Origin of the sequence: Novosphingobium rosa NBRC 15208, from assembly GCF_001598555.1 — a bacterium.
GTDB classification, from domain to species: Bacteria; Pseudomonadota; Alphaproteobacteria; order Sphingomonadales; family Sphingomonadaceae; genus Novosphingobium; species Novosphingobium rosa.
In genome coordinates this window covers 1-57,671 of the sequence record NZ_BCZE01000012.1, presented here as the reverse complement: position 1 = coordinate 57,671, position 57,671 = coordinate 1, and the positions used below count along the sequence as shown (strand labels likewise).

Below are 57,671 nucleotides of genomic sequence, written 5' to 3'. Positions count from 1 at the left end.
AGATGGGCCGAAATATCCTCGATTGTCATTATCTTGGCCTGCGGGCAGCGCGCGATGGCGGCCTCGGGCATGGCCGTGGCATAGGCACCTTGCGGCTCTTGCACAATGGCCGTTCCGCCCGCATCGACGATGGTCTTTAATCCGGCAGCGCCATCCTCATTCGCGCCGGTCAGCACGATGCCGGTCAGCGCCTCGCCATAGGCATCGGCGGCGCTTTCAAACAGCACATCGATGGAAGGGCGCGAAAAGAACACCGGCTCCTCGCTGGAGAGCGACAGCGTGTGATCCTGCTCGACCAGCAAATGGTAATCGGGCGGGGCGAAATAGACGGTGCCCGGCTGGATGGGTTCCTTGTCATCGGCCTCGCGCACGCGGATCGCGCATTTGGACTGAAACAGGTGCGCCAGCACGCTGTCACGATCAGGGCGGATATGCACCACGATCAGGATCGGCAGCGGATAGTCCGCGGGCAGCAGCGGCAGCAGGGCGGACAGCGCCTGAAGCGCGCCCGCCGAAGCGCCGATGACGATAGCCTGAGGCACCGTATCGCTCACCGATCCAGCCTTTGGTAAATCTTGTCGCCGGGGGCCAGTTCGCTGAAGCTGCCAGCATGTTCGGAAAAGCGCAGGCTCTCCTTCGAGCCCAGTCCAAGGAAGCCCTTGCGCGCCAGAGAGTCCTTGAACAGACCCACCGCGCGATCCTGCAAGGGCCGGTCGAAATAGATCAGCACATTGCGGCAGGAGATCAGATGCATCTCGGCAAAGACCGCGTCCGTCACCAGGCTGTGATCGGAAAAGACCACGCGGTTGCGCAGGCTCTTGTCGAAGGCGCCTTTGCCATAGGCGGCGGTGTAATAGTCCGAGAGCGAGGATTTTCCGCCCGATTTGCGGTGGTTCTCGGTGAACAGCTTGAAGCGTTCGAGGTCGTAGATCCCCGCTTCCGCCTTGGCCAGCGCGTCCTGATTGATGTCTGTGGCATAGAACAGGGTGCGCTGCTCCAGCCCTTCCTCGCGGAAGAGGATGACGAAGGAATAGAGTTCCTCGCCCGTGCTGCAGCCCGCGATCCAGATGCGCAACGAAGGATAGGTGCGTAGATGCGGGATCACCTTCTCGCGGATCGCCTTGAAATAGGAGGGATCGCGAAACACCTCGCTGACCTGCACCGTCAGATAGGAGAGCAGGCGCGGCAGCATATCGGGATCATGCAGCACATCATGCTGAAGGTCCGAAATGCTGCGATAACCCAGTTGTTCGCGCGCCTGCCTCAGCCGCCGCTTGATCGAAGCCTGCGCGTAATTGCGGAAATCATAGTGATAGCGCCGGTACAGCCCTTCGAGCAGCAGATGGATCTCTATGTCCTCGACGCGCTCGCTGAGCAGACCGCCGCTCACAGGCTCCTCGCTCATCGCGGCATCCAGACGCGCACCAGTGACAGCAGCTTGTCCACATCCAGCGGCTTGGCCATATAGTCATTGGCCCCCGCCTCGATGCAGCGCTCCTGATCGTCTGGCATGGCCTTGGCGGTCAGGGTGATCACCGGCAACGCCTTCCACGCCGGATTGCTGCGAATGGCGCGTGTGGCGGCCAGACCGTCCATCACCGGCATCATCACATCCATCAGCACCAGATCGATGGCGATCTCATTCTGCGCAGATGCCTTGTCCAGCACCTCCAGCGCCTCACGCCCGTTGCGCGCGATCTCCACCACCGCGCCGCGCGGTTCCAGAATGTTGGTCAGCGCATAGACGTTGCGGATATCGTCCTCGACCACCAGAATGCGGCGACCCTCAAGGATGGCGTCGCGATGCGCCGCCTTGCGGATCATCTTCTGCTGCTCGTCCGACAGGTCCGAGACGACCTGATGCAGGAACAGGCTCACCTCGTCGAGCAGGCGCTCGGGCGATTTGGCGCCCTTGATGATGATCGATTTGGAGTAGCGCCGCAGCTTCTGCTCATCGTCGATCGAAAGGTCGCGCCCGGTGTAGACGATCACCGGCGGGAAGGAATAGGCCTCCTCGCGGCTCAGCGTTTCCAGCAGCGAATAGCCCGAGGCATCGGGCAGCGACAGGTCCAGCACCATGCAGTCAAAGGTCTGCACCTTGAGCAGATCAAGACACTCGGCAGCCGTGCCCGCCGCCACCGTTTCCACGTCCTGAGAGGCCAGCAGACGCTCGACAGCATCGCGCTGCACGGCATCGTCCTCGACGACCAGCACGCGATGCATGCGCTGCGAAAGCTTGGCCTCCAGCCGGCGCAGCACCTCGGCCAGATCCTCGCGCTTCACGGGTTTCAGCATATAGCCCACCGCGCCCAGCGAAAGCGCCGTCTGCGCATGATCGCTGCCCGAGACGACATGGATCGGAATATGACGCGTCTCGACATCGCGCTTCAGGCGATCCAGCACCGAAAGGCCGGACTGATCTGGCAGGCCCACATCCAGCACCACGGCGCTGGGCATATGTTGCCGCGCCAGCGCCAGCGCTTCCTCCGCCGTGCTGGCAACCAGCGCCTGAAAGCCCATTTCGCGGGAAAGATCGCGCAGGATGCCGGCGAAGGTTTCATCATCCTCGATCACCAGCAGGATGCGGCGCGTGGCCTCCGGCGCGTCGGCATCGAGATGATCGCGATCATCCTCCAGCTTGCGCGGCAGGGCGACAGGCGTCAGTGTCTGGGCCGAAGGCTCGCTGACCACCGGCTCAACTGCCGGCGCGGCGGCGCGATCCGGCCGCGCGACCACCGCCGCCGGATCATAGGTGACGGGCAGTTCGACCGTGAAGGTGCTGCCCTGCCCCAGCGCGCTGCGCAGGCTGATCGTGCCGCCCAGCAGCCGCGCCAGCTCGCGCGAGATCGAAAGGCCCAGCCCCGTGCCGCCGTATTTGCGGCTGATCGTGCCATCGGCCTGACGGAAAGCGTCGAAGACGGTCTGCTGCTGCTCGGGCGTCATGCCGATACCGGTGTCGCGCACGGCCAGAGCCACACGCCCCTCACTTGCACGACGGATGGTCAGATCCACCTTGCCCTGCTCGGTGAACTTGAAGGCATTGGAGAGCAGGTTCTTGAGCACCTGCTGCAGGCGGTGGGCATCGGTCTCGATCAGCGGCGGGCATTCGGGCGCCACCTCCACCGCGAACTCCAGCTTGCGTTCGCGGGCAACGGGATCGAAGGTCTGCTGAACCTCCTTGACCAGCCGCTCCACCGCCACCGCTTCGGGGCGGATCTCGACATGCCCGGCCTCGATCTTGGAGAGGTCAAGGATATCGTTGATCAGATTGAGCAAATCGCTGCCCGAGGATTGGATCGTACGGGCAAACTTCACCTGCTCGACGGTCAGATTTTCCAGCGGATTGTCCGACAGCAGCTTGGCCAGGATCAGCAGCGAATTGAGCGGCGTGCGCAGTTCGTGGCTCATATTGGCGAGGAAATCGGACTTGTACTGGCTGGCCTGCTCCAGCTCGCGCGCCTTGAGCTGAACCGCGCTGGCGGTGCGGGCCAGATCGTCGCGCTGCACCTCGAGCTGCTGGGCCTGTTCTTCCAGCTGGGCGTTGGTGGTTTCCAGCTCGGCCTGTTGCTGCTCCAGCCGCACCTGCGACTCCTTCAGCGCGCGGCTCTGCTCTTCCAGCTCCTCGTTGGAGACGCGCAGCTCCTCGCTCTGGACCTGCAATTCCTCGGACTGGCGCTGGGTTTCCTCGACCAGATCCTGCAATTCGCTGCGGTAATCGGCCGAACGCACCGCCACGCCGATGGCCTCGCCCGCATGGTCCAGCAAGGCCAGCGCCAGATCGTCCATCTTGTGAATGAAGCCCAGCTCGATCACGGCATTGACGCCGCCCTCGAAGCCCGCCGTCGCCACGATCAGATCGCGCGGCCGGTCACGCCCCAGCGCCGAACCGATGGTCAGATAGCCCTCGGGCACATCGCGGATAACGATGGGCCGTCCCTCGGCGGCAGCCTGCCCCAGCAGGCCTTCGCGCGGGCCGAAGCGGTCTGGCAGCGGCGCGTCGGCGGGGACGCCATAGCTCGCCACCCGGCGATACTCCCCGCCAGAGCGGACGAACAGCGCCCCGGCATGGGCATCGAGATAGCGCGCCAGAAACTGCAGAATGTTCTCGCCCAGCTCCTCGGTGCGCTGATCGCCCTGCATGGCGGCGGACAGGCCCATCTGGCCGGATTGCAACCAATCCTGCCGCTGGCGCGCCGCCGTGGCGCGGACCACCAGCAGGCCCACCACGAAGGTCAGCACCATGCCCAGCAGGCCGGACAGGATGCCGCTGGCCAGCGCCGTCTCATAAGCGGCTTCCATTTCGGTGAGGCGCTGCTGGCGCAGGCTCGCCTCTTCCTGAGCCATCAAGGCCAGCTGGGCGCGGATCGTGTCCATCTCCGCCTTGCCGCGATCCGAACGCACGAGTGCCAAAGCCGCTTCCTCGCCCCTGGTCTGGCGCAGCATGATGGTTTCGCGCAATTCGGCCAGCTTGGCCTCGATATGCACCTTCAGCGCGCCGATCCGGCCCTGCTGGCGGGGGTTGTCGCGCGTCAGATCCTGCAGATCGGCGATCTGCGATTTCAGCGACAACACCGCCGCATTGTAAGGCTCCAGATAGCGGTCGCTGTCGGTCAGCAGATAGCCGCGCTGGCCCGTCTCGGCGTCTTTCACACTGGAGAGCAGCTCATCGAGCGTGATCATCACCTCATGCGAGTGAATGATCTTCTCATTGTCGTCCTTCAGCGTGCGGATGTTGTACCAGGCCACGCCGCCCACGACCAGGAAGAACAGCAGAACGGCGACAAGGCCGGTCATCACGACAGGGTCCGCCAGAGATTTGCGCTTGAGGCTGGCGGGCGCAGGCTTGTTTGTCATGGAGACTTTCGGAAGGAAGGCTTGGCGGACAATGGCTTTGCCGAGCCGGGGGGGCAACAGGCGCGGGATATGCTAGGAAGATTGATCGACCGTCAACAGATCAAGCGATCGATCCGGGGCACAATGATCCGGTTTTCGGCTTTCTGGCCTCTGCGCATATATCCCCGGTCTTCCCTGAACCACCGGCATAAAACAGCGCGGCCACCAAAAGGTTCCATGGTTACCGGGCTTTAAGCAAATTTTCCGCGCAGCCTGCGCTACACCCCATCTGGGGACCATTCCATATCGCCCATCCGGCAAACATGGGAACAGCCTTTCCTCCCAGCCTTTTACGTAGCAAACTGTATGTCCGCCGCCACGCACAGGATGGAGCCCCCATGAACCGCCATGCCCCCATCGATCATGATCCGACGCTGTTCGATCCGCTTCCCGCGCGGTCGATCTCGGTGATCATCGCTTGCGGGTTTGACGAGGCCTATGCCTTCGCCAGGCAGCCAGAGAACTTCCCCCGCTGGGCTGCCGGTTTCGCCTCGTCCCTGCATCAGGAGGGGCCCGCGTGGGTGGCGAAAACCCCTCAGGGCGAGGCGCGCGTGCTGTTCAGCCCGCCCAACCCCTATGGCATTCTGGACCATTGGGTGGCGCTGCCCCGCCAGCCCGAAATCTACATTCCGCTGCGGATGATCGCCAATGGCAGCGGCACGCTGGCGGTTTTCACCCTGTTCCGCCAGCCCGGCATGGATGACGCAGCTTTCGAGCGCGATGCCGCGCTGGTCGAAAAGGATCTTCGCGCCCTCAAGACCCTGCTGGAAGGTTTGAAGGCTTAGCCCTTCGGCGTCACCCAGACCTCGACCGGCGCCACGAACTTGCCCGGCGCGGGCTTGCCCACATGCACCCGGTCGGCGGTGACGAGTTCCCCGCTGGCGAGGTTGAAGCTGACCCATGGCTTGGGCATGCGCCCGAAGGTCATTTTCTGGATCGGTTGGCCGGTGGCCGAATTCATGATGGTGGCGATGATGCTCATCGGCGCGGCGCTAGACCTTTCATCCTTGCCCCGTCCATTGCGGCTCCGAGGTTTTCCCCGAGTTGATCGCAGGCCTGCCAGACTGCAATCGATATGTGCGTTGACATGCCAAATAATGTACGAAATAGTTCCCTCAAGATTTGATCCGCGCAAAAATCGGATAAATCATCACTGAGAGCGAAGAAAAAATCGCGCCGGTGACAGGAGAGAGAGGATGAACCGTATGGTTACCACCCAAACCCGTCGCAAGCGACTTGCGACATCGGCGAGCCTATGGCTCTGCCTCTTTTCCACCTCGTTGCAGGCACAGGTGCTGGAAGCTGTTTCGCCGGTGCAGACCACCTCGGGCGCCGTGGCGGGCGCGGTGCTGGAGGGCGGCGTGAAGGCCTGGCTGGGCATCCCCTTCGCCAAACCGCCGCTTTACGATCTGCGCTGGCAGCCGCCGCAGCCCATCCGCTGGAACGGCGTCTACAACGCCGACCGCAAGATGCCCGAATGCATGCAGGTGCTGCGCCCGCATGACATCAACAATTACTTCGGCGAGGAACCGACCTCCGAAAACTGCCTCTATCTCAACATCTGGGCACCACCCGGCAGCAAGCCCGCCGAAAAGCACCCGGTGGTGGTCTTCATCTATGGCGGCGGATCGACCATCGGCTCGGCGGGCAGCCCGATGTATGATGGCGCCGATCTGGCGAAAAAGGGCGTGGTCTATGTGACGATCGCCTATCGTCTGGGCATTCTGGGCTGGATGGCCCATCCGGAACTGACGAAGGAGCAGGGCGGCCACTCCGGCAATTACGGCTATCTCGACCAGAGTTTCGCCCTGCGCTGGGTGCATGACAACATCGCTCGCTTTGGTGGAGACGCGGAGCGGATCACCATCGCGGGCCAGTCGGCGGGGGCGGGATCGGTCAGCGCGCAGATGCATAGCCCGCTGTCAAAAGGGCTGTTTTCGGGGGCCTTCATGTCCTCGACCTGCAGCATCGGCACCGGCACTCTGCCGAGTTTGGCCGATGGCGAGAAAGTCGGGCTGGAGATCCAGAAGCGGCTTGGCGCCAATTCCCTTGAGGATCTGCGCTACATCGCCGCCGACCAGTTGATCCGCCTGCAGGCCGAAACGCAGGTCGGCTACAGCAACACCGGCGGCGTCAAGGCAACGCCGGTCCTCGACGGCTACTTTTTCACCCAGGAAAAGCCCGAGGCCGCCAGCAGCCACGCCATGAGCGACGTGCCCGTGCTGGCCAATTTCAACAGCGGAGAATCCGCAGGCCTGTTCTACACCGCCCATACGGTGGAGCAGTATCGCGACCTCGCCCGCACATATTACGGGGAGAAGGCCGATGCTTTCCTCAAGCTCTATCCGGTGAGGAGCGATGCCGACGTTGCGCCCACCGCCGCCAAGATCGCGCGGGAAGCCGCCATTGCCTACAACTCGCGCCAATGCGGCGTGATTCAGGCGAAATACAACAAGTCGCCGGTCTATATCTCGATGTATGACCGCAAGCATCCCTATGCCCCGGGCGTGCGGGTGGGCGATCAGGATCCGGCCACCATCGGCGCCTATCACAATGCCGACATCATCTACTGGTTCGACAATCTGGATGTCTTCAACGCCATCCGCCACACCCGTGACTGGACCGCGACCGACCGCACTCTGGCAAGCACCATGTCCGATGCTCTGGTGGCCTTTGCCGCCGACCGCGATCCCTCGACACCGGCGCTGCGCTGGCCGGCATGGTCGGTGAAGAATGATGGGTTCATGCGCTTTGCCGCCAAGACGCAGTTCGAACCCTTCAACACCAGGGCGATGGCATGGCTGGCCGCCAACAAGCCCGGGGCAGCAGCCCTGCCCGGCGGTGGCGGCATGGGCGCGCCGGGCATGATCAGCGGCAAGGGCCCGCGAGACTGACGCCTCCCTCACCGCGCCCCGATCACCCTTTCAAGGATCACTGCATGAGATTTTCCGCAAAACGCCGTTTCGCAGCCGTCATGCTGGCTTGCGGGTCTTTGGTTCCGGCGCTTCAGGCTCATGCCGGGGCAGCGGTGGCGGCGGCAGGCGATCCTGTCAGCATCGACAGCGGAGCGGTCTCCGGCACGATGATCGACGGCGCGGTGAAGGCCTATCTGGGTGTCCCCTTCGCCGCGCCGCCGGTGCGCGAGAACCGCTGGCGCGCCCCGCAAGCCGTGGCGGCATGGCAGGGCGTTTACCATGCTGATGCCTTCAAACCGCAATGTCCGCAGGGGATGCGCTCGGCCAGCATCAACCATTATTTCGGTGAGGAAAGCGTTTCGGAGGATTGCCTCTATCTCAACCTCTGGGCGCCTGCTCAGGCCAGGCCGGGCACCAAACTGCCGGTGGTGGTGTGGATCTATGGCGGGGCCTTCACCGTGGGCTCGGCCTCCAGCCCGATCTATTCGGGCGCGCCTTTGGCTCACAAGGGCGTGATCTATGTTGCGCCCAACTATCGTCTGGGCGTGCTGGGCTTTATGGCCCATCCCGCGCTGACCGCTGAAAGCGGGCATCATGCCAGCGGCAATTGGGGCTTTCTCGATCAGGTCGCGGCGCTGCAATGGGTGAAGCGCAACATCGCCTCCTTCGGCGGCGATCCGGACAATGTGACGCTGGTGGGGCAATCGGCAGGCTCGATCTCGATCAACAATCTGCAGGCCAGCCCGCTGGCCAAGGGGCTGTTCACCCGCGTGCTGGGGCTGAGCGGTTCGGCCACGCGCGGCGGGCCTGTCGATGCCATGGGGGCGAGTCTGGCGCAGGCCGAAAGCACCGGCCAGACCTTCCAGCAGACCCTGAAAGCCGCCGATATCGCGGCCATGCGCCAGATCTCCTTCGACAAGATCATGGCCGCCGCCCAACAGAGCGGCATCCGCATCGGCCCCAACATCGACGGCTGGTATCTGCCCGATACGGTGCAGCATATCTTCGAGGCCGGTCAGCAAAGCGATGTGCCGGTCATCACAGGAGCGATGGCCAATGACCTTGGCACCAACGTGCCGATCCGCGCCGCCCGCAGCCTCAACGCCTATCGGCAGGCCGCCCAAACCGCCTATGGCGAAAAGGCAGCGCAATTCCTGAAACTCTGGCCGGCGCGCGACGATGCCTCTGCCGCGGCTCAAGCCGAGCGGATCGGGCAAGACAGCGGCTTTGGCCTTGGCGCCTACAGTTGGGCCAGACTGCAAGCCACGCATGGGAAACAACCCGCCTACCTCTACCTGTTCACCAAGGTTCAGCCCTTCACGCCGGGCGTGATCTTCTCCGATTTCGACCCCGCCACGGCAGGCGCCTATCACATGGGCGACGTGCCCTATGTGCTGGGCACCTATGAGGCCTTCAACGTCTTCCGCAAAACCCGCGACTGGGGCGCGGGAGACCGCAAACTCTCGGAAGATCTGCAGAATCTGGTCGTCAGCTATGCCCGCACGGGCGTTGCGGCCGGTGGGGCGATCCGCCTGGTCAGGTTCGATCCCAAAGACGAGCGCCGCACCATCATCGACGATCACGCCACCGTCGAGAAACTGAACACGCCCGGCCTGTCCTTCCTGCTTGATGCGCAAGCCGCGCCACAGGCGCCGGCCGCGCCTGTGGTCAAAGGCGTGCGACCGACCTATTGAACGAACGGCCTTCCGGACAGGGGCGTGGCGGCAAGCCGGTCCCGTCTCCGGTCAGGTCAGGGCGATGTCGAGCCCTTCGGGCAGCGCATAATCGGCCATGCGGCGCCGGGAGAGCTCCCAATGGGCGCGCACCAGCTCTCCGGCTTCCTGAGCATCGCGGCGTTCGATTGCGGCGATGATCCGGTCGTGCTGATCCACCGCCTCATCCTGCACGCCCTGCATCTCGGGCGAAGGAGAATGGCGATAGAAGGTCATGCCAAGGCGGGCATGATCGATCAGCAGCCGTCGCAGGCTGGGCATCAGATAGTCATTGTGCGCCATGCTGCCGATCTGGAGATGGAACCGGTCATTGTGGACGACGCGATTGGCCACATCCTGCTCGACGATGGCCTGACGGAAATCGCGCTGGATCTGCTTGAGCTGCGCGATCTCCTGTGTTGTCGCATTGGCCGCCGCGAGCTGGGTGGTGGCGACATAGATCAGCGGCGCGGCCAGAAAGAAGCCGCGCAGGCTCTGGTAATTCATGGCGGACACACGGGCGGGCCGGTTGGGCTCCAGCTCCAGATAGCCTTCCGCCGCCAGCTGGCGCATCAATTCGCGCACCGGCGGGCGCGACAGGCCGAACTCCTCGCTGATCGAAACCTCGTCGACCACCGCGCCGGGGGCCAGTTCCATGCTGACGATCCGCTTGCGCAGCGTTTCGTTCAACCATGCTTTGCGATCGGGAGATGCTTCGGCCAAAATCATGATCCGGATTGTTGGGGGGCGTTGCGCGCTAACCCTGCTTATCTGCCGGATCAATGGCTATCTGCCAACGGGAATGCATCGCCATGGCTCCGGCCCCTGACGACTTTTGCTTCGCCGGGTTTCGGATCAGGAATATATCAATATGTTGTGTAGAATTTCGCAGCATCAATCCATATATAGATACTCCGCTCTGAATGATCGGCCCCCACTGCCCCATCGATGGAGATACCCCATGCGCCCAAGCCCGGCCTCAAGCTTTCGTCCGCTGGATCCGGGCATGGGTGTCGCGGTGGCCGAGCGGACCTATCTGCGCCGCATTCTCACCGATGAGGCCGCAAGCCTGCTCGATCCTGAGATCGCGCTGAACCCGAAGGATCCCGACCTCAAGGCATGGCTGGTGGCGCTGGGCAACAGTGGCTTTACCGCCAGTCTCAGCCCGGATGCGGCGCATCGCGGCATGGTGCCGCCCACGCGGTGGGAAAGCTGGGGAGAGCTGGCCGGGCGCGTCGCCCATGGCAATGCCTCGCTGCTGGCGCTGGTGCAGGCGGATGCCGCCACGCGGGATGCCGAAGCGGCAGGCCTGCGCGATCTGATCGCCAAGGGCGCCGTGCTGATGTCGGGCCGACACCTGCAGCAGGGCGATGAAAACCAGATCAACCGCCCGCAGGAGGTCTTCACCAACTGCAGCACCGCGGCGACCTCCTTCGCGCTGTTCTATCTGCTGCTTAACGGATCGGGCGTGGGCCGCTGCTATGACGACGATCTGATGCTCACCAATTGGGACAATATGCCCACCATCCGCGTGGTACTGGATGATGCCCATCCCGATTTCGATCCCTCCCAGCACACCTCGGTGCGCGATGCCCGGCATCTCTACGGCAAGGGCGCCAATGTGGTGTGGTTCAATGTGCCCGACACGCGCGAGGGCTGGGCGCAGGCCGTCGAGCAGCTGGAAATCATGACCTATCAGAAGGTCTTCCGCGACAGCCTGCTGGTGTTGGATTTCTCGGCCGTGCGCGGTCGCGGCGAGCCGATCATGGGCATGCAGGGCCGCCCCTCCTCCGGCCCGGTGCCGCTGATGAACGCCTTCGAGAAGATCGCCAAGATCAAGGGCGCGGGCCTCTCGCCCTGGCGCCAGACGCTCTACATCGACCATTATCTGGCCGAGCCGGTGCTGGTGGGCGGCGCCCGCCGCGCCGCGCGCATGTCCACCAAGCACTGGTCCGATCTGGAGGCGGTGGACTTTATCGAGGTGAAGCGGCCCATCGAATATGATGGTCTTTCGATGGAAGAGGTCGTGGCGCTGCGCGAAAGCAGCCCCTTCCCGCCGATGGCCTTCCTGTGGTCCAGCAACAACAGCATCACGGTCGACGCCGATTTCTGGCGGCGGGTGGAACTGCCCGCCGATGACCCGGATTACAACAGCCAGCGCAGCCGCCATGCCCGCCATGTCTTCAGCCGCGCGGCGCAATGCGCCTATGGCGACGGCACCGGCGAGCCGGGCTTCATCAACGAAGACCAGTTGGTGAAAAACGATGCCGGGCTGGATGCCGCCGTATTCCGCAGCGGCGATTTCGTCGGTTCTGACCGCTACAGCGTGCAGGATGAGACGCGGCTTTATCTGGCCCGCCTCGCCCGCATCACGGCGAGCAAAAGCAACGGCTATATCGTCAACCCCTGCGGCGAGATCGTGCTCAGTGTGCTGGGCGCCTTCTGTGTCATCGCCGACGTCACCCCCTTCCATTGCGACACGCTGGAGGAAGCCCATCAGGCCGTGCGCGCCGCCACGCGGGCGCTGATGCGCGTCAATCTGATGGACAGCCTCTATGCCGCCGAGGTGCGCCGCACCAACCGTATCGGCGTGGGGCTGACGGGCGTGCATGAGTTCGCATGGAAGTTCTTCCAGGTGGGCTTCCGCGATCTGATCGCCCCGGATTTCGACAGTTACCGGCAAACCGCGCAAAGCGATCTGGCCGAAGCCTCGCCCGCCATCCGTGCGGCGGCTTTTTGGGAGAGCCTTGGCTCGCTGTCGCGCGCGGTTCATGCCGAGGCGGTTGATTATGCCGAAACCCTGGGCGTCGGCGTGCCGCACACCATGACCACCATCAAGCCCTCCGGCTCGGTCTCCAAGCTGTTCGGCCTGACCGAGGGCTGGCACCTGCCCTCCATGCTGCGCTACCTGCGCTGGGTGCAATATCGCGACGACGATCCGCTGGTCGAGGATTACGCCAAGGCCGGCTATCCTGTCCGCAAGCTGGAGGTCTACAAGGGCCACACCATCGTCGGCTTCCCGACGGCCCCGCTGATCACCACGCTGGCCGGGATCGAACCGCACCTCGTCACCGCCAGTGAGGCCAGCATGGAGGACCAGTTCCTTTGGCTGCAACTGGGCGAGGCCTTCTGGCTGGAAGGCTTCACCGGCCAGGACTGGCAAAAGGGCAGCAAATCCACGCCCGCCTATGGCAACCAGATCAGCTACACGCTGAAATACCGCCCCGGCCAGACCAGCTTCCCGCTGTTTCAGGCCATGCTGCGCCAGCACCAGCCCCATGTCCGCGCCTGCTCGGTGATGCCTCAGTCCGACGATCTGACGGCCTACGAATATCTGCCCGAGGAACCCGTCGCCAAGGCCGAGTTCGAACGCATCGCCCGTGCGATCCAGCGCAGCAGCCTGTCGGAGGATGTGGCGCGCGAGCATCTGGATTGCGCGACAGGCGCCTGCCCGATCGAATTCCGCGATGAAGCGGCTTGAGGGCTGCAAAGGGGATAAAAAGAAGGTGCGAGGGGGTTACCCCCTCGCGCTCCCATAACGTCTTCCGACGAAACGGCAGTGGCGCCCTGGCGGATCGCTTGTCCTCTTCACCAATGCGCCGCAGGCAGGCAGTCTAGGGCGACAGGCTATGCCATCTTTTTTTGCAGCCTGCGGCGCTGCGATCGAATTCGCCGCCGAACCCCTGGCGCCCACGCCGACAAGTAAAGGGAGCGCGAGGGTGCCCCAGCTTGTCGCTCGCGACAAGCGCTCGCCTTGGACCCTCGCATCTTCTCCTTTCTTCAAAACTCCTGCCTGATGGATCAATTAACCCGATCGGCTCTTTCATAGCGACACCTCCAGCCGAAAGGACATTTCATGAGGATTGATCGCAAGCTCACCGCCACGGCTCTCACCGGTCTGGCTCTGGCCGCCGCTGGCATGGCCGCGCCTGCCTCGGCCCAGGTCACCCATGAGACGCAGGAGCAGCACAGCACGCGCACCAGCACCGAGGTTCCCGGCAATGTCTCGACCAACAAGGTGAAGGTGGTGCATGTGAAGAAGCATGTGACCGCCCCCGCCGCCAAGCCCGCGCCCGGCGCCGCCGTGCATACCACGGTCACCAAGACCGAGCATCACGCCTCTTCCAGCCAGTCGGGCCATTAAGCGCTTCGATTGACAGCGATCGCCACGGCGCCCGGCGCGTCGTGGCGATCGCGCATCGAACGCTCTCAAAGCCTGAACTTTCCGTAAGGCCAGAGGCTTTCGGCGGTCCGTTTTCGCGCGGACGGTAAAAGCTCGCGGAATTTAACGCTTAATTTCATTCTCTGCGCCAAGGTATGGCTTACACGCCATCCCCCAACGGCCCAGGCAATGCACGTCGACCTCACCACGCTCTATCTCCTTGTCATCGGCACGCTGCTGGTCAGTGCGGCCATGACCTTGTGGGAACGCAAAATTCGCCCCGAACGCAGCGGCGCTCTGGCCTTCTGGACCGCGGGCTACACGGCCCTGGCCGCAGGCTGCCTTGCCGCAACGCATCGCCAGATGCTTCCGGGCATCTACGGCGCGGCCACCAGCAATCTGATCATCATGAGCGGCTATCTGCTGATTCTCGAGGGCATTGCCACGCTGAACGGGCGGCGGCATCGCATCGCCTCCGGCGCCCTGCTGGCCGGCATTGCAGTCATGTGGTGCGTGGCGGGAACGCGCTGGCAGGGGATGGTGTGGGATTATGTCTCGGCCGGGCCCATCGCTCTGGTCAGCGCCGCCACCACGCGGGAGATCATGCTCTGCCGCCCGCTCAAGCATCTGCGGGCGCGGCGGGTGATCGTGGCCACCACCGCCAGCTATGCGCTGCTCTATGCCGGGCGGGCGCTGCTGTTGCCTTTTTTGGCTCAGGCCTTTGGCCCCGGCTTTATGGCGATGGCCAGTGCGGTGACGATGTATGGCGGCGTGCTTTATTCGGTGGTGCTGCCCATGGCGCTGCTGACCCTGATCCGCGAGGAAGCCCATGACCGGCTGCTCCGCGCCTCGCTGACCGATTACCTGACCGGCCTTGGCAACCGCCGGTGGTTTTTCGAGCAGGGCGCACGGCTGCTGGGCGGCGCGCATCGCTCGCTCTCGCTGCTGGCCTTCGACATGGACCATTTCAAGGCGATCAACGACCGGCATGGCCACGCCACCGGCGACGAAGTGCTCCGCAGCTTCGCCCGCATCGCCCGCAAGCAGCTTGGCCCCGAAGCGGTTCTGGCCCGCATCGGCGGCGAGGAATTCGCCGCCCTGCTGCCCGATTGCGACATCATGCAGGCGCGCCGCATCGGTCAGGCCGTGGTGCAGCATTTCGGCGGCCATACGACGGTGACCGCCCATGGCATTGCGGTGAACGCCACGGTCAGCATCGGTCTGGCCGAAATGGCGATTGGCCAGAAACACTGCGAGACCAGCGCCGAAGACGATCTGGGCACCCTGCTCGCCGCGGCGGATCGCGCGCTATACGAGGCCAAGGCACGGGGCCGCAACCGGGTGGAAAGCGCGGCGATCACACCCCTGCCCCGCGTTTCCTTCGGCTGAGCATGACGCGCGCTTGACGGCAAACGCGCCGCGTGATTTCACGGCGCCGTGACTGACCAACCCCGCTCCGACTCGTCATCCGAAAACCGTCCCCACGCCAAGGCAGAGGCCAAGGCCGAAGTGCGCGCCGCCGAAGCCGCCGCGATCCGGCGCCGCTGGATCACGCTGGGCGAAGTGCTGGCCGTTGTGGCGGTGATCATCTCGGCACTCACCCTGTGGAACAACTGGAGCGAGCGCCACGACAGCGATGCCGTCAAGCATGCCGATGCCGCCAAGGCCTCGGCGCGGGCGGGCACGCTGCTGCTGGTCGCCATCAATTCGGGCAAGAGCGAACTGGTGCTGAAGCCCGGCTCGCCCGACCAGTCGGTGCAGAGCCAGGAGATCGCTTTCCCCACCGCGCTGGGTGCTTCTCCGGCCCAGACCACCGGCGAGCCACGCATCGAGGCGACATGGTTCGAAAGCGCGCTCAAGACAGCGCGCGGGCAAGCCAATATGCCCGACGACAGCCGTGGCGACGAACGCCTGCCGGTCGCCATCACCACCCATTTTCTGGTCGATGGCGAGCCGCATGAGGATGTGGCGATTTACGACATCGGCTACAGCATCGCCGGTCGCTGGCTGGGCGGCCACAGCGTGACGCTGCGCGGCGTTTCGCTGGTGTCGCGGGTCAAGGCCGACCATGCGCAAGCCACGCTGGATGCACGCTGGAACCGGCTGTTTCCGCAAAAATAACGCGGGCGTCGCTCAGCTTTCAAATCATTACGCCGTGCGGGGCCGTTGCCCCTGTTCGGGAAGCGCCTGTTCGATCCATGCCAGCCGGTTGCCGTTCTCGGCGAGGTTTTCGGTGATGCGCGTGGGGCGGCCCAGCAGGTAGCCCTGCGCTTCCTGACAGCCCTGCTCACGCAGAAAGTTCAGTTGCTCCACGGTTTCCACGCCCTCGGCCAGCACGGGAATGCTCAGGCTTTCGCCCAGCGCCAGCACGGCCCGCACGATGGCCGCCGATTGCGGTTCCTGATCCAGCTCGGTCATAAAGGAGCGATCCAGCTTGATCTTGTCGAAGGGAAAGGCCCGCAGCGTGGACAGCGAGGAATAGCCCGTGCCGAAATCATCCATCGCCACGCCGATCCCCAGCCCCTTGAGCTGCCGCAGGATATGGGTGGTGCGCTCCAGATCGGTGATCATCGCGGTTTCGGTGATCTCCAGCTCCAGCCGTGAGGGCGACAGCCCGCTTTCCAGCAACACCTGAAGCACGAAGCCCGGCAGATCGACATGCGCCAGCTGCACCGGCGAGAGGTTCACCGCGATCTTGTGCTTCTCGCTCCAGCCGGCGGCCTCGCGGCAAGCGGTGCGCAGCACCCATTCGCCCAGCGGCAGAATCAGACCGCATTGCTCGGCCAACGGGATGAATTCATTCGGAGAGACCGAGGTGCCATCGGGCCGGTTCCAGCGCAGCAGCGCCTCGTAACCGGTGATCTCACCGGTGCGGACCGCGGCCTGAACCTGCCAGTGCAGGCTGAATTCCTCATTGTCGAGCGCCTCGCGCAGTTCCTTCACCATCCGGCGCCGGTCACGCACGGCCTTGTCCATCTCCTCCTCATAGAAGCAGACATCGGTGGAGATCGAGGATTTCGCGCGATACATCGCCAGATCGGCGTTGTTGATCAGCGTCGAGACCTCTTCGGCATCCTGAGGCCAGATCGCCACGCCGACGCTCAAACCGCAGGAGATCTTGCCATCGTCGATGTCCATGGGGGTGATCACCGCCTCACGCAGGCGATCGACCAGACCAAGGACGGCATCGTGCTCCGGCAAGGGCATCAGGGCGATAAATTCATCGCCGCCCAGACGCGCCACGAATTCGCCGGGGCGCAAGGTGGCCTTCATCCGCGCGGCGATATGCATCAGCAGGCGGTCGCCCACGGCGTGGCCATGGGTATCGTTCACCTCCTTGAAGCGGTCGAGGTCGATCGAAAGCAGCGCCAGATTGCCCTGAGCGCTGCCCGGCGCGGTCTGGCGCGCCAACCAGTCGAGGAAGGAGGCGCGGTTGGGCAGGCCGGTCAGGCTGTCATTGCGCGCCAGATGGGCGATCCGCTTCTCCTGCGCCAGACGGGCGCGCAGATCGCGCACGGCATAGATCAGATGGGCGGGCTTGCGCCTTTCGTCACGGCGCAGCGCCACCTCGACGGGAATGTCGATCTGATGCGCGCTGCCCATGGTGAGCTGGGTCAGGCTGCTGACGGAGGCCGTGTCGAGATCGGGCAGCCAGTTTTCCAGCGGATTGCCGATCATCACCTCCTGAGGCACGCCGGCCAGAGCGGCAAAACCGGCATTGGCGGCCAGGATCACCCCCTCACGCACCACCACCATGCCATCGACGCTGCCTTCGAGCAGTTCATCGAGACCGCGCCTTGCCTCGGCGCGCGCCTGCAGATCCAGCGCATGGCTGGACACGCCGGTGCCAAGGATCAGCAGGCCGATCCCGGCGGTGGCGAAGGCCATCACCACGGTCGCGTCATTGCCGTCAAGCTGCCCGCCCAGTGGCGCGAAAGGCACGATGGTCATCGCCGCCATGCCGGTGAAATGCAGCACCACGATGCTGGCCACCATCAGCGCCACCGCGCCATGCAGCGGCCTGTCACGCCCGGCGTCGCGGGCCTGACGGAAGGCCAGCATGCCCAGCACCACCGCCCCCAGCACCGATCCGGCAATGGCCGCGTTATCCCACCGCACCACGCCGCGCACGGCGAAGGCCGCCATGCCGGTGTAATGCATGATCGTGACGGCCAGACCGAAGATCGCCCCGCCCAGTTCGCCCGACCGGCGCCCCTCACGCGCGGCGATCGACAGCGCCAGCCCGCTGCCCAGAATGGCCAGCACCAGCGACAGGCCGGTCAGCAACGGCTCGTAAGCCACCGAAGCGCCGGGGCGATAGGCCATCATCGCCACGAAATGGGTGCACCAGATCGTGGCCCCCGTCGCCACGCCCCCCATGAAGATCCAGGCCGGAGCAGCGCTGCGCTCGGCATAGCGCAGGCGGCGGAACAGGCCGAAGGTGATGATCGAGCCGACGAGACAGAGAATGGCGGCCAAACCCACCAGCCAGAGATTATGCTGTTGCGTCAGACACATGAGGAGGCGCATGAAAGGGATAACTCACGGATTACAAACAGTTCCGCATCCCCATCGGGGCGCTCTGGTAAAGATTTTTTAAATAACACAAGATTTTACATCGCTACGGGCATTTGCCTAGCCAGCGCGCCCCGGTCGACCGGCGACAAAGGCTTCATGCCCTTGCATTTCATCAGCTTTCTGCATCATCCGGTCGTTTGGCGGAAACTGCTGCGCCGCAGCAACGTTTGTGGGGCATGATCGATAACCTTATCCATATGCTGAACGGCTTTCCCGAATGGATGCGGCAAGGCTTTCTCGCGCTGGTGGCGGGAAGCGCGGGGGCGCTGGTTGCTCTGGCGATCCACCGGATCAGTTTCCGCGTGCTGCAGCGGATCACATCGCGCACCGCCAGCAAGTCGGACGATATCATCGTCAGGCATATCAGGCGGCCCACGCGCTGGGCCTTTGTGGCGCTGGGCATCGTGCTGGCCGCGCGGCAGGCCCCGGCGCTCAAGGATTTCTGGGACAGCATTTCCGGCTTCGTCATGCCGCTGCTGACCGGCTGGATCGCCATCGCCATCCTCAACGCGCTGGTCGAGGCGATGACGCTCCACGCCGACATCACCGTGGAGGACAACCGGCAGGCACGGCGGCGGCGCACAAGGCTGGGCATCTTCGGGCGGATCATCACCTTCGTCATCGTCTTTCTGGTGGTGGCGCTGATGCTCTTCTCGGTGCCGGGGGTGGCGAAGGTGGGCGCCACGCTGATGGCTTCGGCGGGTCTGGCGGCGCTGGCGGTGGGCGCGGCGGCCCAGCCCGCGCTCAAGGCGCTGATCGCGGGCTTCCAGATGGCGTTGACCGAGCCGATCTCCATCGACGATGTGGTGATCCTCGATGGCGAATGGGGCCGGATCGAGGAAATTCGCACGACCTATGTGGTGGTGGTGTTGTGGGACCAGCGCAGGCTGGTGGTGCCCACCAACCGCTTTCTGGAGGAAACCTTCCAGAACTGGACCAAGACCACGTCCCAGCTGCTGGGGACGGTCATGCTCTATGTCGATCACACCATCGATGTCGCCAAACTACGCGCCGAATACACGCGCCAGATCGAGGCGCACCGCCTGTGGGACCGGCGCGCTCAGGTGCTTCAGGTGACCGACTGCAAGGAGATGGTTCTGGAAATCCGCCTGCTGATGAGCGCCAAGGATGGCCCGACCCTGTTCGATCTGCGCTGCGGCCTGCGCGAAGGCATGATGGATTACATTCGCCGCGAAATGCCCGAGGCGCTCTCGCGCCGCCGCACCGAGCAGATCGCGCCGGTCAACATCGTGCCGAGCCCCGCTATCGCCGAACTTATGTCTCAAAGGCGCGCTGAAGGCCGAAACTGACGCCTGCCGAGCCTTGCAACCAGCCTTGGCCTGCCCCTAAGGTAGGAGCGCTGCGCGTGGAGACAGAGTTTGGAAATTGTATCGATCGTATTGTTTTTCCTGCTCGCCGTGGTGGTGAGCGGCGCGGTTTCGCGCATGTTGCCGGTTTCCGTGCCAACGCCTCTGGTGCAGATCCTGCTGGGGGCGGTGATCGGCCTTTCCGCCTCGCATCGCGTCGAGCTTGATCCCGATCTTTTCCTGCTGCTGTTCCTGCCACCGCTGCTGTTTCTCGATGGCTGGCGCATTCCCAAGGATGCTTTGTTCAAGGATGTGGCCACCGTCACCGAACTGGCCTTCGGGCTGGTGCTGATGACGGTGCTGGGCGTGGGCTTTCTGGCCCATTGGCTGATCCCGGCCATGCCGCTGGCGGTGGGGCTGGCGCTGGCAGCGGTGATTTCACCCACGGACCCCATCGCGGTCTCGGCCATTGCCGCGCGCGTGCCCTTTCCCCGGCGGCTGATGCATATTCTGGAGGGGGAATCGCTGCTCAACGACGCCTCGGGTCTGGTCTGCCTGCGCTTTGCCGTCGCCGCCGCGCTGACGGGCAGCTTTTCGGCCAGCAGCGCGATCCTCAGTTTCCTGTGGACGGCAGGCATCGGTCTGGCGGCGGGCGTGGCGGTGACGCTGGGCGTCTCCTTCGCGATGAGCCGCTTCACCCGCCGCTGGGGTGAGGACATCGGCGCTCAGATCCTCGTCAGCCTGCTGATCCCCTTCGGCGCCTATCAGCTGGCCGAGCATCTCCATGCCTCGGGCATTCTGGCGGCGGTCAGTGCCGGGGTGACGATGACTTTCGCCGAAATTTCGCGGCAGGCCATGGCCGCCACGCGCATGCGCCGCAATTCGGTATGGGACATGATCCAGTTCACGCTCAACGGCGTGATCTTCGTGCTGCTGGGCGAGCAACTGCCCGCCATCCTTGGCGATGCGCGCCATACGGTGGCGATCACCGGCCATGACAATCCGTGGTGGCTGGGGCTTTACACCATCATCATCGTGGCGGCGCTGGCCGGGCTGCGGCTGCTGTGGGTGATGGTATCGCTCAAGCTCACGCTGCTCAAGCGGCGGCGGCAGGGGGTGAGCGCCCCCAAGCCGCAGATCAGGCTGATCCTCGCCATGTCCTTTGCGGGGGTGCGCGGCGCGATCACGCTGGCGGGCGTGATGACCTTGCCGCTGACCCTGCACGATGGAACCCCTTTCCCGGCCCGCGATCTGGCGATCTTCCTTTCCGCCGGGGTCATCCTGCTTTCGATGCTGGTGGCCAGCGTGGCGCTGCCGGTGCTGCTCAAGGGGCTGGACCTGCCCCCCGAACCCTCCGAGCAGGCCGAGGAGGACAGCGCCCGCATCGCGCTGGCCGAAGCCGCCATCCGCGCCGTCGAGCAGCAGCAGAAGGACTGGAGCGACACCGGCTCTCAGGCCGATCTCTATGCCGAGGTCGGCGGGCAAGTGATGGACGCTTATCGCGAGCGGATCGAGGGCCTGCGCGAAGAAAACCCCCAGACCCTGCGCAACCGGGCCCGGCTGGTCAGCACGCTGCATCTGGTGGCGGTGAAGGCGCAGCGCCAGCTGATGCACGACTTGCTGCGCGAACGCCGCATCGGCAGCGAGATCGCCCGCAAGCTGACGCGCGAACTCGATCTGGTGGAAACCCGCCACAGAGGATGAACTGGCGCGGATGAATTAATGCGCCAAGGCCGTCGGCAGATTCCAGCCGAAATGCACGGCGGCCATGCGCAACGCGAAACAGGCGCAACCGCCCGCCACGGCCACCAGACGCGGATCAAGTCTGGTTAACCGCCCGCACACCACGATCAGAGCACCGACCATCGCCGCCACGGCATAAATATCGGTGCGCAGCACGCGCGGCACCTCATTGAGCACCAGATCGCGCATCGCCCCGCCGCCCACGCCGCTCAGCGTGCCAAGAAAGATCGTCGGGATGGGATGGACCTTATACTCCAGCGCCTTTTGCGTGCCCGCCACCGCCGCCAGCGACAGGCCCGCCGCATCGAGCGCCACCACCAGCGGCAAGGCCCCCTTGCCGAGCGAGCCATGGAACGACCATGCCGCCATGGCCGCCGCGATCACCACAAGGCTGTAGTGCCAGTCGGCCACCGCAGCGGGACGCCCTTGAGCGATCAGCAAATCCCTCAAGAGCCCGCCGCCCAGCCCGGTGAGAAAGGCAACCACCAGCAGCCCAACGGGATCGAGCCCCGCCGCCACGCCTGCCAAGGCGCCCTCTGCGGCGAAGACGAAGGTGGCGCCAATATCCGCCGTACGGACGATGCCGCGCACCATGGCCGCCTTTGCGGTCATGAACCGAAGTCCGGCGGCGTACCCAGCAAGGCTGCGGCATAGGCATCGGGGCTTTGGTCGCCAGCATCGGTCAGGCCGGAAAAATCGCGCGTGCAGGCCGCAACCATCAGCGCCCTGTCATCGGAGGTTTTGGGCGCTTGCCAATCATCGCCTTGCCCGGAAAGGATCCTCGCGCGTGCACCGCTCTCCCGCCAGATCGTCATGCTGGCCGCGCGCAAGCGAAGGCGAGGACAATCCAGCTCAAGCTCGGCAAGCACCTTGCGGGAACCCGGCGGCATGACCTCAATCGAAAGCATGGTGGCGTGAAGGATGCCACCTTGAGCAGCGATCACGGAATCGCGGTCGATCCCGGCCACGCGCGCCTGATCGCCCTGACCCATCCTGCCGGTCATCACCCAATGGGCCGCGCAAGCGCTCTGCGCCCAGAACCCGCAGAGCGCCGCCAACGCCATCGCGCCGCCCCGGCTATGAAAGAGCTTTCCCCTCATGCCGCAACACTATCGGCAGCGCCCCGCTCCGGCAAGGTGGGGACAAAGGCCTGCATGTTGCCAAAGTACACGCGGGGCCCGCTTGCCTCGGCGCCGCCATCCTGCCTATAGATTTGGCCATGAACCTGTCTTTCCGCGCCCTGTCGCCCGCCATCCCGCTTCTGGCCCTGCCTCTGCTGATGGCCCAGTTTCCCGCCAGCGCCGCCGCTCCGCTGCGCAAGGCCGCAGCCGCCGCGCCTGCCGCTGCCGCAGCGGTGAAACCGAGCACCGCCATCATTCCCCTGCCGCTCAACCCTGTGCTGCCCGCAGCCCAGCGCCTGTGCGAGGCCAAAACGGCTGAAGGTCTGGGCTATTCCATCCTGCGCCCGGCGCAAGGCGCCAAGCCTGCTGAAGCCGATTACGTGCTGGTCAATTACGTCGGCTATCTGGCCGCGACCGGGGCAGTCTTCGATCAGAACATGCATTCGCCCTTCCCCGTCAATGGCGTGGTCCCCGGCTTTTCCAAGGGACTGCAGATGATGACCAAGGGCAGCATCGCCCGTTTCTGCATCCCCGCCGCCATGGGCTATGGCGCCGAGGCCTCCGGGCCTATTCCGGCCAATTCGGACCTCGTCTTCCAGGTCGAGCTGGTCGATTTCAAGACCGCCGCCGAGATCGACGCCATGCGCAAGGCTCAGGAAGCAGCCCAGACGCCTCCTCAGGCCCCGGCTCAGCCTGCCGCGCCGCAAAAGTAAGACTTGTCTGGCGGGGGTGATGCACGTCACCCCCGCTGGGCGTGGTTCCAGCCCCGGATCAGATCGATCAGCGCCCGCAGCCCGGCGGGCACATGCCGCCGCCCCGGATAATAGAGACACAGGCCGGGATAGGGCGGGCACCAGTCCTCCAGCACCGGCACCAGCCGCCCGGCGGCGATAGGCTCGCGCACCGACCATTCGCTGAGATAGGCGAGGCCCACCCCCGCCAGCACCGCCTCCTGCATCAGCGTCATCTCATCGAGCGTCAGCGCGCCTTTGACATCGACCTCCACCTTCTCGCCGCGCTTTTCAAACTCCCAGCGCCAGATGCCGCCGCTGGCCATGCGGGCGCGGATGCATTCGTGCCGCAGCAGGTCTTCGGGCACCTGAGGGGTACCTCTGGTTGCCAGATAATCGGGCGTGGCCACCACCAGCATGCGGATATCGCCCCCGATGGGCACGGCGATCATATCCTGAGGCACCGCCTCGGCAATGCGGACCCCCGCATCGAACCCCTGCCCGACGATATCGACCAGCCGCCCTTCGGTCACGAGCGTGACCTGCATATCGGGATAGCGGCGGAGGTATTCCAGAATGATCGGCGTCAGGATCATCCGCGCCGCGCCAGCCGAGGTGTTGATTTTCAGCGTTCCGGCAGGCGTGTCGCGATGGCTGTTGATGCCTTCGATCGCACCGCCGATCGCCGCCAGAGCGGGGGTGATGCGGGCGATAAACTGCTCTCCGGCATCGGTGGGCGAGACGCTGCGCGTGGTGCGGTTGAACAGCCGCACGCCAAGCCGCGCCTCCAGCGCCGCCACCGCATGGCTGAGCGCCGAGGTGGACATACCCAGTTCCGTCGCCGCCGCGCGAAAGCTGCCCAGCCTGGCGACGGCGCTGACGGCCTCATATTCGGTCAAACCGGTCTTGGTGGCCATTATCCCAAATCCTGCATCATCTTGTGCAAATCTATCCGGCTTATCGATGCAATGCCAGAGGCCTAAATCAAGGTCACCTCAACAGGAGACCTCTCATGACCCTGATCGACCAAATCTATATCGATGGCGCCTTCGTCACCCCGCATGGCGCGGAACTGTTCGACCTCCACAACCCCGCCACCGCTCAGGTGATCGGTCAGGTGCGCCTTGCCGATGAGGTGGACGCCCGCAATGCCATCGCGGCGGCCAAACGCGCATTCGCCAGCTTCTCGCGCAGCACCAAGGCGGAGCGCATCGCCCTGCTTCACCGTCTGGCCGATGCGCTGGAGGTCCGCCGCGCCGATCTGATCGAGGCGGTGATCGAGGAATATGGCGCCCCCATGTCCCGCTCGGCGTGGATGGCGGATTACGCCTTGGGCGCGTTCCGGATGGCCGCGCAAATGCTGGAAACCTATGATTTCAAACGCGAGATCGGCACGGCCCGCGTCACCATGGAGCCGCTGGGCGTGGTGGGAATCATCACGCCGTGGAACGCCAATGCCGGTTTTATCGCGGGCAAGCTGGCGATGGTGATCGCCTCGGGCTCGACCTGCGTGATCAAGCCCAGCGAGATGAGCGCCATCCAGACGCAGATCGTCACCGAGGCCTTGCATGAGGCAGGCGTCCCGGCTGGCGTGTTCAACATCGTGACCGGGCGCGGTGATGTCGTCGGCGCGGAGATCGCCGCACATCGCGATGTGGCGAAGCTCTCCTTCACTGGCTCCACCGCCACGGGCCGCGCGATCCTGCGTGCCGGGGCCGAGAGCTTCAAGCGGGTGACGCTGGAGCTGGGCGGCAAATCGCCGATGGTGGTGCTGGAGGATGCCGATTTTGCTCAGGCCATTCCCTTTGCGCTGAATGCCGGGTTCCTCAACAGCGGTCAGGCCTGCATCGCGGGATCGCGCATTCTGGTGCCCACCAGCCGTCTGGCCGCGTTCGAGGCGGGCATCCGCGACGCCATCACCAGCTTCCCCTCGGGCGATCCGCGCGATCCGACCACGGTGATCGGCCCCATGGTCAGCGCCCGCCAGTGGGAGCGCGTGCAGTCCTATATCGCCAAGGGACTGGAGGAAGGCGCCCGCCTGCTCTCCGGCGGCGAGGGGCGGCCCGAAGGCGCGGCGGATGGCTGGTTCGTCAAGCCCACGATCTTCACCGATGTGCGCAACGATATGACCATCGCGCGCGAGGAAATCTTCGGCCCCGTCCTCGCGATCATCCCTTATGACAGCGAGGAACAGGCGATCGCTCTCGCCAATGACACCGACTACGGCCTGCACGCCTATGTCGCCGGACGAGATGAAACCCGCGCCCGCGCCGTGGCCGACCAGCTTGTCGCCGGCCGCGTGATCATCAACGCCGCGCCCATGGAAATGAGCGCGCCCTTTGGCGGCTTCAAGCAATCGGGCATCGGGCGCGAGGGTGGCACCTTCGGGCTGGAGGCCTTCCTCGAACCCAAGGCCGTGATGGGTTGAACCCTGTAACGCATGGTGTGAGGCGCTGCTTTCAGCGCAGCGCCTCACACCGCATCACAGGGCCTAACACCCGCCGCCCGAAGAACGCGCTATCAAGGGGGCATACCCAACACCCACCGAAGGGAGACCACCATGTCGAACAAGCCTCTTGGGATCGCCGACCTGCCCCGCCGCGATTTTCTGCGCTTTGCCGGGATCGCCGCCGCCGCAACCACCACACTGGCAGCTGGAGCCATCCCCGCCCGCGCCGCCGCTGCCGTCCCCGCCATCAAGCAGATCGACGCCGGCGTGCTGAACATCGGCTATCTGGAGTATGGCCCCGCCTCGGGCGCGCCGGTTCTGCTGTTCCATGGCTGGCCCTATGACATCCACGCCTTTGCCGAGGTCGCCCCCCTGCTGGCCGCCAAGGGCCACCGCGTGATCGTGCCCCATCTGCGCGGCCATGGCTCCACGCTGTTCCGCTCGGGAGCCACGATGCGCAATGCCCAGCAGGCCGCTCTGGCCGCCGACGGCATCGCGCTGATGGACGCTTTGGGCATCGCCAAAGCCGTGGTCGCGGGCTTCGACTGGGGCGCGCGCACCGCCGACATCATGGCCGTCCTCTGGCCCGAACGCTGCCGCGCGCTGGTTTCGGTCAGCGGCTATCTGATCGGCAGTCAGGCCGCCAACGCCAAACCGCTGCCCCCCGCCGCCGAGCTGCAATGGTGGTATCAGTTCTACTTCGCCACCGAGCGCGGCCAACTGGGCTACGCCGCCAACACCAAGGCCTTCAACAGGCAGATCTGGCATCAGGCCTCGCCCGCATGGGCCTTCGACGATGCCACCTATGATCGTTCGGCGGCATCCTTCACCAACCCGGACCATGTTGCCATCGTGATCCACAACTACCGCTGGCGCCTGGGCCTGGCGCAAGGCGAGAGCCAGTATGACGCCATGGAGGCCAAACTCGCCGCCGCCCCGCCGGTGACGATCCCCGCCATCACCATGGAAGGCGACCGCAACGGCGCTCCGCACCCCGCGCCCGAGGCCTATCGCGCCAAATTCGCCGCCGCCTACGAACACCGCACCATCACCGGCGGCATCGGCCACAATTTGCCGCAAGAAGCGCCGCAAGCCTTCGCTCAAGCCGTGTTGGACATCAGCGGGAGGGCCGCATGATGCGCAAGGGCCTTCTGGCGCTATCCGTGCTGATCCTCGGGGCCTCCACCGTCTCCGCCACAGGGCGCGAGCGGGTGGAGGCCTCCCCCGTTTACGGCGTGACCCTGCCCAGGGATTACCGCCACTGGACGCTGATCAGCGTGGCTCAGGAGAATGGCAAGAACAACGATATCCGCGCCATTCTGGGCAATGATATCGCCGTGAAGGCCTATCGCAGCGGCAAGCGGCCCTTCCCCGATGGGGCGGTGATCGTGCGTCTGGCGTGGCGCTATCAGTCCTCGCCGCGCAATGATGCGGTGTTCCCCGCGCCCCAGTCCTTCGTCGCGGGCCAGCCGACCAATGTTCAGGTCAGCGTGAAGGACTCCAGGCGCTTCGCCGCCAGCGGAGGCTGGGGTTATGGCCAGTTCGAGAAAGGTGTGGCCAATCAGGACGTGAAGCTGATGCAGTCCTGCTTTACCTGCCACAACAAGCTGGAAAAGAGCGAGGATCTGGTTTTCACCGCCTGGGCGCCGTGATCTGTTTGGGCGTTAGGTGTTTGGACCCGGCAGCGCTTTGGCGTTGCCGGGTTTTTCTGTTTTGGAAGAAAAGAGACAATGCGAGGGTGTTACACCCTCGCGCTCCCGGGTTTTGTCGGCGTTGCGCATCGGGTTCGGCCTTGCGCTCAGTTTTAAGACCGGCGGCCTAGTCGCTTCTTTGCATGGGGCGCCTTGCCTTCAGCAGGTGGAGAGGTTGCGCACCACAATCGGGCACCACTGCCCCCCTTGTCGGAAGACGTTATGGGAGCGCGAAGGCCCCGAGCATTCCTCTTGAGGAATGCGACCAACAAAGCCTCTCGCATTTTCTACGTCCTCTCCCTTCCCAACCTCCAAACAAACTCAAGCCCGGCAACGCATATGCGCTACCGGGCATGAGCGTGGGCGCCGGGGGATCGCCGGCACCGCACATGCTGTCTTGGTCAGTCCGCCCTGGCCGCCTTCTCGATCAGCCCGGCGACCTCCATGGCGTGGGAGACCATCACCACATGCGATGCGCCCTTCACCACCACTGTCTGGCGGGAGTGGGCGCGCTCGGCCATGAAAGCCATGGCGGCGGGCGGGATGTTGCGATCGGCGTCGCCGTAGATGAACCACGAAGGCGTGTGCTTCCAGGCCGGGGCGGTTTCGGGCTCGCCCAAGGCAGCTTCGGCAATGGGGCGCTGGCCTGCTGCCATCAGGCGGGCGGAGGCCAGCGGCACATCGGCGGCGAATTGGGCGGGGAAGAGGTCCTGCTGGATATAAAGGTCGTTGCCGCCGCTGCTCAGTTTCACCGGAGGCGCCAGCGTGGGCGCCAGCGTGCTGCCCGGGAACTTGCCGGTGAGGCCGATGGCGGTCTCGCCCGCCTCGGGGGCGAAGGCGGAGACATAGACCAACGCTTTCACATTGCCAGCGCCCTCGGCGGCCTCGCTGATGACCGATCCGCCGTAGGAATGGCCGACCAGCACCACCGGGCCGGAAACGCTTTTCACCACATCGGCCACGACATCGGCATCGGCGCGCACGCCGCGCAGGTTGTCGGGGGCGGCGATCACGCGGTAGCCATCATGCTCCAGCACGGCGATCACGCCGTTCCAGCTCGCGCTATCGGCGAAGGCGCCATGCACCAGAACCACGGTGGGCTTCACGGCCTGAGCCTGCGCAACCGAGGCCATCATCCCGGCGGCGAGCATCAGCCCGCCGCGCATCATCAACTTCTTCATCGGAAATCCTTTCAGGCCAGCGTGACGATGGCGTCGATGTTGCCCTTGATCGCCCTGGAATAGGGGCAGGTGCGGTGGGCGGCCTCGATGATCTGGCGGGCCAGTTCCTCGGCAAGGCCGGGCACATGAACCGTCAGGCGGGCGGCCAGCGAGAAGCCGTCATCGCCATGGCGCAACTCGACCTTCGCATCGATGGCGAGGGTTTCGGGCAGGGTCACGCCCTTGGCCTTGGCGGCCAGCCCCATCGCGCCCTCGAAGCAGGCCGACCAGCCCGCGGCGAAAAGCTGCTCCGGGTTGGTGCCCGCGCCGGGGCCGCCGGGGGTGGACAGCCTGATGTCCAGGCGGCCATCGTCGCTCCTGGCATGGCCCTCGCGGGCGCCGGTGACATGCACATTGGCGGTGTAAAGCGTCTTGGTATCGGACATGGTTTTTCTCCTGAAAATGGGGTTCAACGCAGGGGGCGGAAAGCGTTGCGCACTTCCTGAGCGAAAAGCGCGGGTTGCTCCCAGGCGGCGAAATGGCCGCCGTCGGTGGCTTCGTTGAAGTAGGTGAGGTTCTTGTAGCAGCGCTCGGCCCAGCTCTTGGGGGCGCGGAAGATCTCGCCGGGGAAGACGCTGACCGCGACGGGCAGGTCGATGATGCCGCGCGCGTTGAAATTGTTGGTATGGTCTTCCCAATAGATCCGCGCGGCGGAGGCGCCGGTTTTGGTTAGCCAGTAGAGCGAGATATCATCGAGGATCGCATCGCGGCCCAGCACCTTTTCCGGTTGGCCGTTGCTATAGGTCCATTGCGCGATCTTCTCATACATCCACGCCGCCATGCCGACGGGCGAGTCCACCAGCGCATAGCCGATGGTCTGGGGCCGCGTGTTCATCATCGCGGCATAGGCGGAATTGTCACGATAGAAGGCGGCGAGCTGATCGAAAGCCCCGCGTTCCCTGGGCGAAAGATCAGCCGGAGCCGCATCGCCAGCGGCAAGGATATGGGCGATCTCGGCAGGCACCACGGCGGGCATGTTGAGGTGAATGCCCAGCAGCCCCGGCACATGCTGCAGAGCCATGCGCTGCGAAATCACCGAGCCGCAATCGCCGCCCTGGCTGACGAACCGGTCATAACCCAGCCGCAACATCAGCGTGGACCATGCCCGCCCGATATGGTCCGATCCCCAGCCCACAACCTTGGGCTTCTCCGAAAAGCCGAAACCGGGGATGGAGGGGATCACGACATGGAAGGCATCCTCGGCCTTGCCGCCATGAGCGACAGGGTCTGTCAGCGGGCCGATCACCTTCATGAACTCCAGCACAGAACCTGGCCAGCCATGGGTCAGGATCAGCGGCATGGCCTTTTCGTGGCGCGAGCGGACATGGATGAAATGGATGTCCAGCCCGTCGATCTGCGTCATGAACATCGGCAGGGCGTTCAATTGCGCCTCCACCTTGCGCCAGTCATAAGCGCCCGCCCAATAGGCCATCAGCGGTTGCAGGATCTCGCGGCGCACGCCTTGGCTGTCATCGGCGGCAGGCTCCGGATCGGCCCAGCGGGTTTCGGCGATGCGCCGCTTCATCGCGGTGATCTCGGCCTGAGGGATCGCCACCTTGAAAGGGCGGATCGCCGTGCTGCCGGTCGCGGCGTCGGCAAGGCCCGGCAGGGCGCTCAAAGCGCTGGCCAGACTGGCGCCGACGGCGAATTGGCGGCGTGAAAGGTTCAACTCATTCCCCACTGTTCGTCTCCTCGATTGGATGACGGCCAGCATAGACAAGCCTCCGAAAGACGCCCGTTAGGTGGAGTGAGTTGGTGTTAGCTGAGCAAGGCGGCCCTTTCGCACGCTAACACCGCCGGGCGCCACCTAACGGGCGGATCGCGGCGAAAGGGCCCACAGGATGCAGGCAAGGCAGGCGGATCAATCGCTTGCCTGTTTCGGAGACACATCATGGCCCAGCCCCGCTCCCTAGGCTTTATCGCCAGCGCCCTCATCACCGGTGGCCTGATCACCGCGGCCTGCTGCGTCGAAGCTTTGACACCCGCTTACGCCAGCCCCGTGCCCATCGGCGCCACCGCCCGCCCCATCGATGTGCTCAGCGATGCCGGGCCATGGCTCACCGCTGTGCCGGGCGGCGCGCGCAGCCTGCGCGGCAAGGTGGTGGTGGTCAATTTCTGGACTTACTCCTGCATCAACTCGCTGCGCGCCCTGCCCTATCTGAAGGCGTGGAACGAACGCTACAAGGACAAGGGCCTGGTGGTGGTGGGCGTCCACGCCCCCGAATTCCAGTTCGAGCATGACGCGGCCAAGGCCCGCCTCGCCTTCCGGCAACTGGGCGTGACCTACCCGAACCTGCAGGACAACAGCTACGCCACCTGGCAGCAATTCGCCAATGAGGGCTGGCCCAGCCTCTATGTCATCGATGCCAGGGGCCATATGCAGGGCTACCACATCGGCGAGGGCAACTATGCCCAGAGCGAGGCCCTGATCCGCAAGCTGCTGACCGAGGCGGGGCAGGATGTGTCCGGCGTGCCCACACCGCCCATCACCGGCAAGGGCATCGAGGCCGAGGCGGACTGGGCGCAACTGGGCTCGCCCGAGGCCTATCTGGGCTATGACAAGGCCGAGGGCTTCCGCTCTCCGGGCGGCCCGGCGCGCAACCGGGTCAAGCCTTACGAACCAGCCGCCGGTCTGGAGCGGCGCGGCACCTGGGATCTGACCGGAAGCTGGACCATCGGCTCGGAATACATCACGCCCGCCAGCCCCGCCGCCTTGCTGCGCTACCGCTTCCATGCGCGCGATGCTCATCTGGTGCTGGGTGGCGCGGCGGATGGCCGTCCCGTGCGCTTCCGCGTCACCATCGATGGCAAGGCTCCCGGTGCCGACCATGGCGCCGATATCGACGCCAATGGCTGGGGCGAAGTACGCCAAGACCGCCTGTATCAATTGGTTCGCCAGAACGGAGCCATTGCCGATCACACCGTCTCGATCAGCTTCGAGAAGCCCGGCATCCACGCCTATGTCTTCACCTTCGGCTAAGGCATGCATCTGGCAGAACAGCGAAAGATCATGCTAGACCCCCGCGTTAACAACCGCAGGGGAACGACGCATAATCATGGCCGATACCGAAACTCCGGCCCGCGAAGGCATCTCCTTCGGCCCCTTCGCGCTCTTCCCCGGTGAGCGGTTGCTGACGATGGATGGCGTGCCCGTCGAGATCGGCGGGCGCTCGCTCGACCTGCTGGTCGTGCTGACCGAACAGCCCGGGCGGGTGCTGTCCAAGCGCGATCTGCTCAAGCGCGTGTGGAGCGATGTGGTGGTCGAGGATGGCAGCCTGCGCTTTCATATGGCCGGGCTGCGCAAGCTGCTGGGCGATGGCAGGGATGGCGCGCGCTATATCGCCACGCAGGTGGGCGTGGGCTATGCCTTCGTGGCCAAGGTGGAGACGCATGGGCCGGCGCCGTCGCCGGTTGCTGCCGCCACGGCGCCGGTGGAGCCCGCAACATCACCGTTGAACCTGCCCCAACGCCTGCCCCTGCTGATCGGGCGCGAACGGGATATCGATCTGTTGCGGCAGCGCCTTGCCCAGACGCCGCTCTTCACCATCGTTGGGCCGGGCGGCGTGGGCAAGACGTCGCTGGCGGTCGAGATGGGGCATCTGCTGGCCGAGGACTTCCAGCAGCAGACCGCCTTCATCGATTTCAGCATGCTGGAGAACCCCGATCTGGTGCCCGGCATGCTGGCGGGCGGCATGGGGCTGGCCGTGCAGGGCACCGACCCGCTGGCGGCCATTCTGGGCCATCTGCGGGGCCACCCGTTCCTGCTGCTGCTCGACAATTGCGAACATCTGATCGAGCAGATCGCCCTGCTGGTCGAACGCCTGATCGAGGCCGCGCCGCACCTTCGCATCCTCGCCACCTCACGCGAGCCATTGCGGGTGCGCGGCGAGCATATCCACCGCCTCGATGCCTTGGTCTGCCCCGCGGATGATCCCGCCCTGAGCACCGAAGAGATCCTGTCCTCCCCGGCGGTGCAATTGCTGCGCGAGCGTGCCTGCGCCGCGGACAGCACGCTGGTCATCGACGATGACGGCGCCCGCCTGATGGCCGGGATCTGCCGCCGTCTGGACGGGATGGCGCTGGCGCTCGAACTGGCCGCCGGGCGCATCGCCACCCATGGGCTGCACGCCGCCGCACGGCAGCTGGAGGAACGCTTCAGCCTTGGCTGGGCCGGTCGCCGCACCGCTCTGCCGCGCCAGCAGACGCTTCAGGCCATGCTCGACTGGAGCTACGATCTGCTCACCCAGGCCGAGCGGATCGTGCTGGAACGGCTCTGCGTCTTTGTCGGCCCCTTTTCGGTCGATGCCGCGCTGGAGGTGGTGGCCGATGCTGCTCTGGGCAGCGACACGGTTGTGGCCGCGCTGGATGAACTGGTGGCCAAATCGCTGATCGCGCCAGATCGCGCGCGTGGCGCCGGCAGCTATCGCCTGCTGGAAATGACCCGCGCTTACGCCCGGCAAAAGCTGCAGCTGCGCGGCGATGAAGCCTTCAACGCCACCGCGCGCCGCCACGCTGCCTATTTTCTCGCCGAGCTGGAGGCCATCGCCGCTCAGGATGAGGATGTGCTGCAAGACCCGCGTCCGCTGCGTCAGCAATTGGGCAACATCCGCAGCGCTCTGGACTGGAGTTTCGGCTCCGAAGGCAGCCGCCGGACCGGCGTGCGTCTGGCCGCCGCCAGCACGGTGATCTTCCTCAACCTTTCGCATTATGCGGAATGTCAGGGTTGGTGCGCCCGCGCTCTGGACGAGATCGAGGAGCCCCAGCGCGGCACCGCGCTCGAAATGGAGCTGCAGGGCGCTTTGGGTCTGGCGCTGATGTTCAGCCGGGGCAGCACGCGCGCCGCGGGGCAAGCCCTGTCTCGCGCGCTTGAGGTGGCAACCGCGCTGGATGATCCTTGGGGCCAGCTGCGCATGCTTGGCCGCCTGCATATCTATCACGAGCGGATCGGCGATTGCGCCATCACCATGGAGCATGCCAGCCGCGCCGTCGCCATCGCCGACACCATGGAGGAGGCCGAGGCGATCGGCGTGGCCCGCTCGCTGTCGGGCATCTCGCATTATCTCGCGGGCGATCAGCGGCAGGCGCGCAAGGATTTACAGCTTTCACTGGCCGTATGCCCCGTGCTGAGCCGCAACCGCATGCTCTATTACGGCTTCGATCATCGCAACCGCTCGACCATCGCTCTGGCGCGCAGCCTGTGGCTGTCGGGTCATGCGGAACGCGCCATCGCCATGAGCCAGCATGCGGTCGATCTGGCGACAAGGCTCGATCAGCCGGTGACCTTGTGCATTGCGCTGATCTGGCAGTTCGCGCTGCATCTCTGGCGCGATGATCTGGATGCGGCGGAAGAAGCTTTGGCCAGTTTTGCCGAATGCGCCCAGACCCATGCGCTTGGGCCTTATATCATCGCTGCCGAGGGGTTTCGCGCCGATCTGTCCATCCGCCGGCACAAAGGCGGGAGCGCCATCGACGCAGTGGAGCAAAGCCTCGCCCAGCTCCGCGCGGCGCGCTACGAATTGCTGACCACCAATTTCTCGATTGTTCAGGCGCGCGGCCTGCTGCTGGACAAGCGCTGGCGGGAAGCCGAAGCGCTGATCGACGCCACCATCACGCGCTGCACCAGCATCGGCGAGGGTTTTGCCCTGCCCGAACTGCTCGGCATGAAAGGCCAGATCGCCGAGGCTTCAGGCCAGGCGGCGATTCCCTTTCTGGAACAGGCCTTGGCCCTCAGTCAGGAACAAGGCGCCGAAGCATGGATGCTGCGAACCGCCATCGTGCTGGCCTCGCAATACGCCAGTCAAGGCCGCCCCGAGGAAGCAGCCCGCCAGTTGGAAGCCGTTTTGGCCTCCCTCTCTGGCGAGCCGGATAAGGTGGAACTCAGCCGGGCGCGTGATCTGGTGGCGTCCTTCAACGCCACGCAAGCGCCCGGCTGATCCCGGCCTCAGCTTTTGGTCGGCAGGGCGTAGGCGATCACCGTATCGCCGCGATCCGTGGAGTCACGCGCCCCGCCTGCCGAGATCACCACATATTGCTTGCCGTTCTGCGGCGCGATGTAGCTGATCGGCGTGCCCTGACTGCCCACCGGCAGGCGCGCTTTCCACACCACCTTGCCGCTGCGCTGATCGAAGGCGCGCAGATAATAATCCTGCGTGGCGGCGAAGAACACCAGACCGCCCTGCGTCGCCAGCGACCCGCCAATGGTAGGCATGCCCACGGGCATCGGCACGCTCATGCGGATGCCGAAAAGGCGCGTGTCCTCAACCGTGCCCAGCGGCACCTGCCAGGCGATCTTCTGCGTCTTCATGTCGACAGCGGTCAGCGAGCCATAGGGCGGCTCCTGACAGGGAATGCCCAGCGGCGAGAAGAAGCGGTTCTTCAGCACCGAATAGGGCGTACCCATCAGCGGCACGGCGCCCATGCCGGCATTGACGCTTTCATTGCCGTTGGATTCCTTGGCCTTCTTGGCCTGAGGCATCATATGCACCCACAGCCCCAGCCGCATATCATTGACAAACAGCAGCGAACGCGTGGGATCGAACGACAGACCGCCCCAGTTCATGCCCCCCAGCGAGCCGGGGAAACTCAGCGAATAATCCGTGCCCGGCGAGGTGAACAGCCCATCATAGCGCATGCCCCGGAAAGTGATGCGGCAGGCGAGCTGGTCGAAGGGCGTCATGCCCCACATATTGCTCTCACGCAGCACGGGCGCGCCGATCTGCGGCATGCCGGTCGAGAGCGGCTGGGTGGTGGGATAATGCTCGCCGGGGATCGGGCCGGGCTTGACGGGAATATTGGTGACCTGCGTCAGCGGCTTGCCGGTCAGGCGGTCCAGCACGAAAAGCTGGCCCATCTTGGTGCCGATCACCAGAGCAGGCACCTTGCCGCCGTCCGGCTTGGTGAAATCGAACAGGGTGGGCTGCATCGGCACGTCATAGTCCCACAGATCGTGATGGACGGTCTGATAGTGCCAGCGTTCGCGCCCTGTGGTGGCATCCACGGCCAGGATCGAGGCGCCATAGGTCTCATCTTCCCTGGTGCGCGGCACGCCCCACAGGTCGATGGCGGCGCTGCCCACCGGCATGATCACGCTGTTGGTGAGTGCATCATAGGTCATCGGCGCCCAGACATTGGGGGTCGAGCGGACATAGGTCTTGCCCGTGGCGGGCGCGGCATGATCGGTCGGATTGCCCGGATCGAAGGCCCATTTCATCTTGCCGGTGATGACATCGAAGCCGCGCATCACACCGCCGGGCATATCGAGCGCAACGTTATCCGCCACGCGCCCGCCCACGACCACGGTCGTGCCTGCCAGCGTGGGCGGCGAGGTCAGCTGATAGAGCGGGCTTTTCGCGTCGCCCAGACCGGCTTTCAGATCCACTGTGCCATGGTCACCGAAATCGGCGCAAAGCTGGCCATTGTCGGCGTCCAGCGCCACCAGCACCGCATCGATGGTGTTCATGAAAATCCGGCGGCGACAGGGCGCGTTGGCAGGCAGCGCCACAGGCGTGACCGGCGAACTGAGCGGCGCGGAAGGCTGGATCAGCGGCTTGGCGCTGTCGAAATAGGCAAGGCCGCGGCAGCGGACCCAGGTCTTGGTGTCCGTGGGGAAAGCATGGCGCCAGTTTTCCTTGCCTGTCGCCGCATCCACCGAAATCACCGTGTTATGCGGCGTGCAGAGATAAAGCGCATTGCCGATCTGCAGCGGGGTCTGCTGATCCTCGGCGCCGCCGCCGCCGGGGCTGACAGGGGTGTCGCCGGTGTGGAAGGTCCAGGCGACGGTGAGGTTTTTCACATTGCCCGCGTCGATCTGGGTCTGGGCGCCGAAGCGCTGGGCCTCGGCATTGCCGCCATAGTTGGTCCAGTCCTTATCGCCGGGAGCCGTGGACTGCCCCTCCGCCGGAACGGCCTGACCGTCGATGCCATGGGGCACCAACATGCCATAGGCGATGCCGCCATTCACCAGCAGCAACAGCCCGGCCACGCCAAAGGCCAAGCGACGGCAAGGCAGCTTGCCCCCCGCTCTGCGCAGCGCAGGCACGAAGAGCGCCAGCACCATGCCCGCCATGGTGAAGGTGAAAAGCCGAACTTCCAGCGCCCAGAAATTGAGACCGGATTCCCACAGGGCCCACAGAACAGTCGCCAAGGCGGTGACAGCGAAGATCGCCACGCCGACAAAGCGGATGCGAGCGATCTGGATGCCCGAGGCCATCATGGCGAGGCCCGCCAGCAGGTAATACCAGCTGCCGCCCCGCGCGATCAGCATGCCCCCTCCCACTGCCAGATAGAGACCGGCCAGAGTGAACAGGCCGCCCAGCAGGATCAGGGCGACGCGCAAAAGCGGATGGATGGTGGTGCTGAGGCTGGGGGGGCGCTCGGTCATGATGGTGCTGTCCTCATTAGAGTAACAACGCAAGCGACGGGCCTGAACATGCCTTCGGAACCATACAATGTCTTCGGGGGCAGGAACAGGCCCATGCGCAACCGCAGGCCTGTAAAAAGGCCAGGGCGTTGTATCATGCGCGCCCGATAGCGCCCTTTCAGTGAACTATCTAGTGCGTGAATAAAATTTAAGCCTGCCCGCACACGGCCCCGGCATAAGCCTCATGCGAAAACGCGCCCGAAGGGCCAATGGCTCTTCGGGCGCGCTCAAGGCAGTATTCCCGCGCAATCGCGCGAAATCTCGGAGTGGCCACTCCCTTGGGTGGAAGCGGCCCGGTCGCCTTACTTGGGCACGTTGGCCGCAGCGACCTGAATGCGCTGCTGCAGCGCCTTGTCGGTCTGCATCGTCTGGGTGATGGCGTTGAACTTCTGAATGTCGACGCCCGACGACTGCACGGCAGCGGCCATCTTGGCCTGCTTGTCGGCGTCGGGCACGGTAGTGTCGGTCTGCACCTTGTTCACCGCGACCAGCGCGGTGGCGTACTTCTGGACATCATCGTCGGTGAAGGCGCCGCCGGCAGCCGGCGCAGCGGCGGCAGGAGGCGTAGCGGCCGAAGGCGCCGCTGCAGCGGGAGGCGTGGCGGAAGGGGCTGTCGCGGAGGCGCCTTGCGCGAGAGCGGCGGGCACAAAAGCCATGACCGCGACGGGGCTCAGGATTGCCTTGAACAGTTTCACAATAATCTCCTCTTGTGGGGGGAAGGGCAACGTGGAGTTGCTAATGAGGAGGGGAAACCCATGTTCCGACGAGTTGTGACGTTTATGAGGCCGGATCGATTGCATATGCGGTGAATTGCATCCGTTTCACCCCTGAATGAGAGTCCAGCTGGTGAGAATCACCTGCCTCCATTGCGCCATGATGTTGAAACTTGCTGACAAGGCCCATGGCGGAAGATAGGCATGCAGCAAGCCCTCAACGCCATGGTGGCATGATAAGGGGCAGGAGTAAGGCGAGCGGTGACCGAGAACACGCAAACTCTTTCCAAGCGACAGATCAACGCGCTGGAAACGCGTGAAAACATCCTTGAAGTCGCCTATGCCGAATTTGCCGAAAAAGGGCTGGCCGGCGCGCGCATCGACGAGATCGCGGAAAAGACCGCCACCTCCAAGCGGATGATCTATTACCATTTCGGCGGCAAGGAAGGGCTCTACGAAGCCGTTCTGGAGCGCGCCTATGATCGCATCCGCACGCAGGAACAGGCCGCCCATTTCGAACAGCTGCCACCCGATCAGGCCCTGCGCGCCATCATCGGCCACAACTTCGACTATCACTTCGAGCATCCGGAATTCGTCCGGCTGGTGATGAATGAGAACGTCCATAATGGCGAACACATCGCCAATATGGTGTCGATCAAGGCGCGCAACCGGACCGTGATCGAATCGCTGCGCGCTATTCTGGACAAGGGCGAGCAGCAAGGCCTGTTCCGCTCGGGCCTCGATCCGGTCGATCTGCATATGACGATCAGCGCGCTGAGCTTCTACAATGTCTCAAACCGCTTCACCTTCCGGCACAATTTCGACATCGATCTGACCCTGCCCGCCGTCCGCGCCAAGCGGCGCGAGCAGATCATCGAATGCGTGCTGGCCTGGGTCGCCAAGCGGTAGGCCAGGGTTCGTCACCCCCGCCCCAACGGGATGGGCACGGCGGCAGACCGGGAAGACCATGACCAGAATGCCGCCTATCCTGATCGCCGCTGGCCTGCTGTGCGCCAGCGCGATCCACGCCCGGAATGAGGCCCCGCCCCCGGCCCCCGTCAAGCTGGCGCCGGGCGCCGGGGCCGAGGCGGTACAGGCCACATGCACTGTGTGCCACCCTGCCGCCATGTTCACCGCCAAGCGCCTCAACCGACGGCAATGGGGCGATGTGGTCGATCAGATGATCAACAAGGGCGCGCAGGTCAGCGATGAGAATTATGACGTGATCGTGGATTATCTCGCCCGGAACTACGCCGCGGACGAAGCGCCGCAACCCGCACGCGGATAAGCTTTTCCGACACGAATCCTCCCCCTTCCCCGGCCTCATCACGCCGCGCGAGAAGCGTGGAACACAGCCGGTTTCGCCAGCCAGACGAAGCGCAAGGATGGAAGACTATGCTTGTCTTTCATGGATTTGAGAAAAGAATCACGCGCGATGCCCACATTTATCTTTGTTTTATGGACTAGTTCGTTCATAAAGGCCTTCACGATGAAGGCCGCCCGTTATGGCGTCCTCGAAGACTATGGAGAGAGGCCGCATGATCGGCGCAAGCGTGATCCGCTCCGGATCGAACCGAGTTATGTCCGGCGCGCCGGAGCATCATGACGACCCCGCCCTCCCCCATGGAGGACGCGCAGCATGAAGCCGAGCCGCAAGCGCCTGATCATCCTGACCCTGATCTCTCTGGCCACGCTGATCAACTATCTCGACCGTTCGGTGATGGGCGTCGCCAAGCCTGCGCTGGTCGCCGAACTGCATATCTCGCCCGAGGTGATGGGGCTGATCTTCTCGGCCTTTTCATGGACCTATGCCATCGCCCAGATCCCCGGCGGCTATGTGATCGACAAGCTGGGCACCCGTCTTACCTACACGCTCTCGCTGGGTCTGTGGTCGGCGATGACCGCGCTGCATGGTTTCATGACCGGCGTGGCCGGGCTGGTTTCGGCCCGCCTCGCGCTGGGTCTGGCCGAAGCGCCCTGCTTCCCCGCCAACAGCCGCGTGCTCTCCACCTGGTTTCCCCAGCAGGAGCGCGCCAAGGCCACCGGCGTCTACACCGTGGGCGAATATGTCGGGCTTGGCCTGCTGATCCCGGTTCTGGGCTGGATGCTGGCGCATTACGGCTGGCGCTCGCTGTTCTTTGCAGTGGGTGCACTGGGCATCGTCTTCTCGGTGATCTTCTACCGCCTTTACCGCGAGCCCGCCGAAAGCGGCGCCAACAGCGCCGAACTCGCGCTGATCGAGGCGGGCGGTGGCTTTGCCGGCAAGACGCAGAACCTCGATTTCAGCTGGGCCCGCGTGGGGCAGCTGATCTCGAAGCGGCAGATCGCGGGCGCCTCGATCGGGCAGTTCTGCTCCAATTCAACGCTGGTGTTCTTCCTTACCTGGTTCCCCTCCTATCTGGCGGATGAGCGCGGGATGACCTTCATCAAGTCCGGCTGGCTGGTCTCGCTGCCCTATATCGGCGCCTCGCTGGGCGTGCTGCTGGGCGGCTGGTGGTCGGATTGGCTGATCCGCTTCACCGGATCGCCCACCATCGGGCGCAAGCTGCCGATCATCACCGGCCTGCTGCTGTGCTCCAGCATGGTCGCGGCCAACTTCCTGCAGAGCAACAATGCGGTGATCGCGGTGATGTCCGTCGCCTTTTTCGGACAGGGACTGGCCGGCCTCGGCTGGACGTTGCTTTCGGATGTGGCGCCGCGCCAGATGATGGGGCTGACCGGCGGCCTGTTCAACTTCTTCACCAATCTGGCGGGGATCGTCACCCCGTTGGTGGTGGGCTTCGTGGTGGGGGCGACGGGCAGCTTCTATTTCGCGCTGGCCTATATCGGCGCGCTGGGGGTGATCGGCACGCTGGCCTATCTCTTCGTGCTGGGCCCGGTTGAGCGCGTCACCATCGACTGATCCACGCACCCGTCGATCAGCGCCTTCTCCGCCATGGGCGGGCGGAGAAGGCCGCGTATCATAACGAACCATATCGTCAAATATCTGCATAGCGATCCGACAAAAGGTTTGACGCACCCAATATTGTATGTAACTGGTTAGTTCATAAATGGCAGCAAGCCATGATGATAAGAATCTTGGGATTCACAACGGGGGAAATCATGAAAGGTAAGACGCGTTTCGTCGTCCAGATGTCGATTCTGGCGGCAGGGGTGGCCATGGCGAGCACCGCACAGGCACAAAGCGACACAGCCGCAAAAGCATCCGAAACCACCGGCGCTGCGGACATCATCGTCACCGGCTCCAGCCTGAAGGGCGTGGCCCCGGTCGGCTCCAACCTCACCACCGTGGGCCGGGCCGAGCTGGAAAGCTCCGGCGCGCAGACGGTGCAGCAGGTGCTCAAATCCGTGCCCGCCGTTGTGGGCCTGCAGGCCCCCGGCCAGGGGGCTTTCGGCTCGGCGGACGGCTCGGGCACCAATGCGCCGACCATTCATGGTCTGGGCGCTTCGGCCTCCAACTCCACGCTGATCCTGATGAACGGCCACCGCATTCCCACCAGCGGCATCAACCATGTGCTGGCCGATCCCAACATCATCGCCCCCATCGCGCTGGAACGCGTCGAGGTGCTGGCTGACGGTGCTTCCTCGGTCTATGGTTCGGACGCGGTCGCAGGCGTGATCAACTTCATCACCCGCAAGAAGTTCAACGGGCTGGAAGTGAACGTCCAGAAGGGCTTCGCCAGCAATTACAAGACCTTCAACGCGGGCGTTCTGGGCGGCAAGACCTGGGACACGGGCTCTTTCCTGCTGGCCTACAACTATTCCAACCGCTCCAATCTGGCGGCTTCGTCGCGCAGCTTCTCGCGCAGTGGCAACCTCACGGGTCTGGGCGGCAGCAATTTCGTCACCAGCCGCTGCGCTCCGCCCAGCCTGACCAGCGGCGGCGCCACCTATTACAGCTATGGCAGCTACACCGCCAGCAACTGCGACCCCACCAGCACCTGGGACATTCTGCCGTCTGAAAAGCGCCATAACGTCTATGCGCAGGTGATGCAGGATGTGGGCGACAAGCTGCATCTCTCGGCCGATTTCATCTACGCCAACCGCAAGAATGTGCAGAATGTCACGCGCGGCAGCGCCTCGGCCACCATCTATGGCAATGGTTCGACGCCGCTCGCGGGCCGCTCGATCAATCCCTATTTCCAGGCCTTCAATCTGGGCGGCACCACGCCGACCTCCTACACGGCCAACTGGGATGCCGATCAGATGTTCGGCCCAGGCGCGACCATCACCGGCAGCGCCGAAGACATCTACATGCATCTCGACGCCACCTATGATCTGACCTCGGCATGGTCGATCAATGTCGGCGGTATCTATGGGCGGGACAATTCGCAGCAGGTCAATCAGGGCCAGCTCAACACCTCGGCCTTCAATCTGGCGGCCAATGGCTTCACCTCGGCCTCGATCAATGGCGTGACGCAATCGGTCAGTCAGACGCTGACCACCGCCAACGCCATCGACTTCTGGGGCAATGGCACCTCTGCCGCCACCCGGGCCGCGCTGATCGACAACAACCAGCTGCAATCCGCGCATCAGACCATGCGCAACGCCTATCTGAAGGTCAGCGGCGAGCTGTTCGACATCCCCCACGCCGGGGCGGTCAAGCTGGCCGTGGGCGGCGAGCTGACCGGCTATGGCCTGCATCAGGACATCGTGCGCCCCAACAATCTGGGCGTCGCCAGCCAGAACTCGCAATATCTCTCGATCGATTACAAGCGCAATGTCGCCTCGGCCTATGCCGAACTTTACGTGCCGATCATCAAGGATGGCTTCGTCAAATCGCTCGACCTCAACATCTCGGGCCGTTTCGACCATTACAATGACTTCGGCAACACCACCAACCCCAAGATCGCCGCCAATTTCGAACCGGTACGCGGCATCAAGTTCCGCGCCAACTGGGCGCGCAGCTTCGTGGCCCCCGCCCTCACCTCGATCGGCTCGAACGCTGCGGGCCTGACGGGTGAATCGGGCTTTGCTGGCGTGCTGGGCTCGGCGCTGCCGGGCGGTGCTCCGGTGGTCAGCCTCGCCAGCTTCCCCACGGCGGCCAATCTGCCGGGCGCGGTCTGCTCGGCCACGGCCTGCAATCTGGGCGGCGTCTATGGCGTGCAGGTCAGCGGCGGTAATGGCAAGCTGAAGGCCCAGAAGGGCGAGGCATGGAGCATCGGCGTCGATCTGACCCCGGTGCAGGTGCCCGGCCTGCGCCTCTCGGTCACCTACTGGAGCAACAAGCTGAAGGGCGGCATCACCGCGCCCCAGCCCGCGCTGGCGCTGGGCTCGGCGGATCTGGCCTATCTGATGCAGATCTATCCTGCCGGCGCCACGGCGGGTCAGGTCGCCACGGCGGGCGCGGGCCTGCCCCAGACCGGCGCGATCAGCCAGACGGCCTATTACATCTACAACTACCAGCAGGCCAATGTGCTGAACCTGGATGTGGCCGGTCTGGACGTTTCGGGCAGCTACCGCTTCGACACCTCCTTCGGCAAGTTCAACCTGGGCGCCTCCTTCACCCGCAAGGTGAAGTTCGACCAGTATTTCGGTGACAATGGCACCAAGTTCAGCGTGCTGGGCACATCGGGGTTCAACACCACCTTCCCGTCCGTCAAGTTCGAGGGTCGCTTCAATCTCGGCTATGACAAGGGTCCGTTCAGCGCTGATGTGTTCTACAACTATCTGGGCGGCTACACCTATTGGGGCAGCTCGGCGGTGAACCCCGTCACCCGCACCAATGGCGTGCCCACCGGCGGCGGCGACAAGATCAGTGCTTTCGGCACGGTGGACCTGCATGTCAGCTACAAGCTCGACAAGCTGCCCGCCCTGCGCGATGCGACCTTCTATGTCGATGTCACCAATCTGGCCAACAAGATGCCGCCTTTCGTCAACACCTACACCACCAATGGCGCGGTGGGTTACGACGCGCTGAACGGCAATCCCATCGGGCGCGTCGTCAATCTGGGCATTCGCGCCAAGTTTTAAGTCCACCCTCGGCCGCTCCGGGAGCTTGTGCCCGGAGCGGTTTTTTCGAAAGTGTGCCTCCGATATGGTTCTGTCTTCCTCTGCCTCGCAACGCGATCTCCGCATTATGGTCGGTCTGGTCGGACGCGGCATTCTGGAGAGCCGCACGCCCTGGATGCATGAGCAGGAGGGCGATGCGCAGGGGCTGCGCCTGCTCTACACTTTGTTCGATTTCACCCATCGCGGCTGGGAGGACAAGGATCTGCCCCAACTTCTCGATGCGGTGCAGACCTCGGGCTTTGCCGGGCTGAACATCACGTTCCCTTTCAAGCAGGCGGTGATGCCGCTGCTGGATGATCTGTCAGAAGGCGCCCGCGCGATTGGCGCGGTCAACACCGTGGTGTTTCAGGATGGCAAGCGCATCGGTCATAACACCGATGTTTCGGGCTTTGCGCAGGGTTTCCTCGATGGGCTGCCCGGCGTGGCTCTGGGCCATGTGCTTCAGCTGGGCTGCGGCGGCGCGGGATCGGCCACCGCTCATGCCTTGCTCTCGACCATCGGCGTGCAGCATCTGAGCCTGTACGACACCGATGCGGTGCGCGTTGAGGCCCTGCGCTATCAACTGGCCGCCACCTATGGCGCGGATCGGGTCTCCGTTGTGCAGAATACCGTGCAGGCGGCGGGCAAGGTCGATGGCATTCTCAACGCCACGCCCATCGGCATGGCCAAGTTCCCCGGCACGCCGATCGATGCGGCCGCGCTTCAGCCTCACCATTGGGTGGCCGAGATCATCTATTTCCCACTGGAAACGCCGCTGCTGGCGGCAGCCCGCGCTCTGGGTTGCCGTACGCTGACGGGTCAGGGCATGGCTGTGGGCCAGGCAGCGGACGCCTTTGGCCTGTTCACCGGTCAGGCGCCGGATCGCGCACGTATGGCGGAAAGCTTCGCCGCCTTTACGGCAGGCTGAGCCGCCGGAACAGTTGCCGGCGCAAGAAAGCCCGGCCCAAAAAGCCCGACATGGTGATCTTCCCCACCATGCCGGGCTTTTTGTCTTAGTAAGCGCGCGCCACGTAAATCCGCTCGACAGCGGGCTCGCCGGTGAAGGGGCACTGCCCTTCGGCGGGCGCGGCATTCAGCGCGGTGTTGCGGATCGTCAGCTTGAGCGCCTTGAGCTGCTCGACCACCTTCTCCAGCGCGGCGCCGGTGGGGCGCGACCAGTTCAGCTCGACCCAGCCCGGATAGCGCTGATCCTCAGCGAAGAATGTCGCCAGCGCATCGAGCGAGGTGATGCCAGTGGTGATGTTGGCATCGCGGCGCTGCGTGGCCTCGGCATGCAGGCTGGACTGGACGCTTTCCAGCTCGGAAACGGCAGCGGCGATAAACGCATCGCGCGTCTGGCCGACGAAATTGACCTTGCCATCATCCTTCCACAGCCGGTCACGACGCACCGCCGAAACCATGCCGCCAGCAGCGTCGCGACCGCCGATTTCCAGAATGATCGGCGCGCCCTTCTTGACCCAGGCCCAGCGCTTCTGCGTGGCCTTGCCCGCACGCTTGTCGAGCAGCACGCGAACGGACTCGCCCAGTGCGGACAGCTTGGCCAGTTCGCGGCGGATTTCCTCGCAATAGGCCAGCAGGGCCTCATCGCCATCGTCCTCGCGCAGCATGGGCAGGATGATGATCTGATGCGGCGCGATGGCGGGCGGCACGCGCAGACCATCATCGTCGCCATGGGTCATGATGACGCCACCGATCATGCGGGTGGAAACGCCCCAGCTGGTGGTATGCGCCAGCTCCTGAGCGCCTTCCTTCGACTGGTAGCGGATGCCGGCGGCTTCGGCGAAGCCGGTGCCGAGATAATGGCTGGTGCCCGCCTGCAGCGCCTTGCCATCCTGCATCATCGCCTCGATGGAATAGGTGGCGACGGCGCCGGGGAAGCGCTCATTCTCGGGCTTCTCACCGGCCACGACCGGCATGGCCAGCACGTTTTCGGCAAACTCGCGGTACATTTCCAGAGCGCGCAGCGTTTCCGTCATCGCATCGTTGCGATCGGCATGGGCGGTGTGGCCCTCCTGCCAGAGGAACTCACTGGTGCGCAGGAACATGCGGGTGCGCATTTCCCAGCGCACCACATTGGCCCACTGGTTGACCATCAGCGGCAGGTCGCGCCAGCTCTGCACCCAGCGGCTCATTGCGGCGCCAATCACCGTCTCGCTGGTGGGGCGCACGATCAGCGGCTCTTCCAGCTTGGCCTCGGGATCGGGGATCAGCCCGCCCTTGCCGTCACCGATCAGGCGGTGATGGGTGACGACCGCCATCTCCTTGGCGAAGCCCTCCACATGGTCGGCCTCCTTGGAGAAGTAGCTGAGCGGAATGAACAGCGGGAAATAGCAATTGTCGACGCCCGCTTCCTTGATGCGCGCGTCCATCAGCTTCTGGATCCGCTCCCAGATGCCGTAGCCCCATGGCTTGATGACCATGCAGCCGCGCACGCCCGATTCCTCGGCCATTTCGCCTTCGGAGACGACATGCTGATACCATTGCGCGAAATCATCGGCGCGCTTGACGGTCAGCGCGTGGCGGATCTTGGGGTTGGGAGCGTTCTGTGTCATGCGCGCGGCCTTAGCCGGGCGAAGCTCCAAGTTCAAACCCCTGTGTAGCAAAGAGGGAAGGAAAAAACCGCTTCCTTCCCCTGATCAGCCTTACTTGCCCAGCTGATCCAGCTTCTTCTGCATGGCCAGCATCTGCTCACGCAGGGCATCGAGTTCGTTGCGGGTCTCGCCAGTCTTTTCAGGCTCGCCAGCAGCAGCGGGCGCCTCATCCTTGGGCGAGACAGCCCCACCTTCCGCGCCGGGCATAAAGGCGGCGGCGGCGGCCTGGAACATGGCGATGTTCTGCTGCGTCAGCCGGGCGAGCGGATTGGTCTCGATGCTGTCCTCGAAAGCCTTGCGCAGCTTGAGCTGGTTGGCGCGGAACTGGTCCATGCTGGCTTCGAGATAATGCGGGATCAGCGCCTGCATCGAATTGCCATACATGCCGATCAGCTGGCGCAGGAAATTGACCGGCAGCATCTGCTCGCCGCTGGCCTCTTCCTCCATGATGATCTGGGTGAGGATCTGATGGGTGATGTCCGAGCCGGACTTGGCGTCCAGCACGCGGAACTCGATCCCCTCACGCGTCATCTTCGCCAGATGGTCGAGCGTGATGTAGCTCGACGACTGGGTGTTATACAGCCTGCGGTTGGCGTATTTCTTGATGATGACGGTGTTGTCCTTGGAGCCCGCATTGTCAGCCATCAGTCTGTCCTACTCCCGTTTCTGAACGGCAGTTTGCACTCAAAAGACCATGGACGCAACAGATTGCTGCGCAGCAGCAGAGCAAAACGCAAGTTTAGCCCGCACGTGCGAAACGACGGCCCAATCCGGTTAACAGCTCGTATTGCGACAAGCCTGTTTGGGCAGCCGCGCGCGGCAGATCATAGACCACATCCAGCCAATCGCCCTCGGCCAGATGGGGGGCCCGGGTGAGATCGACGATGGTCAGATCCATCGAGACGCGGCCCAGCACCGGCACCTCAACACCATCACCGGAGCGCAGCATCCCCTGCCCCGACCAGCAACGCAGATAGCCATCGGCATAGCCCAGCGCCACGGTGCCAAGGCGCATCGGGCCGGACGCGGTGAAGGTGGCGTTGTAGCCAACGGTCTCGCCGGGCGCGATCTGCCTCACTTGCAGCAAAGCGACCTGAGGCCGCACCACCGGGCGGATCACATCGGCCAGTTCCGGGCGCGCAATGCCGCCATACAGCGCCAGCCCCGGACGCGTCAGATCGCCATGATAGGCCGCGCCCAGGGCAATGCCCGCGCTGTTGGCCAGTGCCGCACGCCGATGCGGCAAGGCGCCAAGCGAGGCCTGCCAACGCTGAAGTTGCAGCGCGTTCAGCGCGCTGTCCTCATCGGCGCTGGCCAGATGGGAGTGCAGCACATCCACCTCCAGCCCGGCCAGCTGCCCCAAATCGCCGGTCGCCAGCCCGAGCCGGTTCATGCCGGTATCGACCATCACATCGCACAGACCGCCGCCCGCTTCACGCCAGCGCCGCGCCTGATCGAGCGAATTGAGCACCGGCCTCACGCCCGTCGCCTTGGCAAAGGTTACATCGGCGTCGCTCAACGGCCCATGCAGCACGGCCATGCTGCGCGGATCGACCAGATCGACCAGATCGGCGGCCTCAGCCCAATGGGCGACGAAGAAATCCGCACAACCTGTGCGGGCCAGCAGCGGCACCACCCGGCGCGCGCCCAAGCCATAGGCGTCCGCCTTCACCGCCGCCCCGGCCTTGGCCGCACCGGACAGAGCATCCAGCGCCTGCCAGTTATGCGCCAGCGCCTCGTCATCGAGGGTCAGGCGCAAGGGGGGAGCGGGGAACGGAACTGTCATCTCAAACCTCAGACATCGGCGCGGGGCGCACGCAAGTCCTGTGTCGCCATCGCCTGCAACACGGCGCGCCAGCCCAGCAGGAAAGCACCATGCCGACCGGGATAATCCCGCACCGCCGCCAGCGCTTCAAGCCCCGGCCAATCCGGCAAGGCGTCATCCCCGCCAAGCCAGGCCACGATCTCGGCCTCGGTTTTGGCAAAATCCTGCTGATTGCGCCCCTGCGCCGCGCGGGCCATCAAGCTGGCGGCAGCCTGCCCGATCGCGCAAGCCTGCGCCGCAACGCCGATGCGGCTGATTGCGCCTTGTTCGTTCAGTTCGATGCCCACCCTCATCCTGCTGCCGCAAGAGGCAGAGCGTGCCTCGCCGATCAGCGGCAGATCGCCTGCCATCGGCCAGCGCGCCAGATCCAGCGCCATCGCCAGCACATCGGGCGAATAGAGAACCGAGCCTGAAGCCAAGGCTCAATCGGCCTTGCGGTGAGCGCGGCGATGCGGCGTGACATGGCGCTTGGGCGCATCATCGTCATTGCTGGCCGAACTGTCGGCATCGGCGGCGTCTGCAGCCGCCTTGCGGCGCTCCGACACGATCTTGAGCAACGCGCTGCTGCTGGCGTTGACGAAAGGATAAGTGCGGCTCCTGGTGATCCACTCGGGCCGCCCGCCCACGCCCCAGACCGTGTCATAGAACAGCACGATCAGCGAGAAACCCGCCACCACGATCAGCGTACCCTTCACCGCGCCAAAGCCGAAGCCCAGCACGCGATCGACAGGCCCGAGAATCGAATTGCGCGCCGCCCCGCCCAGATAGCGGGCCAAAAAGCGCACAAGGAAATAAGGCACCAGCAGCAGGAACAGGAAGGCGGCAACATCGGCCCCGGATTCCGATCCGATATGCGGCACCAGCGCCTTGGCCAGCGGTGCCTGCAACAGATGCACCGCCATCATGGCGACGATAAAGGCGCACAGCGAAATGGCCTCCTGCACGAAACCGCGCAGAAAGCCGAGCGAGGCAGCGGCGCCCACCACCACGAAAACAGTTACGTCAAAGCCGGTCATATGGGACCGGACTATTCGCCCCCAAGGATGCGGTCAACGAGATTTGGCAGCAGTTGTACACTGGTATGACGTCCGCCCGCTTCCTTGGCCGCCCCATTCTTGCCCGAGAGCGCCTTATCCTCCGGCCCGAAGGCATGGGCAAAGCCCAGTTTGGCCGATTCGCGCAGCCGCAAACCGGCATGGGCGACAGGGCGGATTTCTCCCGCCAGCGAGACTTCGCCGAACCAAACGGCCTCTCGCGGCAGAGGCTTTTCCGAAAGCGCCGAGACCAGCGCGGCAGCAACCGCCAGATCGGCGGCGGGATCGGCAAGTCTGTAGCCTCCCGCCACATTGAGATAGACTTCCGCGCTGGAGAAATTGAGCCCGCAGCGCGCCTCCAGCACCGCCAGCAGCATGGCAAGGCGCCCATTGTCCCAGCCCACCACCGCGCGGCGGGGTGTGGCGCCCGATTGCAGCCGCACGATCAGCGCCTGGATTTCCACCAGCACCGGGCGCGTGCCCTCCATCGCCGGGAAGACGGCGCTGCCCGCAATGGTGTTCTCACGGCCCGAGAGGAACAGCAGCGAAGGGTTGCCCACCTCCGCCAGCCCATGGCCTTCCATGGCGAAGACGCCGATCTCGTCAACCGGGCCGAAGCGGTTCTTCAGATTGCGCAGGATGCGGTACTGGTGACTGCGCTCGCCCTCGAAGGCCATGACCACATCGACCATATGCTCCAGCACGCGGGGGCCCGCGATGCTGCCATCCTTGGTGACATGGCCCACCAGCACCAGCGCCGCGCCATTCTCCTTGGCGTAGCGGATCAATTCGAAGGCACAGCCACGCACCTGAGAGACCGTGCCCGGCGCGCCCTCGATCTGGTCGGAATGCATGCACTGGATCGAATCGATCACCAGCAGCGCGGGCGCATCCATATCGCCCAAGGTGGTGAGAATATCGCGCACCGAAGTGCTGGCCGCCAGCTTGATCGGCGCGGCCGCCACGCCAAGCCTTTCGGCGCGCAGACGGATCTGGCCGGTGGCTTCCTCACCGCTGATATAGACGGCAAGGCCGCCCGCTTGCGCCACCTTGGCGCTGGCCTGAAGCAGCAGCGTGGATTTTCCGATGCCGGGGTCGCCGCCCATCAGGATCGCGCTGCCCGGCACCAGACCGCCACCCAGCGCGCGGTCGAATTCATCGATACCGGTCGAGCGGCGCACCAGCGCCTTGCCCGGCATATCCAACGGCTCGAAGCTGATCGCCCTTCCGCCGCTGGAAAGGTCATGTTTGGCCGAGAAGACCGTGGCCGGGGCCTCCTCGGTCAGCGTGTTCCACTCGCCGCAATCGACGCATTGCCCCTGCCAGCGGTTGGTGACACTGCCACAGGAAGAACAGACGAAGCGACGTTTGGGTTTGGCCATAAGGCCTGCGTAATTGGAACGAATGAGGAACGCAAGCGCGACCTGGAGCATCGTGCGAAAAAGTGGGAACCGGTTTTTCGCAACAACGATGCGACCATCAAGAATCAGCGCTCAAGGCGTGATGCCTCAATCACACCTTGAGCGCTACTCGCGCATATCGTTCCATGCATCCTTGATGCGGTTGAAGAAACCCTTCACCTCGGGGCATTCATCGCCCGTCTCGGTGCCCTGGAATTCGCGCAGCAATTCCTTCTGGCGGGCCGAAAGCCGGGTCGGCGTTTCCACCGCCACTTCCACCACCAGATCGCCGATGCCGCGACCATTCACCACCGGCATGCCCGCCCCGCGCTTGCGCAGCTGCTTGCCCGACTGGATGCCCGCCGGGATCTCGATCTCATGCACCTTGCCGTCGAGGCCGGGAATCTCGATCGAGCCGCCCAGCGCGGCGGTGGTGAAGCTGATCGGCGCGCGGGTCAGCAGCGTGGTGCCGTCGCGCTCGAAGACCCTGTGGCGCTTCACATGGAGGAAAATGTAGAGGTCGCCCGGAGGCGAGCCGAAAGGCCCGGCCTCGCCCTTGCCGGTGAGGCGGATGCGCGTGCCGGTGTCGACGCCCGCCGGAATCGAGACCTCCAGCTTCTGCTTCTGGTCGACGCGACCCTCGCCGCCGCAGGCCCGGCAAGGCTTCTCGATCACCTCGCCGCGACCGTGACAGGTGGGGCAGGTGCGCTCCACCATGAAGAAGCCCTGATTGGCGCGGACCTTGCCGTGGCCGCCGCACAGGTTGCAGCGGCGCGCGCCGGTACCCGGTTCCGCGCCCTTGCCGTGGCAGGGTTCGCAGGTGGTGGAGACCTCGATGTCGATCTCGACATCCTTGCCGTGGAAAGCCTCGTCGAGGCCGATTTCCAGATCGTAGCGCAGATCGGCGCCGCGACGCGCCTGCTGGCGTCCACCGCCGCCGCCAAAGGCGCTGCCGAAGATCGTCTCGAAAATATCGCCGATGTCGCCGAATTCGGCGCCCTGACCGCCAAAGCCACCACCGCCGGGTCCGCCGTTCTGAAAGGCGGCATGGCCGAAGCGGTCATAGGCGGCGCGCTTCTGGGGGTCTTTCAGGCAGTCGTAAGCCTCGCTGATCTCCTTGAACTTGGCCTCGGAGTCCTTGCAGCCCGGGTTGCGGTCCGGGTGGAACTTCATCGCCAGCTTGCGGTACGACGTCTTGAGCGTCGCATCATCGGCTTCGCGGGTGACTTCCAGCAATTCGTAATAATCGACCTGCGTCGACATGGGCTTTCCTTCGGGATCAGTTCAGCGCGGATATCGGCAACAGGGCTGCCTCACCGAAAATACATACAAACAGGCCCGCCACGCCACTTGACCGGCGTGGCGGGCCCGCTTTTCACGTCAGGCGATCAGATCAACCCTTGTTCTCGTCAACTTCCGAGAACTCGGCATCGACCACGCCATCGTCATGGGCCTGAGCGCCCGCGCCACCCGGCGCGGCAGCAGAGGCCTGCTCCTTCTCATAGATCGCCTGGCCCAGCTTCATGGCCTTTTCGGTCAGGGCCTGGGTCTTGGCGGTCATCTCGGCGGGCTCACCGCCCTCGATGGCCGTCTTGGCCTCGGCGATGGCGGCCTCGATCTCGGCCTTCAGCGCCGGATCGACCTTGTCACCGTTTTCAGCGATCTGCTGCTCGGTGGCATGGACGAGGCTTTCGGCGTTGTTCTTGGCCTCGGCGGCCTCACGACGCTTCTTGTCCTCTTCGGCGAACTTCTCGGCATCCTTGACCATCTGGTCGATGTCGGAGTCCGAAAGACCGCCCGACGCCTGAATGCGGATCTGCTGCTCCTTGCCGGTGCCCTTGTCCTTGGCCGACACGTTCACCAGACCGTTGGCGTCGATGTCGAAGGTCACCTCGATCTGGGGCACACCGCGGCGGGCCGGGGGAATGCCGACCAGATCGAACTGGCCCAGGATCTTGTTGTCCGCCGCCATTTCACGCTCGCCCTGGAAGACGCGGATGGTCACGGCCTGCTGATTGTCATCGGCAGTCGAGTAGACCTGGCTCTTCTTGGTGGGGATCGTGGTGTTGCGGTCGATCATGCGGGTGAACACGCCGCCCAGCGTCTCGATGCCCAGCGACAGCGGGGTCACGTCGAGCAGCAGAACGTCCTTCACGTCGCCCTGAAGCACACCGGCCTGAATGGCGGCGCCCATGGCCACGACTTCGTCAGGGTTGACGCCCGTGTGGGGCTCCTTGCCGAAGAAGTCCTTCACCGCATCGCGCACCTTGGGCATGCGGGTCATGCCGCCCACGAGCACAACGTCGTCGATCTGGCTGATCGAGAGACCGGCATCCTTCATCGCCTTGCGGCAAGGCTCCAGCGTGCGCTGGATCAGATCGCCGACCAGACGCTCCAGTTCCGAACGGCTCAGCGTCTCCACCAGATGGAGCGGGGTGGTGGCGCCACCTTCCATACGGGCGGTGATGAAGGGCAGGTTGATCTCGGTGGTCTGCGCGGACGACAGCTCGATCTTGGCCTTTTCAGCGGCTTCCTTCAGGCGCTGCAGGGCCAGACGGTCGGTCTTGAGGTCCAGACCTTCCTTGGCCTTGAACTTGTCGGCCAGATGCTCGACCAGCTTGCTGTCGAAATCTTCACCGCCCAGGAAGGTGTCGCCGTTGGTCGACTTCACCTCGAAGACGCCATCGCCGATTTCCAGAATCGACACGTCGAAGGTGCCGCCGCCAAGATCGTAGACAGCGATGGTCTTGCCATCGTTCTTGTCCAGACCATAGGCCAGCGCGGCCGCCGTCGGCTCGTTGATGATGCGCAGCACTTCCAGACCGGCGATCTGGCCGGCGTCCTTGGTGGCCTGACGCTGAGCGTCATTGAAATAGGCCGGCACGGTGATGACAGCCTGCGTGACGGTCTCGCCCAGATAGCTCTCGGCGGTTTCCTTCATCTTCTGCAGAGTGAAGGCAGACACCTGCGACGGCGAATAGTCGGTGCCGCCGGCTTCGACCCACGCATCGCCATTCTTCCCCTTGGCGATCTTGTAGGGAACCAGCGCCATGTCCTTCTGCGTCATCGGATCGTCGTAACGGCGACCGATCAGACGCTTCACAGCGAAGATGGTGTTGTCGGGGTTGGTCACCGCCTGGCGCTTGGCCGGCTGGCCGATCAGGCGCTCACCATCCTTGGTGAAGGCGACGATCGAAGGCGTGGTGCGCGCCCCTTCCGAATTTTCGATGACCTTGGGCTTGCCGCCATCCATCACAGCAACGCAGCTGTTGGTGGTGCCCAGGTCGATACCGATCACTTTACCCATAGTTCTTCCGTCCTCATGTCGCTGTGTGACACCGCCTGTCCAAAGGCCCCCGCATGCGCGGCAGACCGGTTTGGCGGCTCTTTGACGAAAAGGCATATAGGAGCGGTTCACGGGCCGACAAGGCCTTTTGGGAAGCTAATCGGTCATGACTGCCAGCTATTTGCTCCATGAATTGGTTACCGGCGCTTGGCGCGGGGCCTGTCACCGTCTAGCAAAGAGCGGTCAGGAGATTTGCTGAAGATGTTTATCGCGCGCTTTACCCTCCCCTTGCTCGCGCTGGCGAGCCTTGCCGCCTGCCACAAGGGCGAAGAGGTTCCCTCCTCCGCCGCAGCCAGCGAAAGCGCGGTTGCAACGCCCTCTGCCGCCGCCTCCGCAGCCGAGAATGCCGCGCCTTCGGGTCGGCTTGTGCTGCCTGTGATCCCGGGCCACCCGGCTGCCGCCTACTTCAACTGGCGCAACACCGGGCCCGCTCCGGTGACGATCACCGGCATCGTGCTGCCCTCAGCCAAGACGGCCGAGATGCACGAGACCAAGGGCACCGCCATGGCCCCCCTGCCCCGCCTGAAGCTGGACCCGGGCGACAGCGCCGATTTCGCGCCCGGTGGGCGGCATGTGATGGTCTTCGGCCTGCGCAAGTCCGTGAAGGTTGGTGACACGCTGGGCTTCAAGCTGGTGCTGGAGGATGGCCGCAGGCTGGTCGGCACACTCAAGGTGGAAGCAGCCGGGGGCGGGCATGACATGGATCACGGCGATATGGCCGGAATGAAGATGTAAGAAAAAGGGGCAATGCGAGGGTGTTACACCCTCGCGCTCCCATGAATGTCTATGTGGCGCATAGGGTTCGGCCTTGCGCAAGGCCGCCGCGCCGTAGGCAATCCGCCCGCATAGATCATCGATCATGATGCATAAAGCCTGCGGCGCTTTGCGCTGCGCAGGTGGAGAGGTAGGGCGCTCCATTTCGGAACCACTGCCCTAGCGTCGGAAGACGTAACGGGGGTGCAGGGGGCGATGGCCCCCTGCTGCTACCCCTTCAACCCCTTAACAATCCACGCGATGCTCATTGCCTTCGCGGTCATGGCGATAGCAATAACCATCGTTCTTATGCACGGTCGAACCGATCAAAGCGCCCGCGGCCGCGCCAATTGCCGCGCCGGTGACGACATTGCCGCCCGCCACGCCCGAGATCACCGCACCCGCGCCCGCGCCACCAAGCGCGCCTTCGCCGCCATAGTTATGAGCACAGCCGCCAAGGGCAAGCGCCGCGCCAGCGATCATCGACAACATGAGAGTTCTGGTCATGATATCCTCCATCCTATGATGGGGATATGACCGGCGGCGCGGGATGTTCCACCCGCGCCGGGGCTCTCTATGGGCCTTTTAGTCGGGCTTCTTGGCCACGGCGACCATCGCCGGGCGCAGCAGGCGGTCCTTGATGGTGTAGCCGTGCTGCAGAACCTGGATGATCGTGCCGGGCTCGGCGTCGGCGTGAGGAATTTCGATCATCGCCTGATGCTGGTTCGGGTCGAGCGGCAGGCCCTGCGCGGCCACCTTCTGGATGGAATTCTGGTTGAACACCTTGTCCAGTTCACGCGTGGTGGCTTCGATGCCCGCCACCAGCGGCTTGAGCTTCTCGTCGTCACGCAGATCCTGCGAGATCGAATCAAGCGCGCGCGACAGATTGTCGGCGACGCTCAGAATATCGCGGGCAAAGCTGGTGCTGGCATAGGCGCGGGCGTCGGCGATGTCCTTTTCCAGACGGCGGCGCACGTTCTGCGTTTCGGCGCGGGCGTAGAGCACCTCCTGCTTGGCCGCTTCCAGATCGTTTTCCAGCGTCGCGATTCGGCTGTCCTGCTCGGCGGTCACGCCGGGGGCAGCGCCCTCCACGCCTGCGTCCTTGCCGGATTCGCTGGCGGCCTGGAAGATGTCCTCATTCATATCATTGCCTTCATTTATCGGATCAGTCGGCCCAGACTCTGGGCGGTGAAATCCACCATGGGGACGACTCGCGCATAATTCAACCGAGTCGGCCCGATCACGCCCACCACGCCAACCACCCTGCCCTCGCGATCACGATAGGGCGAGGCGATCACCGATGAGCCGGACAGCGCGAAAAGCCGGTTCTCCGCGCCGATGAAAATACGGGTCGATTCGGCCTCGCGGGCCAGATCGAGCATCTGGGCGACGGATTGCTTGCTCTCCAGATCGTCGATCAGCGAGCGAACGCGTTCCAGATCGCCCAGCGCATTGTCGTCCAGAAGATTGGCCTGCCCGCGCACGATCAGCACCGGGCGGCGCTGCGCATCCTGACTCCAGACGGCAAGGCCCCGGTTGACCAGATCGGCGCTGGCGGCATCGAGCGCGCTCTGGCCCGAGGCGATCTGCGTCTGCATCAGCCGCGCCGCCTCACCCAGCGTGCGCCCGGCCAGATGGGCGGTGATGTAGTTGGAGGCTTCCTCCAGAGCGCCGGGCGGCAGGCCGGGGGGCAGATCGACGATGCGGTTCTCGATCCCGCCATCCTGCCCCACCAGCACCGCCAGCGCCCGCCCGGGCGAGAGCGGCACCAAGGTCACTTGCGCCAGCAAAGGCTCATGCGCAGGCATCATCACCACGCCCGCGCAGGCCGAAAGATCGGAGAGAGCCGCGCTGGTGGCGGCCAGAGCGGCCTCGATAGGGCCGGGCTCGGTCAGGCTGCGCTCAATGGCTTCGCGTTCTTCGCGCGTAGGCTGGGACATCTGCATCATGCCATCGACGAACAGACGCAGGCCCACTTCCGTCGGCATGCGGCCCGCGCTGGTATGGGGCTGGCTCAAAAGCCCCTGCCCTTCCAGATCGGCCAGCACGCTGCGGATCGAGGCGGGCGACAGGTTCAGCTCGCCCCCGCCCGCCAGCGTGCGCGACCCCACGGGCTGGCCGGTCGTCAGATAGCCTTCAACCACCCGGCGAAAGATCTCGCGGGCGCGGGTGGTCAGTTCGGTGACGGGCAGGCTGTGCATGATGCATCTTTCATGGGGTACAGAGGCCTTCTTTGCAACGGCAGGGCTGGCCATTTCCGGGCGCGGGTATTAGAGCCGCGCCAAATTGCTTCATAAGGACCAAACCCTATGCGCCCATCCGGCCGCGCCGCAGACGAAATGCGCAGCATCGAGATCGTCACCAACTTCACCAAGCATGCCGAAGGCAGCGTGCTGGTCAGCTTCGGCGACACCCGCGTGCTGGTCACTGCCAGCGTGGAAGAGCGCGTGCCCCCCTTCCTGCGCGGCAAGGGCGAAGGCTGGGTGACGGCGGAATATTCGATGCTGCCCCGCGCCACCCACACGCGCGGCCAGCGTGAAGCCGCCAAGGGCAAGCAGAGCGGGCGCACGCAGGAAATCCAGCGCCTGATCGGCCGCTCGCTGCGCGCCGTCACCGATCTCAAGAAGCTTGGCGAGCGCCAGATCACCCTCGATTGCGACGTGCTTCAGGCCGATGGCGGCACGCGCACGGCGGCGATCAGCGGCGCCTGGGTGGCGCTGCGTCTGGCCGTTCAGGGCCTGATGGCCAAGGGCCTCATCACCGAGGATCCGCTGACCCGCAAGGTTGCCGCTGTCTCCTGCGGCATCACCAAGGGCACGCCGGTCCTCGATCTCGATTACATCGAGGACAGCAGCGCCGACGCCGACGCCAATTTCGTGCTGATCGAGGGCGGCCATATCGCCGAGGTGCAGGCCACCGCCGAGGGCGCGACCTATGACGAGGAAGGCCTGCTGCGCCTGCTGCGTCTGGCCCGCATCGGCTGCGACCGCATCTTCGCCGCTCAGGCTGAAGCAGTCGCCTGACGAACTGGCCCCTGAACGGCGGGCGCTGTCCCG

At 64.5% G+C, this 57,671-nt stretch carries 47 protein-coding genes (1 of these 47 running past the window's edge); 22 read left to right on the top strand and 25 right to left on the bottom strand.

Annotation, left to right across the window (positions count from 1 at the left end; all coding sequences use genetic code 11):
- The 3 genes in view from SR3_RS05770 to SR3_RS05760 are tightly spaced (each overlapping or abutting the next) and all read right to left on the bottom strand, a layout consistent with a single transcriptional unit that may run on beyond the window.
- Nucleotides 1-554, bottom strand: the 5' portion of a protein-coding gene (locus SR3_RS05770; RefSeq protein ID WP_068082071.1) for a chemotaxis protein CheB. It extends 46 nt beyond the left edge of the window; only the first 554 of its 600 coding nucleotides appear in the window; it begins with the start codon at nucleotides 552-554; its stop codon lies beyond the left edge, outside the window.
- Nucleotides 551-1,405: a CheR family methyltransferase gene (locus tag SR3_RS05765; RefSeq protein ID WP_068082066.1), complete on the bottom strand. Its 855-nt coding sequence runs from the start codon at nucleotides 1,403-1,405 to the stop codon at nucleotides 551-553. Before SR3_RS05765 ends, SR3_RS05770 begins: the two co-directional genes overlap by 4 nt.
- Complete coding sequence (locus SR3_RS05760; RefSeq protein WP_068082286.1) at nucleotides 1,402-4,794, bottom strand: response regulator; 3,393 nt, start codon at nucleotides 4,792-4,794, stop codon at nucleotides 1,402-1,404. The genes SR3_RS05765 and SR3_RS05760 overlap by 4 nt, the downstream gene beginning before the upstream one ends.
- Before the next feature lie 437 nt (nucleotides 4,795-5,231).
- Here SR3_RS05760 and SR3_RS05755 point away from each other — a divergent pair, with 437 nt between their 5' ends.
- Nucleotides 5,232-5,678 (top strand): SRPBCC family protein, encoded by a 447-nt coding sequence (locus SR3_RS05755; RefSeq protein ID WP_068082058.1) that lies wholly within the window; start codon nucleotides 5,232-5,234, stop codon nucleotides 5,676-5,678.
- On the opposite strand, the gene SR3_RS05750 is transcribed toward SR3_RS05755, so the two are convergent.
- A complete protein-coding gene (locus SR3_RS05750; RefSeq protein ID WP_084455008.1) occupies nucleotides 5,675-5,875 on the bottom strand; it encodes a hypothetical protein in 201 nt (66 codons plus the stop codon). The genes SR3_RS05755 and SR3_RS05750 overlap by 4 nt on opposite strands.
- A gap of 214 nt (nucleotides 5,876-6,089) precedes the next feature.
- Here SR3_RS05750 and SR3_RS05745 point away from each other — a divergent pair, with 214 nt between their 5' ends.
- Together SR3_RS05745 and SR3_RS05740 are read left to right on the top strand one after the other, a co-directional pair.
- Complete coding sequence (locus tag SR3_RS05745) at nucleotides 6,090-7,787, top strand: carboxylesterase/lipase family protein (RefSeq protein ID WP_084455006.1); 1,698 nt, start codon at nucleotides 6,090-6,092, stop codon at nucleotides 7,785-7,787.
- A 44-nt stretch (nucleotides 7,788-7,831) separates the two neighbouring features.
- On the top strand, nucleotides 7,832-9,502 hold the full coding sequence (locus SR3_RS05740; RefSeq protein ID WP_084455004.1) for a carboxylesterase/lipase family protein: 1,671 nt from the start codon (nucleotides 7,832-7,834) through the stop codon (nucleotides 9,500-9,502).
- A gap of 51 nt (nucleotides 9,503-9,553) precedes the next feature.
- Here the strand turns inward: SR3_RS05740 and SR3_RS05735 are convergent, their stop codons facing one another.
- Nucleotides 9,554-10,243, bottom strand: coding sequence for a GntR family transcriptional regulator (locus SR3_RS05735; RefSeq protein WP_218018760.1), 690 nt, complete (start codon nucleotides 10,241-10,243; stop codon nucleotides 9,554-9,556).
- Nucleotides 10,244-10,481: 238 nt separating this feature from the next.
- Here SR3_RS05735 and SR3_RS05730 point away from each other — a divergent pair, with 238 nt between their 5' ends.
- From SR3_RS05730 to SR3_RS05715, 4 genes are all read left to right on the top strand, one after another.
- Entirely contained in the window at nucleotides 10,482-13,001 is a 2,520-nt protein-coding gene (locus SR3_RS05730; protein WP_068082045.1) for a hypothetical protein, read from the top strand.
- A gap of 375 nt (nucleotides 13,002-13,376) precedes the next feature.
- Nucleotides 13,377-13,664 carry a hypothetical protein gene (locus SR3_RS05725; RefSeq protein WP_068082042.1) on the top strand — a complete coding sequence of 96 codons (288 nt, stop codon included), beginning with the start codon at nucleotides 13,377-13,379 and terminating at the stop codon, nucleotides 13,662-13,664.
- Nucleotides 13,665-13,871: 207 nt separating this feature from the next.
- Nucleotides 13,872-15,071 carry a GGDEF domain-containing protein gene (locus SR3_RS05720; protein ID WP_068082039.1) on the top strand — a complete coding sequence of 400 codons (1,200 nt, stop codon included), beginning with the start codon at nucleotides 13,872-13,874 and terminating at the stop codon, nucleotides 15,069-15,071.
- A 48-nt stretch (nucleotides 15,072-15,119) separates the two neighbouring features.
- On the top strand, nucleotides 15,120-15,803 hold the full coding sequence (locus tag SR3_RS05715; protein ID WP_245653790.1) for a hypothetical protein: 684 nt from the start codon (nucleotides 15,120-15,122) through the stop codon (nucleotides 15,801-15,803).
- Between the two features lie 27 nt (nucleotides 15,804-15,830).
- On the opposite strand, the gene SR3_RS05710 is transcribed toward SR3_RS05715, so the two are convergent.
- The gene (locus SR3_RS05710; RefSeq protein ID WP_245653789.1) at nucleotides 15,831-18,200 is read right to left on the bottom strand and encodes a bifunctional diguanylate cyclase/phosphodiesterase; all 2,370 of its coding nucleotides are present in this window, start codon (nucleotides 18,198-18,200) and stop codon (nucleotides 15,831-15,833) included.
- A 236-nt stretch (nucleotides 18,201-18,436) separates the two neighbouring features.
- Between SR3_RS05710 and SR3_RS05705 the strand changes: the two genes are divergently transcribed.
- Together SR3_RS05705 and SR3_RS05700 are read left to right on the top strand one after the other, a co-directional pair.
- Nucleotides 18,437-19,570, top strand: coding sequence for a mechanosensitive ion channel family protein (locus SR3_RS05705; protein ID WP_068082036.1), 1,134 nt, complete (start codon nucleotides 18,437-18,439; stop codon nucleotides 19,568-19,570).
- Between the two features lie 69 nt (nucleotides 19,571-19,639).
- Entirely contained in the window at nucleotides 19,640-21,271 is a 1,632-nt protein-coding gene (locus SR3_RS05700) for a Na+/H+ antiporter (RefSeq protein WP_068082035.1), read from the top strand.
- Nucleotides 21,272-21,286: 15 nt separating this feature from the next.
- On the opposite strand, the gene SR3_RS05695 is transcribed toward SR3_RS05700, so the two are convergent.
- Nucleotides 21,287-21,922 carry a trimeric intracellular cation channel family protein gene (locus SR3_RS05695; RefSeq protein WP_218018759.1) on the bottom strand — a complete coding sequence of 212 codons (636 nt, stop codon included), beginning with the start codon at nucleotides 21,920-21,922 and terminating at the stop codon, nucleotides 21,287-21,289.
- Nucleotides 21,919-22,278 (bottom strand): hypothetical protein, encoded by a 360-nt coding sequence (locus SR3_RS05690; protein ID WP_157098649.1) that lies wholly within the window; start codon nucleotides 22,276-22,278, stop codon nucleotides 21,919-21,921. Before SR3_RS05690 ends, SR3_RS05695 begins: the two co-directional genes overlap by 4 nt.
- A 251-nt stretch (nucleotides 22,279-22,529) precedes the next feature.
- On the opposite strand from SR3_RS05690, the gene SR3_RS05685 reads away from it, so the two are divergent.
- Nucleotides 22,530-23,144, top strand: coding sequence for an FKBP-type peptidyl-prolyl cis-trans isomerase (locus tag SR3_RS05685; RefSeq protein WP_068082030.1), 615 nt, complete (start codon nucleotides 22,530-22,532; stop codon nucleotides 23,142-23,144).
- Nucleotides 23,145-23,170: 26 nt separating this feature from the next.
- Here the strand turns inward: SR3_RS05685 and SR3_RS05680 are convergent, their stop codons facing one another.
- Entirely contained in the window at nucleotides 23,171-24,079 is a 909-nt protein-coding gene (locus SR3_RS05680; protein WP_068082029.1) for a LysR family transcriptional regulator, read from the bottom strand.
- A 95-nt stretch (nucleotides 24,080-24,174) separates the two neighbouring features.
- Here SR3_RS05680 and SR3_RS05675 point away from each other — a divergent pair, with 95 nt between their 5' ends.
- The 3 genes from SR3_RS05675 (at nucleotide 24,175) to SR3_RS05665 (ending at nucleotide 27,263) form a co-directional block, all read left to right on the top strand.
- Entirely contained in the window at nucleotides 24,175-25,590 is a 1,416-nt protein-coding gene (locus SR3_RS05675) for an aldehyde dehydrogenase family protein (RefSeq protein WP_068082024.1), read from the top strand.
- Between the two features lie 132 nt (nucleotides 25,591-25,722).
- Nucleotides 25,723-26,748 (top strand): alpha/beta fold hydrolase, encoded by a 1,026-nt coding sequence (locus tag SR3_RS05670; protein WP_068082021.1) that lies wholly within the window; start codon nucleotides 25,723-25,725, stop codon nucleotides 26,746-26,748.
- Nucleotides 26,745-27,263 carry a cytochrome P460 family protein gene (locus SR3_RS05665; protein ID WP_068082019.1) on the top strand — a complete coding sequence of 173 codons (519 nt, stop codon included), beginning with the start codon at nucleotides 26,745-26,747 and terminating at the stop codon, nucleotides 27,261-27,263. Before SR3_RS05670 ends, SR3_RS05665 begins: the two co-directional genes overlap by 4 nt.
- A gap of 440 nt (nucleotides 27,264-27,703) precedes the next feature.
- Here SR3_RS05665 and SR3_RS05660 read toward each other — a convergent pair whose 3' ends face one another.
- From SR3_RS05660 to SR3_RS05650, 3 genes are read right to left on the bottom strand one after another with little or no spacing between them, the layout of a single operon-like run.
- On the bottom strand, nucleotides 27,704-28,483 hold the full coding sequence (locus SR3_RS05660) for an alpha/beta fold hydrolase (protein WP_068082016.1): 780 nt from the start codon (nucleotides 28,481-28,483) through the stop codon (nucleotides 27,704-27,706).
- 11 nt (nucleotides 28,484-28,494) lie between these two features.
- Nucleotides 28,495-28,908, bottom strand: a complete 414-nt coding sequence (locus tag SR3_RS05655; protein ID WP_068082013.1) for an organic hydroperoxide resistance protein — start codon at nucleotides 28,906-28,908, stop codon at nucleotides 28,495-28,497.
- Between the two features lie 23 nt (nucleotides 28,909-28,931).
- Entirely contained in the window at nucleotides 28,932-30,191 is a 1,260-nt protein-coding gene (locus SR3_RS05650; protein ID WP_245653788.1) for an epoxide hydrolase family protein, read from the bottom strand.
- A gap of 222 nt (nucleotides 30,192-30,413) precedes the next feature.
- Between SR3_RS05650 and SR3_RS05645 the strand changes: the two genes are divergently transcribed.
- Together SR3_RS05645 and SR3_RS05640 are read left to right on the top strand one after the other, a co-directional pair.
- Complete coding sequence (locus SR3_RS05645) at nucleotides 30,414-31,502, top strand: redoxin domain-containing protein (RefSeq protein ID WP_068082007.1); 1,089 nt, start codon at nucleotides 30,414-30,416, stop codon at nucleotides 31,500-31,502.
- 76 nt (nucleotides 31,503-31,578) lie between these two features.
- On the top strand, nucleotides 31,579-34,455 hold the full coding sequence (locus SR3_RS05640; RefSeq protein ID WP_084455000.1) for an ATP-binding protein: 2,877 nt from the start codon (nucleotides 31,579-31,581) through the stop codon (nucleotides 34,453-34,455).
- An 8-nt stretch (nucleotides 34,456-34,463) separates the two neighbouring features.
- Here SR3_RS05640 and SR3_RS05635 read toward each other — a convergent pair whose 3' ends face one another.
- Together SR3_RS05635 and SR3_RS05630 are read right to left on the bottom strand one after the other, a co-directional pair.
- Entirely contained in the window at nucleotides 34,464-36,902 is a 2,439-nt protein-coding gene (locus tag SR3_RS05635) for a membrane-bound PQQ-dependent dehydrogenase, glucose/quinate/shikimate family (protein WP_068082006.1), read from the bottom strand.
- Nucleotides 36,903-37,243: 341 nt separating this feature from the next.
- Nucleotides 37,244-37,636: a DUF4168 domain-containing protein gene (locus SR3_RS05630; RefSeq protein ID WP_068082004.1), complete on the bottom strand. Its 393-nt coding sequence runs from the start codon at nucleotides 37,634-37,636 to the stop codon at nucleotides 37,244-37,246.
- Between the two features lie 279 nt (nucleotides 37,637-37,915).
- Between SR3_RS05630 and SR3_RS05625 the strand changes: the two genes are divergently transcribed.
- The 5 genes from SR3_RS05625 (at nucleotide 37,916) to SR3_RS05605 (ending at nucleotide 44,573) form a co-directional block, all read left to right on the top strand.
- Complete coding sequence (locus SR3_RS05625) at nucleotides 37,916-38,563, top strand: TetR/AcrR family transcriptional regulator (protein WP_245653787.1); 648 nt, start codon at nucleotides 37,916-37,918, stop codon at nucleotides 38,561-38,563.
- A 58-nt stretch (nucleotides 38,564-38,621) separates the two neighbouring features.
- Complete coding sequence (locus tag SR3_RS05620; protein ID WP_157098648.1) at nucleotides 38,622-38,942, top strand: hypothetical protein; 321 nt, start codon at nucleotides 38,622-38,624, stop codon at nucleotides 38,940-38,942.
- Nucleotides 38,943-39,293: 351 nt separating this feature from the next.
- A complete protein-coding gene (locus SR3_RS05615; protein ID WP_068081998.1) occupies nucleotides 39,294-40,556 on the top strand; it encodes an MFS transporter in 1,263 nt (420 codons plus the stop codon).
- A 200-nt stretch (nucleotides 40,557-40,756) separates the two neighbouring features.
- Nucleotides 40,757-43,627 carry a TonB-dependent receptor domain-containing protein gene (locus SR3_RS05610; RefSeq protein ID WP_169805566.1) on the top strand — a complete coding sequence of 957 codons (2,871 nt, stop codon included), beginning with the start codon at nucleotides 40,757-40,759 and terminating at the stop codon, nucleotides 43,625-43,627.
- Nucleotides 43,628-43,733: 106 nt separating this feature from the next.
- On the top strand, nucleotides 43,734-44,573 hold the full coding sequence (locus SR3_RS05605) for a shikimate dehydrogenase (protein WP_245653786.1): 840 nt from the start codon (nucleotides 43,734-43,736) through the stop codon (nucleotides 44,571-44,573).
- Nucleotides 44,574-44,658: 85 nt separating this feature from the next.
- On the opposite strand, the gene SR3_RS05600 is transcribed toward SR3_RS05605, so the two are convergent.
- From SR3_RS05600 to dnaK, 8 genes are all read right to left on the bottom strand, one after another.
- The gene (locus tag SR3_RS05600) at nucleotides 44,659-46,218 is read right to left on the bottom strand and encodes an aminoacyl--tRNA ligase-related protein (RefSeq protein ID WP_068081986.1); all 1,560 of its coding nucleotides are present in this window, start codon (nucleotides 46,216-46,218) and stop codon (nucleotides 44,659-44,661) included.
- 90 nt (nucleotides 46,219-46,308) lie between these two features.
- On the bottom strand, nucleotides 46,309-46,902 hold the full coding sequence (gene phaR / locus SR3_RS05595) for a polyhydroxyalkanoate synthesis repressor PhaR (RefSeq protein WP_068081983.1): 594 nt from the start codon (nucleotides 46,900-46,902) through the stop codon (nucleotides 46,309-46,311).
- Between the two features lie 94 nt (nucleotides 46,903-46,996).
- Nucleotides 46,997-48,043, bottom strand: coding sequence for an alanine racemase (locus SR3_RS05590; RefSeq protein ID WP_068081980.1), 1,047 nt, complete (start codon nucleotides 48,041-48,043; stop codon nucleotides 46,997-46,999).
- Nucleotides 48,044-48,051: 8 nt separating this feature from the next.
- Entirely contained in the window at nucleotides 48,052-48,501 is a 450-nt protein-coding gene (locus SR3_RS05585; RefSeq protein ID WP_245653785.1) for an iron-sulfur cluster assembly scaffold protein, read from the bottom strand.
- A gap of 3 nt (nucleotides 48,502-48,504) precedes the next feature.
- Nucleotides 48,505-49,098, bottom strand: a complete 594-nt coding sequence (locus SR3_RS05580; protein ID WP_068081978.1) for a CvpA family protein — start codon at nucleotides 49,096-49,098, stop codon at nucleotides 48,505-48,507.
- Between the two features lie 11 nt (nucleotides 49,099-49,109).
- Nucleotides 49,110-50,498: a DNA repair protein RadA gene (gene radA, locus SR3_RS05575; protein ID WP_068082270.1), complete on the bottom strand. Its 1,389-nt coding sequence runs from the start codon at nucleotides 50,496-50,498 to the stop codon at nucleotides 49,110-49,112.
- A 144-nt stretch (nucleotides 50,499-50,642) separates the two neighbouring features.
- A complete protein-coding gene (dnaJ, locus tag SR3_RS05570) occupies nucleotides 50,643-51,779 on the bottom strand; it encodes a molecular chaperone DnaJ (protein WP_068081972.1) in 1,137 nt (378 codons plus the stop codon).
- Nucleotides 51,780-51,909: 130 nt separating this feature from the next.
- Entirely contained in the window at nucleotides 51,910-53,823 is a 1,914-nt protein-coding gene (dnaK, locus tag SR3_RS05565) for a molecular chaperone DnaK (protein ID WP_068081969.1), read from the bottom strand.
- A 240-nt stretch (nucleotides 53,824-54,063) separates the two neighbouring features.
- On the opposite strand from dnaK, the gene SR3_RS05560 reads away from it, so the two are divergent.
- Nucleotides 54,064-54,597, top strand: coding sequence for a copper chaperone PCu(A)C (locus SR3_RS05560; RefSeq protein ID WP_157098647.1), 534 nt, complete (start codon nucleotides 54,064-54,066; stop codon nucleotides 54,595-54,597).
- 264 nt (nucleotides 54,598-54,861) lie between these two features.
- On the opposite strand, the gene SR3_RS05555 is transcribed toward SR3_RS05560, so the two are convergent.
- From SR3_RS05555 to hrcA, 3 genes are all read right to left on the bottom strand, one after another.
- Entirely contained in the window at nucleotides 54,862-55,122 is a 261-nt protein-coding gene (locus SR3_RS05555; RefSeq protein ID WP_068082267.1) for a hypothetical protein, read from the bottom strand.
- Between the two features lie 78 nt (nucleotides 55,123-55,200).
- Nucleotides 55,201-55,758, bottom strand: a complete 558-nt coding sequence (gene grpE / locus SR3_RS05550; RefSeq protein ID WP_068081958.1) for a nucleotide exchange factor GrpE — start codon at nucleotides 55,756-55,758, stop codon at nucleotides 55,201-55,203.
- A 14-nt stretch (nucleotides 55,759-55,772) separates the two neighbouring features.
- A complete protein-coding gene (hrcA, locus tag SR3_RS05545; RefSeq protein ID WP_068081955.1) occupies nucleotides 55,773-56,816 on the bottom strand; it encodes a heat-inducible transcriptional repressor HrcA in 1,044 nt (347 codons plus the stop codon).
- A gap of 108 nt (nucleotides 56,817-56,924) precedes the next feature.
- On the opposite strand from hrcA, the gene rph reads away from it, so the two are divergent.
- Nucleotides 56,925-57,638, top strand: a complete 714-nt coding sequence (gene rph, locus SR3_RS05540; protein ID WP_068081952.1) for a ribonuclease PH — start codon at nucleotides 56,925-56,927, stop codon at nucleotides 57,636-57,638.
- The last annotated feature ends 33 nt before the right edge of the window (nucleotides 57,639-57,671 follow it).

Bases quoted from the DNA above. Each gene is read 5' to 3' on its own strand.
- SR3_RS05765 (WP_068082066.1), bottom strand. From the start codon at position 1,405: ATGAGCGAGGAGCCTGTGAGCGGCGGTCTGCTCAGCGAGCGCGTCGAG.
- SR3_RS05760 (WP_068082286.1), bottom strand. From the start codon at position 4,794: ATGACCGGCCTTGTCGCCGTTCTGCTGTTCTTCCTGGTCGTGGGCGGC.
- SR3_RS05755 (WP_068082058.1), top strand. From the start codon at position 5,232: ATGAACCGCCATGCCCCCATCGATCATGATCCGACGCTGTTCGATCCG.
- SR3_RS05750 (WP_084455008.1), bottom strand. From the start codon at position 5,875: ATGAGCATCATCGCCACCATCATGAATTCGGCCACCGGCCAACCGATC.
- SR3_RS05745 (WP_084455006.1), top strand. From the start codon at position 6,090: ATGAACCGTATGGTTACCACCCAAACCCGTCGCAAGCGACTTGCGACA.
- SR3_RS05740 (WP_084455004.1), top strand. From the start codon at position 7,832: ATGAGATTTTCCGCAAAACGCCGTTTCGCAGCCGTCATGCTGGCTTGC.
- SR3_RS05730 (WP_068082045.1), top strand. From the start codon at position 10,482: ATGCGCCCAAGCCCGGCCTCAAGCTTTCGTCCGCTGGATCCGGGCATG.
- SR3_RS05725 (WP_068082042.1), top strand. From the start codon at position 13,377: ATGAGGATTGATCGCAAGCTCACCGCCACGGCTCTCACCGGTCTGGCT.
- SR3_RS05720 (WP_068082039.1), top strand. From the start codon at position 13,872: ATGCACGTCGACCTCACCACGCTCTATCTCCTTGTCATCGGCACGCTG.
- SR3_RS05710 (WP_245653789.1), bottom strand. From the start codon at position 18,200: ATGTGTCTGACGCAACAGCATAATCTCTGGCTGGTGGGTTTGGCCGCC.
- SR3_RS05705 (WP_068082036.1), top strand. From the start codon at position 18,437: ATGATCGATAACCTTATCCATATGCTGAACGGCTTTCCCGAATGGATG.
- SR3_RS05695 (WP_218018759.1), bottom strand. From the start codon at position 21,922: ATGACCGCAAAGGCGGCCATGGTGCGCGGCATCGTCCGTACGGCGGAT.
- SR3_RS05685 (WP_068082030.1), top strand. From the start codon at position 22,530: ATGAACCTGTCTTTCCGCGCCCTGTCGCCCGCCATCCCGCTTCTGGCC.
- SR3_RS05680 (WP_068082029.1), bottom strand. From the start codon at position 24,079: ATGGCCACCAAGACCGGTTTGACCGAATATGAGGCCGTCAGCGCCGTC.
- SR3_RS05675 (WP_068082024.1), top strand. From the start codon at position 24,175: ATGACCCTGATCGACCAAATCTATATCGATGGCGCCTTCGTCACCCCG.
- SR3_RS05670 (WP_068082021.1), top strand. From the start codon at position 25,723: ATGTCGAACAAGCCTCTTGGGATCGCCGACCTGCCCCGCCGCGATTTT.
- SR3_RS05665 (WP_068082019.1), top strand. From the start codon at position 26,745: ATGATGCGCAAGGGCCTTCTGGCGCTATCCGTGCTGATCCTCGGGGCC.
- SR3_RS05660 (WP_068082016.1), bottom strand. From the start codon at position 28,483: ATGAAGAAGTTGATGATGCGCGGCGGGCTGATGCTCGCCGCCGGGATG.
- SR3_RS05655 (WP_068082013.1), bottom strand. From the start codon at position 28,908: ATGTCCGATACCAAGACGCTTTACACCGCCAATGTGCATGTCACCGGC.
- SR3_RS05645 (WP_068082007.1), top strand. From the start codon at position 30,414: ATGGCCCAGCCCCGCTCCCTAGGCTTTATCGCCAGCGCCCTCATCACC.
- SR3_RS05640 (WP_084455000.1), top strand. From the start codon at position 31,579: ATGGCCGATACCGAAACTCCGGCCCGCGAAGGCATCTCCTTCGGCCCC.
- SR3_RS05635 (WP_068082006.1), bottom strand. From the start codon at position 36,902: ATGACCGAGCGCCCCCCCAGCCTCAGCACCACCATCCATCCGCTTTTG.
- SR3_RS05620 (WP_157098648.1), top strand. From the start codon at position 38,622: ATGACCAGAATGCCGCCTATCCTGATCGCCGCTGGCCTGCTGTGCGCC.
- SR3_RS05615 (WP_068081998.1), top strand. From the start codon at position 39,294: ATGAAGCCGAGCCGCAAGCGCCTGATCATCCTGACCCTGATCTCTCTG.
- SR3_RS05610 (WP_169805566.1), top strand. From the start codon at position 40,757: ATGAAAGGTAAGACGCGTTTCGTCGTCCAGATGTCGATTCTGGCGGCA.
- SR3_RS05605 (WP_245653786.1), top strand. From the start codon at position 43,734: ATGGTCGGTCTGGTCGGACGCGGCATTCTGGAGAGCCGCACGCCCTGG.
- SR3_RS05600 (WP_068081986.1), bottom strand. From the start codon at position 46,218: ATGACACAGAACGCTCCCAACCCCAAGATCCGCCACGCGCTGACCGTC.
- phaR (WP_068081983.1), bottom strand. From the start codon at position 46,902: ATGGCTGACAATGCGGGCTCCAAGGACAACACCGTCATCATCAAGAAA.
- SR3_RS05590 (WP_068081980.1), bottom strand. From the start codon at position 48,043: ATGACAGTTCCGTTCCCCGCTCCCCCCTTGCGCCTGACCCTCGATGAC.
- SR3_RS05580 (WP_068081978.1), bottom strand. From the start codon at position 49,098: ATGACCGGCTTTGACGTAACTGTTTTCGTGGTGGTGGGCGCCGCTGCC.
- radA (WP_068082270.1), bottom strand. From the start codon at position 50,498: ATGGCCAAACCCAAACGTCGCTTCGTCTGTTCTTCCTGTGGCAGTGTC.
- dnaJ (WP_068081972.1), bottom strand. From the start codon at position 51,779: ATGTCGACGCAGGTCGATTATTACGAATTGCTGGAAGTCACCCGCGAA.
- dnaK (WP_068081969.1), bottom strand. From the start codon at position 53,823: ATGGGTAAAGTGATCGGTATCGACCTGGGCACCACCAACAGCTGCGTT.
- SR3_RS05560 (WP_157098647.1), top strand. From the start codon at position 54,064: ATGTTTATCGCGCGCTTTACCCTCCCCTTGCTCGCGCTGGCGAGCCTT.
- SR3_RS05555 (WP_068082267.1), bottom strand. From the start codon at position 55,122: ATGACCAGAACTCTCATGTTGTCGATGATCGCTGGCGCGGCGCTTGCC.
- grpE (WP_068081958.1), bottom strand. From the start codon at position 55,758: ATGAATGAGGACATCTTCCAGGCCGCCAGCGAATCCGGCAAGGACGCA.
- hrcA (WP_068081955.1), bottom strand. From the start codon at position 56,816: ATGCACAGCCTGCCCGTCACCGAACTGACCACCCGCGCCCGCGAGATC.
- rph (WP_068081952.1), top strand. From the start codon at position 56,925: ATGCGCCCATCCGGCCGCGCCGCAGACGAAATGCGCAGCATCGAGATC.